This is a genomic window from Streptomyces sp. NPDC088194 (assembly GCF_040702025.1).
Taxonomy (GTDB): Bacteria; Actinomycetota; Actinomycetes; order Streptomycetales; family Streptomycetaceae; genus Actinacidiphila.
In genome coordinates this window covers 1-55,672 of sequence record NZ_JBFBIV010000038.1, presented here as the reverse complement: position 1 = coordinate 55,672, position 55,672 = coordinate 1, and the positions used below count along the sequence as shown (strand labels likewise).

Sequence of the window (55,672 nt, the reverse complement as noted above, 5' to 3'; positions counted from 1 at the left end):
CGCCGAGACGTGCATCGCGGTGGACACCGACTCGAAGGGCGTGTCGAGGAAGTTGCCGCCGAGCGCGTCCTGCGGGGCGAAGCCGATGGAGTGCACGACCCCGTCGAGCCCGCCCAGCTCCTTGCGCACGACCTCTTCCAGGCCCGCCAGGTGCTCGGCGTTGGTCACGTCCAGCTCGATGACCTTCGTCGGCTTCGGCAGCTTCTTGGCGATCCGGGCGGTCAGGGTGGGCCGGGGGAACGCGGTGAGGATGATCTCGGCGCCCTGCTCCTGAGCCAGCTTGGCGGCGTGGAAGGCGATGGACGACTCCATCAGCACGCCGGTGATCAGGATGCGCTTGCCTTCGAGGATTCCGCTCATGGTGATCAGTGACCCATGCCCAATCCGCCGTCAACCGGGATGACGGCTCCAGTGATGTACGAGGCGTCGTCCGAGGCGAGGAAGCGCACGGTGGCGGCGATCTCCTCGGGCCGGCCGTACCGGCCGAGCGGCACCTGGGCGACGATCCCGGACCGCTGCTCGTCGGAGAGCGCCCGGGTCATGTCGGTGTCGACGAAGCCGGGGGCGACGACGTTGAACGTGAGGTTGCGCGAGCCCAGTTCACGCGCGAGCGAGCGGGCGAAGCCCACCAGGCCGGCCTTGGACGCGGCGTAGTTGGCCTGTCCACCGCTGCCGAGCAGACCCACCACGGACGAGATCAGCACGACCCGGCCCTTCTTGGCCCGCAGCATGCCGCGGTTGGCGCGCTTGACCACGCGGAAGGTGCCGGTGAGGTTGGTGTCGAGGACCGTGGTGAAGTCCTCCTCGGACATCCGCATCAGGAGCTGGTCACGGGTGATGCCCGCGTTGGCGACCAGCACCTCCACGGTGCCGTGCTTCTCCTCGATCTCCTTGTACGCCTGCTCCACCTGCTCACTGTCGGTGATGTCGCAGCGCACCGCGAGCACGCCCGACTCGACCAGTTCCGCAGGCGGTTCACCCGAGCGGTACGTGATGGCGACCTTGTCGCCCGCGTCGACGAAGACCCGGGCGATGGCGAGGCCGATGCCCCGGTTTCCTCCGGTGACGAGAACCGAGCGGCTCAACGGATCACTCTTTTCCTGCGTCGATGGGTCGTGGCTGTCTGCCTGAAAACTATCGGTACCGGTCGCGTTCCGGGGAATCGCCCCGTACAGGCTGCTCACGAGGTCCCTGTGGGGTTCCTACAGTGCCCGGCGTGCCTGGGGCCTGCGGATACGTCCCATCGACGCGGGAGGCGGTCAGGTGCCGTGCGGGCCGGTGCCGGCCGGCAGGTCGGTGGACGTGTGCTTCGTGGCGTACTGGTCCACGGTGACGGTCAGCGACTGTGCGATCTGCCGCAGGTAGGAGATGAGCCGTTCGGTCTCCTCCTGGTCGGCGCCGCTCGACTTGCCGTCCTGCTCCCGGATCTGCTGCAGGATCGCCTCGGCCTGCACCCGGGCGGCGCGCACCATGGTGCGCGCCTGATCGCGGGCCGCGACGACGGTCTGCTCGGCCGACTGCTGGGCGCGGGCCTGCTGCAGGACCGCGTCCACGGTCGGCACACCGGTGAGGTTGGTGCCGTCGCTGATGTTGTTCGCCCGTATCCAGTCCCGGTGGCGCTGCATGTCCGTCCGCAGCCGGTCGTTCTCCTGCGCCAGCGCGGTCAGTTCCGCCGCGCAGCGGCGCAGCGCGTCGTGCACCGCCTCCTCGTGGTAGCCGCGACGGGTCAGGGGGGCGCGGGGGAACGTCATCGAGCGCAGCGTCTCGGGCGTCACCCGGCGCTCCTCCGGGTGGTGTGCTCGTGTCTCGTTCACATGTCTCCGATCACCGAGCGTCTTCGTAGTGCAGCAGGTCGTGGGGGATGCCGCCGGCCGCCAGATCGCGCACCGTCGCGGAGACCATCGCCGGCGAGCCGCAGACGTACACCGAGCGTCCGCGGCAGGCCCCCGAGCGCAGGACGGGACCGGCCAGGCTGCGGTTCTCGAAGCTGCCGAAGTCCGCGCCGACCAGCGGGGTGACGCGCAACCACGGATGGGCTTCGGCCAGTTGCCGCAGCGCGGGCATGTCGTACAGGCCGTTCGCGTCGCGCGCCCCGAAGAACAGGTCCACCCGGCGCGGCGGGCCGTACCAGGCGATCTCCTCGATCAGGGCGCGCATCGGGGCCAGTCCGGTACCGCCGGCGACCAGCACCAGGTCGCGGCCCTGCGACCGCCGCAGCCCGAGCCGGTCGCCGATCGGGGCCCCGAGGCGCAGCACGTCGCCCTGCCGCAGCGAGTGGACCACGGCCGGACTGACCAGTCCGCCGTCGATGGAGCGCACGTGCAACTCGATGCTGCCGTCGGCGCGCACCGCGTTGGCCGGGGTGAAGGACCGCCAGGTGCTCGGCAGCATCGGGGTCTCCACCATCACGGACTGACCGGCGGCGTACGCCATCGGCTGGTCCAACCGCAGGGTGACGACCGCGATGTCGAAGGCGCGTTGCTCGTGCCGCACCACCTCGGCGTTCCACCACGGCGGGTTCACCGCGCTGTCGGCATCGGCGGCCTGGAACATGGTGCGGGCCACCAGCCCGTAGGCGTCGGTCCAGCCGCGCCGCAGCTCCGGGGTCCACGCCTCGCCCAGGAAGTAGCCGAGGGTGGCCAGCAGCGCCTGTCCCACCGCGTCGTAGTGCTCCGCCACCACCTGGAACTTGCGGTGGTCGCGGCCCAGTTGCTGTAGGTACGGGACGAGGCGGTCCGGGTCGTCCACGTCGGCGACGATCCTGCCCAGGGCCGCGACCAGCCGGTCGCGCTGCTGGCCCATGGACACCGGGAACATCGGCCGGACCTGCGGCGCGATGAGGAACAGGTAGGAGTAGAAGTACCGCGGTACCTCGTCCCCGGACTTGCCGACCAGGGCGAAGGAGTCCCGCAACGCCTGGGTATCGCTCACGACCACCCACCGGCATCCGACATCAGGGGTGACCTCCGTGCAGTTGGGGGCCGTTCGGCGGCTCGCCGCGGCGAGCCGCTGACGGCTCGGTCAGCGGGCGGCCGCATCGCCGGCCGCGACCATGGTGTCGCTGATCACGCCGTAGACCCCGGTCCAGGACTCCTCGACGGCGGGCGTCCACGCGTCGCCCGCGTAGTGCTGCAAGGTGGCTATCAGGCTGGCGCCCACGGCCGGGTAGTGCTCGGCCAGCGCGCCGTAACCCACGTGCCGCCGCCCCAGGTTCTGCAGCATGCCGGTCAGCGTCTCGGGGTTCTCGATGTTCGCCACCAGGGCGCCCAGGGCGGCCCACAGGCGATCGCGCTGCTCGTCGATGTGCGGCGCGAACAGCGGGCGCACCTCGGGGTGATTGGCGAACAAGTGCTCGTAGAAATATGCAGTCACCTGCGAGCCGTTCGGCTCGACAACCTTGAAACTGCTACGGATCAGCGAAGGGTCTACGGTCATGGCGGCCGACTCTAGCCAGAGGCAAGGGAATCGAACAAGTTGTGCCGGTGAGAAGAAGAAGCGGGCACCGCATTACCATCACCGGCCGATCGGAAATCACGTCGTACGGGAAAACCAGCCATGTCGGCACATCGGAGGAACCGGCCCGAGGAGCAAGCCGAACCGACGGGTCGGCCCCGGCTCACCCGCGAAAGCGGCCGGACGGCGCTCTCCGCAATTCCGCATTCCGGACGGCATCCCCGGGCGGTGTACATCCGGCGGTCCGTCGGAATTCACCGGATGGACCGCGATCGCGGACACCGCCCTGGATTCGGCCGAGCCGCCGGGCGGCAGGCAGGGCGCGGGCACGGGCGCGGCGGTCCGTCCGAACGCGGCGTCCCGGCCGCCGGGAGGGCCGGTCGGCGAGTTATCCACAGCCGGGCGAAAACGTCCGCCCCGGGACGGCGCGGACATGGTTCACTGCGAAGACGCGAAGGAAGGGAAGATCGTCGTGCCGCATGAGGTGGATGAGTCGTTCATGGCGTTGCCGTTGCGCGCGCTTGCCGACGCCGCGCTGGCCAGGGCGCGGGCGTTGGGAGTCGAGCACGCGGACTTCCGGTTGGAGCGGGTGCGCAGTGCGGCGTGGCGGTTGCGGGACGCCCGCCTGGCCGGCGCCTCCGACTCCACGGATCTGGGGTATGCGGTGCGGGTGGTGCACGGCGGGGCGTGGGGCTTCGCCGCCGGCGTGGACCTGACGATGGACGGCGCGGCGAAGGTCGCCTCGCAGGCCGTCGCGATGGCGAAGCTGTCGGCGAAGGTGATCGCCGCCGCCGGCGCGCAGGACCCGGTGGAACTGGCCGCCGAGCCGGTGCACCCGGACCGCACCTGGGTCTCGTCCTACGACGTCAATCCGTTCGACGTGCCCGACGCGGAGAAGACCGCCCTGCTCGCCGAGTGGAGCTCGCGGCTGCTGGCCGCGGAGGGCGTCTCCCATGTGGACGCCTCGCTGCTGACCGTGCAGGAGAACAAGTTCTACGCCGACACCGCCGGCACCAGCACCACCCAGCAGCGGGTCCGGCTGCACCCGTCGCTGACCGCCGTGTCGGTCGACCCGGACAGCGGCGACTTCGACTCGATGCGCACCCTCGCCCCGCCGGTCGGCCGCGGCTGGGAGTACCTGACCGGCGACACCTGGGACTGGGACGGCGAACTGGCCGCGATCCCGGGCCTGCTCGCCGAGAAGATGCGCGCCCCCTCAGTGGAGGCCGGCCGGTACGACCTGGTGGTCGACCCGTCGAACCTCTGGCTGACCATCCACGAGTCGGTCGGCCACGCCACCGAGCTGGACCGCGCGCTGGGATACGAAGCGGCGTACGCGGGCACCTCGTTCGCGACCTTCGACCAGCTCGGCACCTTGAAGTACGGCTCCGCGCACATGAACGTGACCGGGGACCGCACCGCCGAACACGGCCTGTCCACCATCGGGTTCGACGACGAAGGCGTGGCCGCCCACTCCTGGGACCTGGTGCGCGACGGCGTCCTGGTCGGCTACCAGCTCGACCGGCGGATCGCGAAGCTCACCGGCTTCGAGCGGTCCAACGGCTGCGCGTACGCCGACTCCCCCGGCCACGTCCCGGTGCAGCGCATGGCCAACGTGTCGCTGCAACCCGCGCCAAACGGCCCCTCCACCGAAGAGCTGATCGGCTCGGTCGACCACGGGATCTACGTGGTCGGCGACCGCTCCTGGTCCATCGACATGCAGCGCTACAACTTCCAGTTCACCGGCCAGCGGTTCTTCCGGATCGAGCACGGCAAGCTCGCCGGCCAGCTCAAGGACGTCGCCTACCAGGCCACCACCACCGACTTCTGGGGCTCCATGGCCGCGGTCGGCGGCCCGCAGACCTACGTGCTCGGCGGCGCGTTCAACTGCGGGAAGGCCCAGCCGGGCCAGGTCGCGGCGGTCAGCCACGGCTGCCCGTCGGCCCTCTTCCAGGACGTCAGCATTCTCAACACCACGCAGGAGGCCGGCCGATGACCAGCAGCGCCAGCAGCGCGGCGACCAAGCCGCACGAGATCGTCGAGCGGGCCCTGGAGCTGTCCCGGGCCGACGGCTGCGTGGTGATCGCGGAGGAGGAGTCCAGCGCCAATCTCCGCTGGGCGGCCAACTCCCTGACCACGAACGGCGTGACCCGCGGCCGTACCCTCACCGTGATCGCCACCGTCGACGGCGCCCAGGGCACCGCCTCCGGCATGGTGTCGCGGTCCGCGGTGACCGCCGACGAGTTGGAGCCGCTGGTGCGGGCCGCGGAGGCGGCGGCCAGGGAGGCCGGGCCCGCGGAGGACGCCCAGCCGCTGGTGGCCGGCCGCGCCCCTTCGGCCGACTTCACCGCGCCACCCGCCGAGACCTCCTCCGACGTGTTCGCGGCCTTCGCGCCCGCGCTGGGCGAGGCGTTCGGCACCGCCCGGGCCGGCGGGCGGGAGCTCTACGGCTTCGCGCACCACTACGTGACCTCCACCTACCTGGGCACCTCCACCGGGCTGCGGCTTCGCCACGACCAGCCGTCCGGCACCCTTGAGGTGAACGCGAAGTCGCCCGACCGCACCCGCTCCGCGTGGGCGGGCCGTTCCACCCGCGACTTCACCGACGTCGATCCACTGGCGCTGGACACCGAGTTGGCGCAGCGGCTGGTCTGGGCGGAGCGCAAGGTGGAGCTGCCCGCCGGGCGCTACGAGACGCTGCTGCCGCCCACCGCGGTCGCGGACCTGCTGATCTACCAGCTGTGGTCGTCCGGGGCCCGCGACGCGGCCGAGGGCCGCACGGTCTTCTCCAGCACCGGCGGCGGCACCCGGATCGGCGAGAAGATCGCCGCGCTGCCGCTGACGCTGCGCAGCGACCCGGCCGAACCCGGCCTGGAGGCAGCGCCGTTCGTCATCGCGCACGCGTCGGACGACGACTCGTCGGTCTTCGACAACGGACTGCCGCTCGGCCCGGTGGACTGGGTGCGCGAGGGCACCCTCAACCAGCTGGTCACCACCCGGCACAGCGCCGAGCTGACCGGGGTGCCGCTCGCACCCGCGGTGGACAACATGGTGCTGGACGGCGGCGGCACCCGGTCGCTGGCGGAGATGGTCGCCGACACCGAGCGCGGCCTGCTGCTGACCTGCCTGTGGTACATCCGCGAGGTGGACCCGGCGACGCTGCTGCTGACCGGCCTGACCCGCGACGGCGTGTACCTGGTGGAGGGCGGCGAGGTGACCGGAGCGGTGAACAACTTCCGGTTCAACGAGTCGCCGGTCGACCTGATGGGCCGGGCCACGGAGGCGGGCCGCACCGAGCGCACCCTGCCCCGCGAGTGGGGCGACTACTTCACCCGCGCCGCCACCCCGGCGCTGCGGATTCCCGATTTCAACATGAGTTCGGTCAGCCAAGGGGTCTGACCGGCACGGGCCGGCCGGGGCGGACCCGGCCGGCCCCGGCCGAGGGGGGCACATGCTCGACGAGAAGCAGGCGGTCAAGGTCTCGAAGTTCCTGTCGCTGGTCCTGCGGCACAACCCGCAGGCCGCCGGCATCACCCTCGACGAGGCGGGCTGGGTGGGAGTCGACGAGCTGCTCGCCGGGTGCGCCGCCAGGGGCCGCCGGATCTCGCGCGCCGACCTGGACCACGTGGTCGCGACGAACAACAAGCGCAGGTTCGCCTACTCCGCGGACGGCCGCCGGATACGGGCCAGCCAGGGCCACTCGGTGCCGGTGGAGCTGGGCCTGGCCGCCGCCGATCCCCCGGCGGTGCTCTACCACGGCACCGCGGCGGCCACGCTGCCGCTCATCTGGCGGGACGGGCTGCGGCCGATGTCCCGGCAGGACGTGCACCTGTCGGCGGACACCGAGACGGCCGCGCGGGTGGGTTCGCGGCACGGCCGTCCGGTGGTGCTGGCGGTGGACGCGGCGGGACTGGCCGCGGAGGGCGGCGAGTTCCGGCTCAGCGCGAACGGAGTGTGGCTCACCGACCGGGTACCACCGCGGTGGCTGCGGCAGTTGCCGTAAGGCGCCGCCGTTCACCGCCGTGGCTACGGCAGTTGCCGTAAAGCGCCGCCGTCCGGGCCGCCCCGCGTCACACCGACGTGGTGCGCTTGCGCCGCCTGTGCGCGGCCCACAGCGCGTCGCCGAGCGCCACCAGCACGATCGCGCCGATCAGTTGGAGGACGTGCCGGGTCCAGTCGATGCCCTTGGTGTCGCGGACGCCGAGCCACCGGGACACGCCGTTGCCGAGCGCGCTGCCGCCCATACCGCAGATCACGGTGAGCCACAGGGGCAGGCTCTGCTTGCCCGGGATGATCGCTTTCGCGATCAGACCGAGCACCAGGCCGACGATGATCGCCCACAACCAACCCATGCCGCTCGCCTCCTCCGGCCGGACGGCGAATGCCCGGCAGCCGTTCCGCAAGTGTCCGTCCGGGTGGTCTACGCCGCATGTCGGGCGGCCGCCTACCGACCGGGACGCAGACCCGGCACCGCACACCCGCACCCGCCCCGCCCTGCTGCGCGGCGGCCCGGCGGCGTACCTTGGAGCTACCGGGCAGCAGGTGTCGTGACCCGTGATCGGCACAACCCGGTGTATGGAGCAGGCGGTGGAGCGGGATGGGGAAGCAGGGCGGGTCGGAGATCTTCCAGATCACCGGTGCACGGACCGGGCTCACCGACGACGTACGCGGGCGCCAGCGGCGGTACATCATCTCGATGTCGATCCGCACCGTCTCGGTGATCCTCACGGTGGTGCTGTGGAACATCGAGCGACCGCTCGCCTGGGCGACGCTCATCGTGGGTGTGCTGCTGCCGTACGTGGCCGTGGTGTTCGCCAACGGCGGGCGGGAGAACACCCCGAACCTGCCGACCTCCTCCTATGTCCCGCCGCTGGCCCGGCCGGCCCTGGAGCCGTCGAGGGTCGAGGCGGCCGCCGAGCGGGTCCCGGAACGGGTGGAGGAGCCGGTCGGCGAACACCCGGAAGCGGGCTGACCCGGCCACCGCGTCCATGACTGGTCCAGACCTATGACGGTCGGCCGGGGAAGCTCAAGAAAAGCTCAGATCAATCATCGGGTTCCCCCTCCACGCGCGGCAGACCGCGTGACATACTGCGGTACGCGCTCCGTATCCCCCGTCGGAGCGATGGACCGACGCCGGGCGGCTCCCCCCGTGGCTGCCCGGCGTCGCCATGTTTACATGGGTGCCATGAGCGACGAGAGGCCGACCTGCTCGGCGAAGGGCTGCCGGACGGCCGCCGTGTGGGTCCTGGCCTGGAACAACCCCAAGCTGCACACGCCGGAGCGGCGCAAGACCTGGCTGGCCTGCGAGGAGCACCGCGAGCAGCTCTCCCAGTTCCTCGGGGTGCGCGGCTTCCTGAAGGACGTGGTGACGCTGACGCAGTGGGAGGCCCGGTCAGCCGCCGATGGCTGACATCGGCCGGTCCGGCTGGAGGAAGGCCGGATCGTCCAGGCCCGAGCCCGCCTTCTTGCCCCACATCGCCGCCTTCCACAACGCGGCGACCTCACCGTCGGCCGCGCCCGAGCGCAGCGCGCCGCGCAGGTCGGACTCCTCGCGGGCGAACAGGCAGTTGCGCACCTGACCGTCGGCGGTCAGCCGGGTCCGGTCGCAGGCGCGGCAGAACGGCCGGGTGACGGAGCCGATCACCCCGACCCGGGCCGGGCCGCCGTCCACCAGCCAGCGCTCGGCCGGCGCGTGGCCGCGGACCGACTCGCCCTCGGCGGTGAGCGCGAAGCGGGTCCGGAGCGCGGCCAGGATCGCGTCGGCGGTGACCATGTCGGAGCGCTGCCAGCCGTGCTGGGCGTCGAGCGGCATCTGCTCGATGAACCGCAGTTCGTAGCCCTCGGCGAGCGCCCAGCCCAGCAGGTCGGGCGCCTCGTCGTCGTTGACCCCGCGCATCAGCACGGTGTTGACCTTGACCGGTGTGAGCCCGGCGGCCCGGGCTGCGGCGAGGCCGGCGAGCACGTCGTGGTGCCGGTCGCGGCGGGTCAGGGTGCGGAAGACGTCCGGGCGCAGGGTGTCGAGCGACACGTTGACCCGGTCCAGGCCGGCGGCGCGCAGGGCGGCGGCGGTACGGCCGAGCCCGATCCCGTTGGTGGTCAGCGAGAGCCGGGGGCGTGGCCGCAGGGCGGCGCAGCGCTCCACGATGCCGACCAGGCCGGGGCGCAGCAGCGGTTCGCCGCCGGTGAAGCGCACGTCGGTGACGCCGAGTTCGGTGACGGCGACGCGGATCAGCCGGACGATCTCGTCATCGGTGAGCAGGTCGGGCTTGGCCAGCCACTGCATGCCCTCCTCGGGCATGCAGTACGTGCAGCGCAGGTTGCAGCGGTCGGTGAGCGAGACCCGGAGGTCCGTGGCCACCCGACCGTAGGTGTCGACGAGCACGGCCCCTCCTCTCCCGCCGGGGCGCCCGCGTGGCGCCGCTGCCGTTTCCCCACCCCCACACTAGATCGCGCCGGGGGCGATACGGCGGCTCGCGGGTGTGGAAGCTGTTACCGCGGCAGCGTACGCGACTCCACGCCCTTTGCAACAGTTTGTTGAATGAGCTGGTTCGGCGCCCCTTCCCCGACGCCCCCGACGCCCCCGCCTCCTCCGATGCCCCCACCTGACCCGGCGCCCGCCTGCGCGTCCGCCGGCTGCCAGCCCGGGCCGAGGCACAGGTGCCGCAGCCGGTCGCGCCAGGTCCGGGCCGCCGCGAGATCGCGGGCGATGGCCGCGTACTCGTGCGTGGCGACCCGCAGCGGGTTGTACGTGGCGATGTTCTTGGTCAGCCCGTAGACCGGCCGCTCCGTCTCCGCGGTGAAGGAGCCGAACAGGCGGTCCCAGACGATGAGGATGCCGCCGAAGTTGCGGTCGAGGTAGCCGCCCTGCGAGGCGTGGTGCACCCGGTGGTGCGAGGGGGTGTTGAGCACGAACTCGGCCGCGCGCGGCAGCTTGTCGACCCGTTCGGTGTGAATCCAGAACTGGTAGACGAGGTTGACCGACGTGCAGAACGCGAGCACCGCCGGGTGCACGCCGAGCGCGACCATCGGCAGGTAGAACGGCCAGGAGGTGAGGCTGGTCCAGGGCTGGCGCAGCGCCGTGGAGAGGTTGAAGTTCCGGCTGGAGTGGTGCACGACGTGGCAGGCCCACAGCACGCGGATCACGTGGTGCCCGCGGTGCGACCAGTAGTAGCAGAAGTCCTGGGCCAGCAGCGCCAGGAGCAGGGTCCACCAGTGCAGCGGCACCCGCAGCGGGGTCAGCGCGTAGAGCGCGGAGTAGACCGCCACGATCGGGATCTTCCACATCGCGTCGGTGAACAGGCTGCCCGCGCCCATGGACAGGCTGGTGACGGTGTCCTTCCCGGTGTACCCGGCGGCGTCCTCGTCGGGGTGGAACCGGTAGCTCGCCAACTCCACGACGGTGAGCAGCACGAAGGCCGGCACCGACCACAGCACGACGTTCGGCAGATCTGGCATGAACGCACCATAGGTGCTGTTACCCGGGGTACGCCAGACGTTGTTACCCACTGGTAGAGCCGGCTTGCGCGGAGGCGGGTGGGAAACGCTGTCGGCGACGGCCCTTATCCTCAATGACCATGCTGGACAACCGGACCGAGCCGCCTCCTGCCCCCCGCGGGCCGACGCAGATGCCGATGCCGAGCCCGTCACCGACGCCGACGCCGTGGCCCTCCGGTTATCCCGGTGGATACGCCGTGGTCGACGTGGAGACCACCGGACTCAGCAGGGACGACCGGATAGTGTCCGCCGCCGTCTACCGGCTGGACGCGTACGGCGAGGTGCAGGACCACTGGTACTCGCCGGTGAACCCGCAGCGCGACCCCGGCCCGGTGTGGATTCACGGCCTCACCGGCGCGATGCTCGCGAAGGCGCCGCTCTTCCCCGAGATCGCCGACGACCTCGCCGAACGGCTGGCCGGACGCGTGCTCGTCGCGCACAACGCGGTCTTCGACTGGTCCATGCTGGCAAGGGAGTTCGCCCGCGCGCAGGCCACCGCCCCGGTCGAGCACCGGCTGTGCACGATCGTGCTGGCCAAGGAGCTGCGACTGCCGCTGGCCAACCACAAGCTGGAGACGCTCGCCGCGCACTACGGCGTGCAGCAGCGCCGGGCGCACCACGCGCTGGACGACGCCCGGGTGCTCGCGGAGGCGTTCCGGCCGAGCCTGCACCTGGCGGCGGCCGCCGAGTTGCCGCTTCCGCTGCACGCCTGCCGCCCCCTGACCGAGTGGAAGGACACCGCGGCCGCCGCCGCCCACCCCGGCCAGGACGGACCGGTGCCGGCCCCGCGCTACGGCCGCATCCACGGCTCCGGTTACGGCAACTCCGGCTGGCGCCCGGCCCGCAAGCGGCCGGCCTGCCCGTATCCGAACCCCGGGCGGCTGGCGCCGGACGGGCCGCTGGTGCAGGGCATGCGGGTGGCGTTCTCCGGCGACACCGGCATCGACCGCGAACTGCTGGAGGACCGGGCCACCGACGCCGGCCTGCACGTCGCCTCCTCGGTGAGCCGCCTCACCAGCCTGCTGGTCACCAACGACCCCGACTCCCCCACCACCAAGGCGATCAAGGCACGGCAGGTGGGCACCCCGATCATCGACGAGGAGCGCTTCGCCGAGCTGCTCAAGGCGGTCAGGCCCGCCGAGGGTGTACACGGCTGACACCTGGGTGCCGTACACCGCCGTACGGGTGAAAGCGGCACCGTGGCACGCCGCCGTGCCGCGAGCTGTGTTGCCCACCGGCGGGCCGTTCCGCACCCTGTGCTCCATGGCCCGTTGCGAGGTTTGCGGAAACGACTACGAGTTGAGCTTCGAGGTGCACGCCCAGGGGGTGGTGCACGTCTTCGACAGCTTCGAGTGCGCGATCCACCGGATGGCGCCGATCTGCGAGCACTGCCGCGTGCAGATCGTCGGCCACGGGGTGGCGGTCGACGGCCGCTTCTACTGCTGCGCGCACTGCGCCAAGGCGGAGGGCGCGGCCGGCATCGTCGACCGGGTCGGAACGGCGGCGCCCGCCTAGGCTCCGCACCCGCCCAGGCCCCGCACCCACCGAGGCGCCCTCCTCGCCCCTGCGCGCGCCGGCGCGGTCGCCCCCGCGCCGTCGCCCAGCCGCGTCCCGCCGGCCGCCGGCCGCGCCGGGGTCGCCGCCGCCCGCCGTCCCACCCGGCCACCGGCCCCCCGCCGCCGAGTTGTACGGTCAAGGGGCGACTGCACCAGGTGACGGCCGACGACGGCCAGAAGAAGGCGGCGAGGCGGACACGTGGCAGCACCCATCGAGGACTACGCGATCATCGGGGACCTCCAGACCGCCGCACTCGTCGGCCGGGACGGCTCGATCGACTGGCTGTGCCTGCCCCGCTTCGACTCGGCGGCCTGCTTCGCCGCGCTGCTCGGCGACCGCGACAACGGCCGCTGGCGGATAGCCCCGGTCAACTCCTCGCACTGCGCCACCCGTTCCTACCGCGGCGACACCCTGGTCCTCGACACGGTGTGGGAGACCCCGAACGGCACCGTGAAGGTCACCGACTTCATGCCGCAGCGCGACAAGGCGCCCGACGTGATCCGCGTCGTGGAGGGCATATCCGGCGAGGTCGCCATGCACGCCGAACTGGTGCTGCGCTTCGACTACGGCAACGTGGTGCCCTGGATGCGCCGCATCGACGGCCACCGCGTGGCCACCGCCGGCCCCGACTCCGTATGGCTGCGCAGCACTCCCAACGTGCCGATGTACGGCAAGGACATGCGCACCTACGCCGACTTCACCGTCTCCGCGGGCGAGCGGGTCGGCTTCGTGCTCACCTGGAACGCCTCGCACGCCCGGCACCTGCGCAAGGTCGACCCGTTCGCGGCCCTCGACAACTGCCTCAAGGACTGGGAGTCCTGGTCCTCGCAGTGCCGCTACGAAGGCCCCTGGCGCGACGCCGTCCTGCGCTCCCTGATCACCCTCAAGGCGCTCACCTACGCCCCCAGCGGCGGCATAGCGGCCGCCGCGACCACCTCGCTGCCCGAGGAGATCGGCGGCGTCCGCAACTGGGACTACCGCTACTGCTGGCTGCGCGACGCGGCCCTGACCCTCAACGCGCTCATCGCCGGCGGCTACCTGGACGAGGCGCACGCCTGGCGGGACTGGCTGCTGCGCGCGGTCGCCGGCGACCCCGCCGACCTCCAGATCATGTACGGCATCGCGGGCGAGCGCCGGCTGCCGGAGTACGAAGTGCCCTGGCTGGCCGGCTACCAGGGCTCGGCCCCGGTCCGGATCGGCAACGCCGCCGCCGGACAGCTCCAACTCGACGTCTACGGCGAGGTGATGGACTCCCTCTTCCTCGCCGGCGAGCGCGGCCTGGCCGCCGAGTCGCACGCCTGGAACCTCCAGCGCTCCCTGATGGACTTCCTGGAGTCCAAGTGGCGCGAACCCGACGAGGGCCTGTGGGAGGTACGCGGCCCGCGCCGGCACTTCGTGCACTCCAAGGTGATGGCCTGGGTCGCCGCCGACCGCGCGGTGCGCACCATGGAGGCCCAGCCCAAACTGCGCGGCAACGTGGACAGCTGGCGGGCCATGCGCGCCCAGGTGCACGCCGAGGTATGCGCGAAGGGCTACGACGCCGACCGCAACACCTTCACCCAGTCCTACGGCTCGCGGGAACTGGACGCGGCCACCCTGCTGATCCCGCAGGTCGGCTTCCTGCCGCCGGACGACCCCCGGGTGGTCGGCACGGTGGAGGCGGTCCGCGCCGAGCTGGACCTCGGCGGCTTCGTCCGCCGCTACAGCCCGGAGGCCGCCGGGGTGGACGGCCTGCCCGGCACCGAGGGCGCCTTCCTGGCCTGCTCGTTCTGGATGGTGGACGCCCTGCACACCACCGGGCGGCCGCAGGAGGCGAAGGACCTGTTCGAGAAGCTGCTCTCGCTGCGCAACGACGTCGGGCTGCTCGCCGAGGAGTGGGACCCGGTCGCGGGGCGGCAGTTGGGCAACTTCCCGCAGGCGTTCAGCCACATCGGCCTGGTCAACAGCGCGCTGGCGCTGACCGGCCGCCGGGCGGACACCACCGCCTGACCGAAGGGGCGCCGGAGCGGCATCCCAGGGGTAGGCTCGGCCGCCGTGACGGGGATGTGGGTGGGACTGTGGTGGGCCGCCGACCTGGGCGTGATGACGTGGCTGATGGTTCGCTGGGCCGTCCGCGGGCAGCGGGCCCGGCGGAGGTTCATGGTCGAGTACCCGGAGAAGTACGCCGCCATGAACCGCAAGGAGCAGTCGTGGGCCGGCCCCGAGTCCTCCCGCTACATGCTCTGGATGGCGCTGGCGTTCACGGCCGCGGTGGTGCTGGTCGGGCCGATCGGCAACATGGCGATCGTCGGACGGCTGTGAGCGCGTCAGCTCACCCGGCGGGCCCGGTGGCGCACCGCGCGCAGCCGGGCTTCGGCGGGCAGCTCTTCCAGCCCGGCTGAGGTGCGGGCCCGCTCCAGCACCGAGGAGTCCAGCCCCGCCACGACCTCCTTCGGGTTGGCGTGCGGCTCCAGTCCGAGCACCAGCCGCGCCGAGGGGTTGCCGCGCTTGCCCACCAGCCGGGCGCCGGACCACGCCACCCCGTCGTACGCCTCCGCCTCCGAGCGCAGCACGTCCTCCACCGCCCGGCCGCGCAGCAGCGCGCCCTGGCCGTCGCCGCTGTCCACCCGGACCTGCCGCACCCGCCGCCTGCGCGCCTGCGCGAACAGCCACCACAGGCCGATCAGCAGCAGGACCGCGAGCACCGCGATCACCACCGGCCACCACCAGCCGTCCGACCGGTAACGGGTCCGGTCGTGCGTGCTGAGCAGCACGTCCTTCGGCCCGCTCCACGGCCACCAGTGCGGCATCGTGAAGTTCCAGTGCTTCTCCAGGTTCAGGCCGCCGACCAGGACCGACAGGCCGACCACCAGCAGCAGCAGACCGAGCAGGCCGAGCATGACCCGGTTGAGTGTGGTGCGCATGCGCCCTCTCCTCACGCCTTCTTGTCGGCCCGCTGGACGTGCACGCGCATCCCGAGCGCCTTGGCGAGCCCGAGCTGCCCGGCCGCCGTGTCCAGAGCGGCGGTCAGATCGCGCCGTACGTCGTCCAGTTCGCGGAAGTGCGAGGTGGCGCGCGCCTTGACCTTGCGGCGGCTCACCTTCACCCGTGACCAGCGCACTCCGGCGACCTCCATCGCCCGGTCGCGCAGCACCAGTTCGGCCGCGTGCCGGTCGAGCCCCGCGCGCACGCCCTGCGAGCCGCGGCGCGCCATCGGCAGCACCCCGCGCTCGCCCGGGGTGGCCGCGAGCAGCAGCAGCCACAGGCCGACCACGGCGGCCACCGCGGCGCCGACGATGATCCACACGTTGTCCAGGTGACGGGTGGCCAGTTCGCGCGCCAGCGTCTTGCGCCAGGCCATCGCCTTGCGGTCGGTGCGCACCGCGGCGATGTCGTAGAGGAACAGGCCGGTCAGCGCGGTGCAGAGGGCGGCGGTGATGGCCGCGGGGACACGGCGGCCGGACCAGAAGCGCTTGGCACGCACCGCGCCGGGTTCACCGGCCGCCGGGGCGTACTGGATCGCGCCGGTGTCCGGCTCGGGCTCGCGCGTGTCGAGGGTGGGCAGCTTGACGGTCGGCTCGGGTTCGTCGGACCGGCCGAAGCCGCCGTCCGAGCCGCCACGGTACGACGGGCCGGAGCCGCTGTCCGGGCCGGGGCCGTAGGACGGGCCGCCGCCCTCGCCGCCGGGGCCGCGACCGCCGTCCGCTCCGTCGGCGTCGCCGTGCCGGTCCGCGGGCCGGTCGGGGCCGGAGCCGTAGTCGCTCACCTCACCCTCCCTTCGTCCTTGCGGCGGCCGGCGGCCGAGTGCAGGCGTTCGACCTCGACCGCCACCTCGGGTACCGCCATGCCGGTCAGCTCCTCGACCCTGCCGGTCACATGGCGCCGCACGTTGCCGCAGACCGCGCCGATGTCGGTGGGATAGCCGAGTTCGAGGGCCAGCCGCAGCCGGGCGGTCTCCTTGCGCACCGACACGGTGGCGTGCGGCCGCGCGATGTCGGGCACCAGGTCGCCGCCGGGTGCGCCGACGAGCGCCTCACCGGCCGCCTGCGCGGCGATCTTCGCGATCACCCGGTCCGCGATCCGCAGCGCGCCGCGCTCCGCGGCCGGCATCCGGGCGGGTACGGCTCCCGCCATCAGCGCCGCCGGTCACGGTCGCGGTCACGTGTCCTGAAGAACTCGCCCGGTTCGATGTCACCGTCCAGGAACTTGCCCGCCACGAATCCGACCACTCCGAGCGCCGCCACCAGCAGGAATGCCCCGAACCCGCCGAACCATCCGGCGAATCCGAGCGCCATTCCCACGGCCAGGCCGATCACCGCCATACTCATTCCGCGCTCTCCGTCCCCTCAGCCATGACCGCCTCCGCCTGTGCTGGAACCGGGTCCGTCCCTGCGGGCCCGCTACTGGACCCGCTGCTCGCGATCGTCGTCATCGTCCTCGTCGGGCAACTTCACGTCGCCGACGGCGACATTGACCTCGACGACCTCGAGGCCGGTCATCCGCTCGACCGCCGCGATCACGTTCTCCCGTACGGCGCGGGCGACTTCGACGATCGACACGCCGTATTCGACCACGATGTCGAGGTCGAGCGCGGTCTGCACCTCGCCGACCTCGGCCTTGACCCCGCGCGACACCGAACGGCCGCCGCCGGGCACCCGGTCGCGTACCGCGCCGAACGTGCGGGACAGGCCGGTGCCCATCGCGTGCACGCCCAGGACGTCGCGAGCGGCGAGGCCGGCGATCTTCTCGACCACGCCGTCGGCGATCGTGGTACGCCCTCGGGTGGCGGGGTCTCCAAGCGCCTTGCGGCCGCCCGAACTTCCCTTGTCCAGTGTCCTGCCCTCGGACAGCGAGGAGCCGTTCGGCTCCGGGGTGCCTTGCTGTGCGGTGTCGGTCATCGCGAGTCGTCCCTCCGTCTGGGCTGCTCCGTGCTCCACACTATGTGCGCATGCCCCCTTACGCGTGGGGGATGCGGCGAGTGGGTTGTCGCCGACCCCCCATCCGAGTGGTCGGCCCGCGGGAGGCGAGGCGTGGTGTCCATGGACCGGCTGGCTCGAACGGTACGGGAGCAGGTCGCGCTGGGTCGGCTGCTGCCGCTCGGCGGGCCCGAGGACGCGGCGTGGATCACCGAGCGGACGGCCGTGGCGGCTCTGCGGACGGTCTGCGCGGCGCTGCCGGGAGTACGGCTCGGCCGGGTGGACGTCCTGCCGGCCGCGGACGGCGACGGCGGCCCCGACCAGCCGGACCTGCCCGCGGCCGCCCCGCTCGGCGCGCTGCCGCACCGACCGCTGCGGATCAAGGCCGGGTTCGAGGCCGTGGTGGGCGAGCCGCTGCCGGTCATGGCCGAGCGGCTGCGGACCGCGCTGTTCGCCGCCGCGGGCGAGGACGGGTTGGGGTTGCCGGTGCGGGTCGTGGACCTCGCCGTCACCGGGCTGATCGACGATCCCGAGGCGCCGTCCGCCGCGGTCGGGTCCGGCCGCGGCCGGACGGAGTTGGAGGGTGACAGCGCGGACGACGAGGAGAGCGGGCAGAGCGGCGTCCAGGGCACCGCGGAAGCGGCGCGGGCCGCGGAGGCCGCGGTGCGGGCGGTGCCGGGGGTTGCCCGCCTGACGCGGCGGCTGACCGGGCGGGGCGGGGTGCGTGTCCGCGACACCGAGGCGCCGGCCGGGCCGGCCCGGCACGTTCAGCTCCAGATCGCCACGGCGCGGTCCTTCCGGCCGCTCGCCGTCGCCCGCGAAGCCGCCACCGCGGCCACCACCGCCACCACCCCGGGCGCCCCCGGCCCCGTCTCCACAGCCGTCATCATCACCGACATCACGTAAACGGTGCCCCTGGTGGTGTGCGGCTCCTTTCGCGGAACGCACCCACCCAGGGGCGCGAGGAACGGCGCGAGCGACCCCTCACCGGCAGGTGGTCGCTCAGCCGACAGGACCGGGGCACCCGGGGGTTCAGTCACCCGCCCCGGCGAGGTCGCGGAGGCGGCGCCCTTGAGCCGCGCGCTCGGCCGCGCGCTGGGCGGCCTCCGGCTCGCTCAGCGCGGAACGCAACAACGCCTTGGTCTCGATCACCGCGTCCCGCGGCGCCGCCAACACCGCCGCGACCAGATCCGCCACCGTCCCGTCCAGCTCCGCCGCGGGCACCGCCACGTTCGCGAGCCCACACCGCGCGGCCTCCTCGGCGCGCACGAACCGCCCGGTCAGACAGATCTCGATGGCCCGCCCGTACCCGACCAGCTGGACCAGCGGCTTCGTGCCGGTGAGGTCGGGCACCAGCCCGAGCGAGGTCTCCCGCATGGCGAACTGCACGTCATCCGCGCAGACCCGCATGTCGCAGGCGAGGGCGAGCTGGAAACCGGCGCCGATCGCATGCCCCTGAACAGCGGCGACCGTGACGAGATCGGCGCGCCGCCACCAGGTGAACGCCTCCTGGAACCCCGCGACGGCCTCGTCGAGCTGCTGCTCGGTGCCGCGCGCGAGGTCGAGGAAGGACGGCTCGCCGTCGAAGCCCTCCAGGGTGAACGCGCGCCGGTCGAGTCCGGCGGAGAAGGACACGCCCTCGCCACGCAGTACCGCGACCCGTACGCTCCCCGGCAGCAGCCGGCCCGCCTCGGCCAGGGCCCGCCAGAGGGCGGGCGTCTGGGCGTTGCGCTTGGCCGGGTTGCAGAGGGTGATGTGTGCGACGGCGCCGTCCAGGGTGAGCCGGACTCCGTCGCGTTCGAGCAGGACGTGGGCATCGGGCATCGGGCACCTCCGAGCGGACCGCTGACATGATTACCGAAGGGTAACCACTCGGTCGGCTCGCCGGACGGACGGGTGCCCGTTCATGCCCCGGGGCGATGGGGGACGCTGCTCGCGTCCGCTCCGCCCCCGCCCGCGGGAATTCCCCGCGGGGATCAGGCCGCGGTGGCCTTCTTGCCCCGCGTGGCGCCGCCGCGACCGCGCAGGGCCACGCCCGACTCGCTCAGCATCCGGTGCACGAACCCGTAGGAACGGCCGGTCTCCTCGGCCAGGGCTCGAATACTCGCACCGGAGTCGTACTTCTTCTTCAGGTCTGCCGCGAGCTTCTCGCGCGCGGCGCCGGTCACCCGGCTGCCCTTCTTCAGAGTCTCGGCCACCCGTGCCTCCTCCAGGGAAGTGCGCTATGGACTCTCATGATCACCCCTAACCACGTTCCTGGCCACCCATTCGACAAGGTCCATCCCCGTACATTCAGCGTCTGAATGCCCTGATAGCCCCGGCAGAACCCGGTGCGCGCGCTATTTCCGGGTCGCCAATTCCGTACCGAGATCACAGCCTCGGGAATACCGGCAGGTCAGCCGGGTCCGTAAGGAGTTTCCCGACGTCACGGCACTGAACGCCGGGCCGGGCCGGCCGTCGGCCGGGGCGAGGGGACGGTACGAGACCGACTCATACAGATGAAGGATCAACGATGGGCCGAATGATCGATTCGGCATGATCATCCGGCCCAACGGCGCAGTACGGGGCCGCGTCGCCCCGCGGCCGGCTCAGGCCAGCGCGACCAGGTCGGCGTACTCCTGGCTCCACAGGTCCTCGACCCCGTCGGGCAGCATGATGATCCGCTCGGGTTCGAGCGCGTGGACCGCGCCCTCGTCGTGGGTGACCAGCACGACCGCGCCGGAGAAGGTGTGCAGCGCGCCCAGGATCTCCTCGCGGCTGGCCGGGTCGAGGTTGTTGGTGGGCTCGTCGAGCAGCAGGACGTTCGCGCTGGAGACGACGAGCGCGGCCAGCGCCAGCCGGGTCTTCTCGCCGCCGGACAGCACCCGGGCGGGCTTGTCCACGTCGTCGCCGGAGAAGAGGAAGGAGCCGAGGATCTTGCGGATCTCGACCAGGTCGGTGTCGGGCGCCGAGGACCGCATGTTCTCCAGCACGGTGCGGTCCGGGTCGAGGGTCTCGTGCTCCTGGGCGTAGTAGCCGAGCTTGAGGCCGTGGCCGGGGGTGACGTCGCCGGTGTCGGGTTTCTCCACACCGGCCAGCAGCCGCAGCAGGGTGGTCTTGCCGGCGCCGTTCAGCCCGAGGATGACCACCCGCGATCCGCGGTCGATGGCCAGGTCGACGTCGGTGAAGATCTCCAGCGAGCCGTAGGACTTGGACAGCCCGGCGGCCATCAGCGGGGTCTTGCCGCACGGCGCGGGGTCGGGGAAGCGCAGTTTCGCGACCTTGTCGGCCTGCCGGACCTCTTCCAGGCCGGAGAGCAGCTTCTCCGCGCGGCGCGCCATGTTCTGCGCGGCGACGGTCTTGGTGGCCTTGGCGCGCATCTTGTCGGCCTGTGAATTCAGCGCGGCCGCCTTCTTCTCGGCATTCGCGCGCTCGCGGTGGCGGCGCTTCTCGTCGGCTTCGCGCTGCTGCTGGTAGAGCTTCCAGCCCATGTTGTAGACGTCGATACGGGAGCGGTTGGCGTCGAGATAGAAGACCTTGTTGACGACGGTCTCGATGAGGTCCGCGTCGTGGGAGATGACGATGAATCCGCCGCGGTAGGTCCTGAGGTAGTCCCGTAGCCAGGTGATGGAGTCGGCGTCGAGGTGGTTGGTGGGCTCGTCGAGCAGGAGCGTGTCCGCGTCGGAGAAGAGGATGCGGGCCAGCTCCACCCGGCGCCGCTGACCGCCGGACAGGGTGCGCAGCGGCTGGCCGAGCACCCGGTCGGGCAAGCCCAGCGCGGCGGCGATGGTGGCGGCCTCGGCCTCGGCGGCGTATCCGCCCTTGGTGAGGAATTCGGTTTCCAGCCGCGCGTATTTCTTCATCGCGTTCTCGCGGGTGGCGCCTTTCCCGCTGGCCATCCGCTCCTCGTTCTCGCGCATTTTGCGCAGCACGACGTCGAGGCCGCGGGCGGACAGCACCCGGTCGCTGGCGAGGATGTCGAGGTCGCCGCTGCGCGGGTCCTGCGGGAGGTAGCCGACCTCGCCGGAGTTGGTGACGCTTCCGGCGGCGGGCTGGCCCTCGCCGGCCAGCACCTTGGTGAGGGTGGTCTTGCCCGCGCCGTTCCGGCCGACCAGGCCGATGCGGTCGCCCTTGGCGACGCGGAAGGAGGCGGACTCGATGAGGACGCGGGCGCCGGCGCGCAACTCGATGCCGGTGGCAGTGATCACGTGGAAAAGCTCCAGAGCGATGGGCGCCGCGAGGGGCGGCAGCGGAGGACGAGATACCCGGGGCGCGGCGGCGCGAAGGCGTCGGAAGCCGGCCCGCGGACGGCGGTCGGAGCGGGCGTCGGAACCGATGGGCCCGGACGGATGGGTCAGGACCGATGGGTCAGGACCGATGGGTCGACGCCGCGGCTGGTCGACGCGGCTAATCGAGGAGCAGAACTGCCATGGGTCCATTCTACGGGTGCTCCGCAACCGCTTTTCCCGGCTCCGCGCCCGCCGCGCCGCTCCCGCGCGGCCACCTCGCACATCGCCCGTGATCGAACGTGTGCCAGTGCGCGGCACTGGCCGGCGTCAGGAAGGGAGACCCCTCATGGCGGACCGGCTCAGCGTGTACCCCGCCCTGCGGTACCAGGACGCGAAGGGCGCCATCGCCCTGCTGATCGCCGGCGACGCGGAGGGGAACCTGTGGTGCTTCGGCACCTACGCCCCCGAACTCCCCTCGCCCTGACGCCTGTTCCCCTCACGACTCCCCGGTGTGCACCTGGAACGCGGCCTTGCGCACCGCCTTGGCGAGTGCGGGGTCGGGGTGCGCGGCGGCGAGCGCGACCAGGACCTGCACGGTGCGCGGGTGGCCGGCCAGCCGGACCTCCTGGAGCAGCCCGGGCACCGAGCCCTGTACGGCCGTCTCCAGATGGCTGACGAGCAGGTGGTCGTCGCCGTGGTCGGCGACCGCGGCCGCGGTGTCCACCCACAGCCAGGTGGCCTCCTCGCGGGTCAGCAGCGCGGTCGCGGTGTCCGGGTCGCCGCCGTCCAACTCCGCGAGCCACAGCACCGCGTAGGGGCGCAGCGTCGGCTCGTTGACGACCGCGCGCACCGCCGCCTCGGCCGGGTCGCCGACCACCCGCAGCGCCTCGAAGGCCAGCCCGCGCAGCAGCGCGTCCTCGCCGCGGGCGGTCTCCAGCAGTTCGGCGACGGCCGGCGCGACCGGGCGGGCGGCCAGCCAGGCGCGGTACTCGGTGCGGGCCGGCCCCGGGGAGAGCCGGGCGCAGGCGCGCAGCATCGTGTCGGCGGACTGCTCCATGTTCCCGGCCGGGCCCTGGGCGGCCACGCAGATCTGCTCCAGCTTGACCCACACCGCCCAGCTGCCGAGCGGGGTCAGCGCCGCCTCGTCGGGGCGCTTCGGGTCGCGCGGGCGCAGCGCCCCCACGTCGGTGGCGGCGTCCAGCACCCACTCCAGCAGTGCGGGCAGCGGGTCGCCCGCGGCGGGCGGTTCGTGCCGCTCGGTGCGCAGTTCGGCGACGCGCTGCCGCAGCAGGTCCAGCAGGGTGTCGAGCGGCACCGGGCCCTGCGACAGGTGCAGGAAGGAGAGCAACTGGGGTGCGGCCTCGATGACTTCGGCGACCAGCGCGGGGTCGGCGCCGAGCGAGCCGCCACCGGTGCCGGTGCCGGCCGTGCCGCCGGTGCCTTCCGTGCCGTTCGACCCCGCCCCGCCGCCCGCCTCCGTGTCGGGCGGCGGGAGGAACGGGTGGGCGAGCGACCACGCGTCGAACAGCGCGACCCAGCCGCGCAGGACCGCGGTGTCGTCGGTGTCCCAGGCCCGCAGCCGCCAGCCGGGACGGGCGGCGCCGCGGTGCAGTTCGATCAGGCCGGAGAGCCGGGCCCGGTCCCAGGCGGCACGGATCTGGCCGGGCGTCAGGCCGAGGACCGCGGCGGCCTCGCGCACGGTGGCGTCCGGCAGTATCCCGGTCGGTCCCGCGGTGCCGGGGCCGGTGCCGGCCCAGCGTGCGAGGCGTACGGCGGCGGCGAGTTCGGTCCTGGCGAAGCGGGCGAGTTCGGGGATCGAGGGGGTGCCCTCGGGGGGGCGCGCCGGTCGCGACCTGCGCGTCGTGGCGGTCCTGCGGGCCGCGGTGAGCGGCCGGCGGGGGACGAGGCGGAGCGGAGTGTCTCGCGGGATACGGGACGTCACCTGATCAGTCTCGCCGCTCGGCGCCCATAATCCCAAACCCGACTGTGAACGCGCTCACATGAGCGGGGTGAGAAAGCGGCGCAGCGTCTCCTCGTAGACCGCCGGGTCGGCGTTCCACATCGCGGTGTGCGCGGCCCCCGGCACCGGGTGCAGGGCCACCTTGCCGGGGTAGCGGTCGGCGAGCGCCCGGGACGCGGACCAGGGCGCGAAGGTGTCGTCGGGGCCGTGCACGATCAGCGTCGGTACGGTGAGCCCGGCCGGCACGGCCGGTTCCGCGGCCGCCTCCGTATGCCGCGTGCCGCGCAGCCCCGTACGGCCCTCCGCGGCGCGCACGGCGAGCGGGGTCAGCACGCGGGGCAGGCGGCGCGAGCGCACCGCGGCGGTGACCGTGGCGCGCCAGTCGAGCACCGGCGAGTCGAGGACCAGGCCGACGACCTTGCCGGCCACCGGCGAGCGGTGCAGGGCGCGCAGCGCCATCGCGGCGCCGCTCGACCAGCCGTAGAGCACCAGTCCCCGGGCGCCGTGCTCCACCGCGAACCGCATCGCCGCGTCCAGGTCGCGCCACTCGGTGGCGCCGAGGTGCCCGATGCGGTCCGGGGACGCGGGGGCGCCGGGGTCGTTGCGGTACGACGGGACCAGGACCGGCAGCCGGAAGCGGTGCAGGGCGGGCAGCACGGACAGGGCCTGCTCGCGGGTGGCGCCGACGCCGTGCACCGCGATCACCCAGGTGGAGCGGGCGCCGGGCAGGTACCAGGCCGGCATCGGGCCCAGCTCCCCCGGGACCTGCGGCTCCGCGAAGTCCAACCCGCGCGCGCCGCGCGGGTCGCCGGTGTACGCCTGCGGGGTCATCCGGACGAACGCGCCCGCGGCCAGCGAGCCCTTGTCCACGCGGGTCAGGGTGCGGGTGACGGAGTGGCCGCGGTCGCCGACCGCGACCACCGGTCCGACGGTGGCGTGCACGCCCGCGCCGGTCAGGCCGTACACGCCCGGGCGCTCCGAGGCGGGGGTGCGGGTCAGGACGACCTCGTCCGGGGTCACGCTGCGTACCGTGATCAGGCTTTCCGGGGCGGGGCCCGCGACCGCCGGGTTCAGGGCGAACCCGGAGCCGTACCGGCCCGCCGCCAATGCGGCTGCGCCGGCACCCACCACCGTTGTGGCCGCCGCGGCCACCGCGTATCGAAGGCGCATCGCCCCCAGTCTCAGCCCCCCGCGGTCGGGGCGCCACCGGACCCACCCGGGTGCCCCCGTCCCGTCCGGCCCGGGACCACCCCTCGGTGGGTGCTTCTCCCGGCTACGCGCCGCTGCGGTCCCGCTCTCCTCCCCGACCACCGGCCGTGGGCGGGCTTGTCGCGCAGTTCCCCGCGCCCTTGGGGGCTGCCCCTTGCGGTCGTGCCTTCACCACCGGCCGGTGGCCGGTTGCCCGCGCAGTTCCCCGCGCCCCTGGGGGGCTGCCCCTTGCGGACGTGCCCTCACCACCGGCCGGTGGCCGGTCCATGGAGGGTGAGCGTCCTTCCGGGGAAGGGGCCGCAGGTGCTCGGGGGGAGAACGGCGCGGGGGCCCTTCGAGGAGGGGGTCCCGGGGGTCAGGGCTGACCGTAGCCCGTGAACTTGGTGGCCGCGGCGGAGAGTTCGGCGGGGGAAAGGGTCGCGGGGGTGCCGCCGGTGGAGGCGGCGGCGAGCCACACCCGGCACATCCACTCCAGCTGCGCCCCGCGGTCGTACGCGCGGTCGAGGGTGTCGCCGAGACTGATCATCCCGTGGTTGCGCATGATGCAGGCCCCGCGGTCGCCGCGCAGCGCGTGGAGAACGGCGTCGGCCAGCTCGGGAGTGCCGTAGAGGGCGTAGTCCGCAACCCGCACCGGCCCCCCGAGCTCCGCGGCCATGTAGTGGATCGCCGGCAGCTCGGCGACCAGCGTGGAGACCGCGGTGGCGTGCGGCGCGTGCGTGTGCACGATCGCCCGCGCGGAGGTGCCGCGGTAGACCGCGAGGTGCAGCGGGAGTTCGCTGGTGGGCCGGAGCAGCCCGCGCACCTGCCGCCCGGTGGCGAGGTCGACGCCGACCACGTCGTCGGGGCCGAGCCGGTGGTAGGGCACACCGGTCGGGGTGACGAGCACCAGGTCGTCGCCGACGAGGGCGGAGACGTTGCCGGAGGTGCCGACCACCAGGCCGTCGGCGACGGTGCGGCGGGCCGCGTCGACCACGTCCGACCAGGTCTTCTGTTCCGCGTTGTGCACAGGGTGCCCCTTACTGCCGTTGGTGCCGCGCATGACGGTTCGAGGGTGCCGCGGACCGTTGCCGAGCCCCCCGGACCGGCAGTAGCGTCCCCACACCACCCACGGCGTGCCCGGGCGGCGCGCCGGGCACACGTGAGCCGACACGGAATCACGGAATCGCGGGAACCTCATGGGCACGGTCAACGGCGGCATCTCGTTCTGGTACGCGGACACGGGCGTTCCGGTGCCGCGCGAGCCGCTTCCCGGCGACGCGGACGCCGACGTGGTGATCGTGGGCGGCGGCTACACCGGGCTGTGGACGGCCTACTACCTGAAGCAGGCGGCGCCCTCCTTGCGGATCACCGTGCTGGAGGCCCGGTTCTGCGGGTACGGCGCCTCGGGCCGCAACGGCGGGTGGCTCTACAACGGCGTGGCGGGCCGGGACCGCTACGCGGCGCTGCACGGCCACCAGGCCGCGCTGTCGCTCCAGCAGGCGATGAACGACACCGTCGGCGAGGTGGTCCGGGTCGCCGGGCGGGAGGGGATCGAGGCCGACATCCACCACGGTGGAGTGCTCGAAGTGGCCTACTCCCCCGCCCAGTCGGCGCGTCTGAAGGCGTACCACGAGGCGGAGGTCTCGTTCGGGGAGAAGGACCGGCTGCTGCTGGGGGCGGCCGGGACGGCAGAGCGGGTGCGGGTGGCCGGCGCGGTCGGCGGCACCTGGACCCCGTACGGCGCGCGGGTGCACCCGGCGAAGCTGGTGCGGGGGCTGGCCGCCGTGGTGGAGCGGCTGGGCGTGACCGTGCACGAGGGCACCGCGGTGACCGCGATCCACCCGGGGCGGGTGGCCACCCCGTACGGGACGGTCCGGGCGCGGTACGTGCTGCGCTGCACCGAGGGCTTCACCGCGGGCCTGCGCGGGCAGCGGCGGACCTGGCTGCCGATGAACTCCTCGATGATCGCGACCGAGCCGCTGCCCGAGCCGGTGTGGGCGACGATCGGCTGGGAGGGCCGGGAGGTGCTCGGCGACATGGCGCACGCGTACGTGTACGCGCAGCGCACCGCCGACGGCCGGATCGCGCTGGGCGGGCGCGGGGTGCCGTACCGGTTCGGGTCGCGGACCGACACCGACGGGAGCACGTCGGCGGCGACGGTGGCGGCGCTGCGGGAGATCCTGGTCCGGATGTTCCCGGCGGCGGCCGGGGTCGCGGTCGATCACGCCTGGTCGGGCGTGCTGGGGGTGCCGCGGGACTGGTGCGCGAGCGTGCACCTGGACCGTACGACGGGGACCGGCTGGGCGGGTGGGTACGTCGGCAGCGGGGTGGCGACGTCGAACCTGGCCGCGCGCACCCTGCGGGACCTGGTGCTGCTGGACTGCGGGCAGGGCGGGCCCACCGGGCTGACCGCGCTGCCGTGGGTGGGGCACCGGGTGCGGCGCTGGGAGCCGGAGCCGCTCAGATGGGCGGCGGTGCGCGGGATCTACGCGGCCTACCGTGGTGCGGACCGGCGCGAGGCGCGGGGGCGCAGCACCGCCACGGACCCGGTGGCGCGCTGGGCGGACCGGCTGTCCGGGCACTGATCGAGGCTCGCTTCGCTGCGGTAAGGGATCGCGGGACGAGCTGGGGTGAAGCTGTGCGTATCTGCGCCGACCCCTTCCCGATCCCCCTCCGTTCACCGATGATTCATGTCGGCACCGCGAGTCCGCCGTGAGTTCACCTTCCGTTCATGAATGATCCGTACGTTCGCCTCGCCCCTGCCCGACCGAACGATTGCTGGGCCCATGGAACACATCACGCTCCTGATCGGACTCGTGATCGCCACCGCTCTCGTCTTCGACTTCACCAACGGCTTCCACGACACCGCCAACGCGATGGCCACCACCATCTCGACCGGTGCGCTCGGCCCCCGCGTCGCGGTGGGAATGTCAGCCGTACTCAACCTGGTCGGCGCCTTCCTGTCGGTGGAGGTCGCCAAGACGATCTCCGGCGGGATCGTCGACGAGTCGGCCGGAATCAGACCCGCGATGATCTTCGCCGCACTGGTCGGCGCGATCGTGTGGAACCTGGTGACCTGGCTGGCCGGGCTCCCCTCCAGCTCCTCGCACGCCCTCTTCGGCGGACTGATCGGCGCCACCCTCGTCTCGGTCGGCGCCCACGGCGTCAATGGTGACGCGGTCGTCACCAAGGTGATCATCCCGGCGGTCGCCGCGCCCATCGTGGCCGGACTCGCCTCGATGCTCGCCACCCGGCTCACCTACCGGCTCGGCCGTAACGCCGATCCCGCGGCCACCTCGCGCGGCTACCGGGCCGGGCAGATCGCCTCCGCCGGGCTCGTCTCGCTCGCGCACGGCACCAACGACGCCCAGAAGACCATGGGCGTCATCACCCTCGCGCTCATCGCCGGCGGCTCGCTGGCCCCCGGCTCCAACCCGCCGCTGTGGGTCATCTGCTCGGCCGGCACCGCCATAGCGCTCGGCACCTACATCGGCGGCTGGCGGATCATCCGCACCGTCGGCCGCGGCATCACCGACATCCAGCCGCAGCAGGGTTTCGCGGCGCAGACCGGCGCCGCGGCGACCATCCTCGCCTCCTCCCACCTGGGCTTCGCGCTGTCCACCACCCAGGTCTGCACCGGGTCGGTGCTGGGCGCCGGGCTCGGCCGCACCGGGGCGGTGGTCCGCTGGGGCACCGCCGGGCGGATGGTCGCCGCCTGGGGGCTGACCCTGCCGGCGGCCGGCCTGGTCGCGGGCGGCGCCGCCTACCTCGCCGACCGCGGCACCTGGGGTGTCACCACGGTCGGGGTGCTCGGCCTCGCGGTGTGCGTGGCGGTCCGGACGGCGGCCCGCCGCAAGCCGGTCACCCACGCGAACGTCAACGAGCCCGTGGGTGCGGTGGCCGCGACGCAGGAGACCGCGGCCGCGGAGGCGCCCGCCCCCATATCCGCCCCGGCCGTACCGGCCGTCCAGATCGTCCCGGTGACCGTCGCCGACACCACGGCGGCTCCCACCGTTCCCGCGCCTCCCGCGCACACCCCCTCCCCCGACGTGCCGCCCGCCGGCCCGGTGATCCCCGCCGTCGTGCCGCCTGCCGCCTCCACTCCCACCACGGTCTGAAAGGGCACGTCATGAGCATCGACTGGCACGCGCTCGGCACGGTCTTCGCCGTCACCCTCCTCTCCACGGTCGGCCTCGTGGGCGTCTTCACGCTCGGAATCGTCGGGTTGTCCCGGCGGGGCGGTACCGGCGGCACCGCGGTGCTCACCCGCACCGGTGCGTATGTCTGTTTCGCCGCATGTGCTGCCGCCGTCGCCTACGGAATCCACCTCATCGCCGGGTAGCCCTGCGGGGGCCGCGCCTTACGTGAGCGCGGCTCCCTCCCCGGGCGCCCCCGGGCCCTGCCCCTTTCGGTCGACGTTCCTCTCGCGGTGCGCGGTGGCTCGTCGGCAAGTGCCCCGCGCCCCTGGGTGGGTGCGGCTGCTTTCGCGAAAAGAGGGTCACCAACCAGGGGGCGCGGTAAACGGCACGTTCAGCAGGCCGCCGGCCCCCCGGCCGGGAACGAGACGGGCACCACAGTGGCGCACGCCCGAAGGGGCGCGGGGAACGGCGCTCCCCCGGCGCTTCGCCTGGGCGGGGGTGCCCCCGGCGGAGCCAGGGGGAGTACCCCCGTTCGCCCACCACCGGGAGGTGGTCCCAGAATCCGCAGGCCGGGGGCACCCCGGGGGGTCGGTTGACGGGCTTTCCGCGGGCGTGGTGAACTGCCGGGAGCCATACGGCGGCAGGAGAGGAAGTCGGTGCGAATCCGACGCGGTCCCGCCACTGTCACCGGGGAGTGCACTCCCGACCCTGTAGGTCACGGCCGGTTCGCCCGGCTGGAAGGCCCGGGAGTGCGTAGATCCGGGAGCCAGGAGACTCTCACCGCCGGTCACGTCGAGCCAGGGCGCGGACCCTGAGTGAGGACTTCGCGATGCCCTGCACGCAGGCCGCCGGCCGTTCGGCCGCCGAGATGACCCGGACATGACCCGTGCCGACCGCGCCTTCGCGTACGGCGCCGCGCTCGGCTTCCTCGGCGACCTCCTGATCGGCGACCCGCGCCGCGGCCACCCGGTGGCCGGGTTCGGGCGGGCCGCGGGGGCCCTGGAGAAGCGGCTGTGGCGCGACGACCGGGGCACCGGAACCGCGTACGCGGCGCTGTGCGTCGGCGGCGCCGTGGCCGCCGCCGCGCTGACGGAGCGGGCGGTGCGCGGCCGCCCGGCGCTGTCCGTCGCGCTGACCGCCGCCACCACCTGGTCCGTACTCGGCGGCACCTCGCTCGCACGGGAGGCCCGCACCATCGGCGCGGCGCTGGAGGCGAGGGACGTGGCCGCCGCCCGCGCCCGGCTGCCGCACCTGTGCGGGCGGGACCCGGCCGGGCTGGACGCCGACGCGATCGCCCGCGCCGTGGTGGAGTCGGTCGCGGAGAACACCTCGGACGCGGTGGTCGGCGCGCTCGTGTGGGGCGGCCTGGCCGGTGTGCCCGGGCTGGTCGGCTTCCGCGCCGCCAACACCCTGGACGCGATGGTCGGCCACCGCTCCCCGCGCCACCTGCGGTTCGGGTGGGCCGCCGCGCGGCTGGACGACGCCGTCGGCTACCCGGGCGCCCGGCTCACCGCCGGGCTCGCCGCGCTGGCCGGACCGTATCCGCGGACCGCGCTGGCCACCGCAAGGCGGGACGGGCCGCGCCACCCCTCGCCCAACGCGGGCCCGGTCGAGGCCGCGTTCGCGGGGGCGCTGCGGCTGCGGCTGGGCGGCACCCTGTCGTACGGCGGCCGCACCGAGCACCGCCCGGTGCTGGGCGCCGGGTTCCGCCCGCCCGCGCCGGCCGACATCCGGCGCGCGGTCCGCCTCTCCCGCCGGGTCGGCGCGCTGGCGCTGGGCGCGTCGGTGCTGCTGTCGGCGGCACGCGGAGCCCGGCGGGCGGCGCCCGCGGCCACGACCGAGGGAGGCACGGCGTGAAGGGGCTACTGGTCGCCGGGACCGGCTCGGACACCGGCAAGAGCGTGGTGACCGCCGGGATCTGCCGGTGGCTGACCCGGCGGGGCCTGCGGGTCGCGCCGTTCAAGGGCCAGAACATGTCGCTCAACTCGTACGTCACCCGGGAGGGCGCCGAGATCGGCCGGGCGCAGGCGATGCAGGCGCAGGCCGCCCGGGTGGAGCCGTCGGCGCTGATGAACCCGGTGCTGCTCAAACCCGGCGGCGACCACAGCAGCCAGGTGGTGGTGCTGGGCAAGCCGGTCGGCGAGCTGAGCGCCCGCGGCTACCACGGCGGCCGGCAGGCCGAGTTGCTGGGCACCGTGGTGGAGTGCCTGGAGGAGCTGGGCCGCGGCCATGACGCCGTGATCTGCGAGGGCGCGGGCAGCCCCGCCGAGATCAACCTGCGCCGCACCGACATCGTCAACATGGCCGTGGCCAGGAGCGCCGGGCTGCCGGTGATGGTGGTCGGCGACATCGACCGCGGCGGCGTCTTCGCGTCGTTCTACGGCACGACGGCGCTGCTCGCACCGGAGGACCAGCGGCTGGTCGCGGGGTACCTGGTGAACAAGTTCCGCGGCGACGTGTCCCTGCTCCAGCCGGGCCTGGACATGCTGCGCGGCCTCACCGGCCGCCCCACCCTCGGCGTGCTCCCCTTCGCCCACGGCCTGGGCATCGACGAGGAGGACGGGCTGCGGGTGTCGCTGCGCGGCGCCGTGCGCGAGTCCGCGGTCGAAGCGCCGTACGGCGACGAGGTGCTGCGGGTGGCGGTGGCCGCGCTCCCGCTGATGTCGAACTTCACCGACCTCGACGCGCTCGCCGCCGAGCCCGGTGTGGTGGTGCGGTTCGTGGACCGCCCGGACGAACTCGCCGACGCCGACCTGGTGGTGCTGCCCGGCACCCGCGGCACCGTCCGCGCGCTGGCCTGGCTGCGCGAGCGCGGCCTGGCCGACGCGGTCCGCCGGCGTGCCGCCGAGGGCCGCCCCGTGCTCGGCATCTGCGGCGGCTTCCAACTCCTCGCCGAACGCATCGAGGACGACGTGGAGTCGAAGGCCGGCACGGTCGCGGGCCTCGGCCTGCTGCCGGTCCGGGTCCGCTTCGCCCGCGAGAAGACCCTCGCCCGCCCGGAGGGCACGCAGTACGGCGAGCCGGTGCGCGGCTACGAGATCCACCACGGGGTGGCCGAACTCCTGGGCGGCGACGAGCCGTTCCTCGACGGCTGCCGGGTCGGCGCGGTGTGGGGCACGCACTGGCACGGCTCGCTGGAGAGCGACGGCTTCCGGCGGGCGTTCCTCACGCGGGTGGCCGCCGCGGCCGGGCGGCGGTTCGCGCCGGCCCCGGACACCCGCTTCGAGGCGCTGCGGGAGGGCCAGTTGGAGCGGCTGGCCGATCTGATCGAGGAGCACGCCGACACCGGCGCGCTGCTGCGGCTGATCGAACAGGGTCCGCCGGACGGCCTGCCGTTCCTGCCGCCGGGGGCGCCGTGACCGCGTTCACCCCCGCCCGTGCGGGAAGCGGAGAGCCCGAACGGCGGGGCGGTTCGCCGCGCCCGGATCACCCCCGCGGCAGCGGAGACCACGCGTCACAGCAGGGTGGGTGCGAGTCCACCTCCGACCGATCGAACGTCTTCTCACTCGAAGGAGTGGCCACTTCATGAGCATTCCCTATCCGTTCTCGGCGATCGTCGGCCAGGAGGATCTACGGTTGGGGCTGCTGCTCAACGCGATCAACCCATCCGTGGGTGGCATCCTCGTCCGAGGCGAGAAGGGGACGGCCAAGACCACGACCGTCCGCGCGCTCGCCTCGCTGCTGCCCGATCTCGCGGTGGTTCCCGGCTGCCGGTTCAGCTGCGCCCCCGCCGCCCCGGACCCGGACTGCCCGGACGGGCCGCACCCGGTGGACGAGGCAGGGGTACAGCGCCCCGCGCGGCTGGTCGAGTTGCCGGTGGGCGCCTCGGAGGACCGGCTGGTCGGCGCGCTCGACATCGAACGGGCCCTCGCCGAGGGGGTGAAGGCGTTCGAGCCCGGGCTGCTGGCCGACGCGCACCGGGGGATTCTCTACGTCGACGAGGTCAATCTGCTCCATGACCACCTCGTGGACGTCCTGCTGGACGCCGCCGCGACGGGGGCGAGTTACGTGGAGCGCGAGGGCGTGTCGGTGCGGCACGCGGCACGCTTCCTGCTGGTGGGCACGATGAACCCGGAAGAGGGCGAGCTGCGGCCGCAGTTGCTCGACCGGTTCGGGCTGACCGTGGAGGTCACCGCCTCGCGCGAGACCGACCAGCGGGTGGAGGTCGTACGGCGGCGGCTGGCGTACGACGCGGACCCGGCGCGGTTCGCGGCACGGTGGGCGGCCGACGAGCAGGAGATGCGCGAACGGATATCGGCCGCGCGGGAGTTGCTGCCGTCGGTGGTGCTCGGGGACGCGGCGCTGCGGCAGATCGCGGCGACCTGTGCGGCGTTCGAGGTGGACGGGATGCGCGCGGACATCGTGATGGCGCGGACCGCGACCGCGCTGGCGGCGTGGGCGGGCCGCACCGAGGTGACGGACCCGGACGTACGGCAGGCCGCGCTGCTGGCGCTGCCGCACCGGCGGCGCCGCAATCCGTTCGACGCGCCCGGCCTCGACGAGGAGAAGCTGGACGAGACGCTGGAGCGGGCGCGGCAGGAGGCGGAGCGGGCCGAGGCCGAGGGCCGGGACCCGCAGGACGAGCCGGAGCCCGACCCCGATCCCGATCCGGACGGCGGCCCCGAGGACGGCGGCCCGGACGGCGGCGGGCCCGACGGCGGTGGCGGGGTGCCGCCGCAGCGCGACCCGGGCGTGGACCCGGCGGCGGGCTCCCCCGCTCCGGACGGCGGGTCCGACCCCGCTGCCCCGAACCCGGGAACCGGCACGGAACCGGGAGCGGACACGGGAGCCGGCTCCGCGCTCGCCGCCGCCTCCGAGCAGCCGCCGTCCGCCGCCGGGGAACCGTACAAGACACGGACGTTGACCGTGCCCGGGCTGGGTGAGGGCGCGGCGGGGCGGCGCTCGCGGGCCCGGACGGCGCACGGGCGCACCACCGGGGCGGAGCAGCCGCGCGGCCGGCTGGCCGCGCTGCACCTGACGGCGACCGTACGGGCGGCGGCGCCGCACCAGCGGGCGCGGGGCCGCGACGGGCGCGGCCTGGTGGTGCGGCGGGAGGATCTGCGGCAGGCGGTGCGGGAGGGCCGGGAGGGCAACCTCGTGCTGTTCGTGGTGGACGCGTCGGGTTCGATGGCGGCGCGGCGGCGGATGGGCGCGGTGAAGGGCGCGGTGCTGTCGCTGCTGCTGGACGCGTACCAGCGGCGGGACAAGGTCGGCCTGGTGACGTTCCGGGGCGCGGGGGCGGAGTTGGCGCTGCCGCCGACGTCGTCGGTGGACGCGGGCGCGGCGCGGCTGGAGAAGCTGCCGACCGGGGGCCGTACGCCGCTGGCCGCGGGGCTGCTGCGGGCGCACGAGGTGCTGCGGGTGGAGCGGCTGCGGGACCCCTCGCGGCGGCCGCTGCTGGTGGTGGTGACCGACGGGCGGGCCACCGGCGGACCCGAGCCGCTGCCGCGGGCGGCGCGCGCGGCCCGGCTGCTGGCCGCGTCCGGGGCGGCGTCGGTGGTGGTGGACTGCGAGGCCGGTCCGGTACGGCTGGGCCTGGCGGGCGCGCTGGCACGGGAGTTGGGCGCCACCGCGGTGACGCTGCAGGAGTTGCGGGCCGACACGGTGTCCGCGCTGGTCAAGGACGTACGGAGGGCCGCGTAATGCCGCAGGGACAGCCGAGTGTGGTGCCGGAGGACGGGCTGACGACACGTCAGCGGCGCAACCGGCCACTGACGATCGTGCACACCGGTCCGGGCAAGGGCAAGTCGACAGCCGCGTTCGGGCTGGCGCTGCGGGCCTGGAACCAGGGCTGGCCGGTGGGGGTGTTCCAGTTCGTCAAGTCGGCGAAGTGGAAGGTCGGGGAGGAGCGGGCGCTGCGGGTGCTGGGCGCCTCCGGCGAGGGCGGCACGGTCGCCTGGCACAAGATGGGCGAGGGCTGGTCGTGGGTGCAGCGCGACCTCGCCTCCAGCGAGGAGGCGGCCCGGGAGGGCTGGGAGCAGGTCAAGCGGGACCTGGCCGCGGAGACCTACCGGCTGTACGTGCTGGACGAGTTCGCGTACCCGATGCACTGGGGATGGGTGCCGGTGGACGAGGTGGTGCGGGTGCTGCGGGACCGTCCCGGCAGCCAGCACGTGGTCGTCACCGGGCGCAACGCACCGGCCGAACTGCTCGACCACGCCGACCTGGTGACCGAGATGGCGAAGGTCAAGCACCCGATGGACACCGGGCAGAAGGGGCAGCGGGGGATCGAGTGGTGAGCCAGGACGCCGGTACGGCGGCGGTCAGGACGGCGCGCACGGCTGCGGCTTCCGCCACGGGTACGAGTACATGTACGAGTACGGGTACGGCTTCGGCCTCCGCCGCGGGCCGGGCCTCGGTGCCGCGCTTCGTGATCGCCGCGCCGTCCTCGCGCAGCGGCAAGACCACGGTCGCCACCGGGTTGATGGCCGCCTTCGCCGCGCGCGGCCTCGCGGTGTCCCCGCACAAGGTCGGCCCCGACTACATCGACCCGGGCTACCACGCGCTCGCCACCGGCCGGCCGGGCCGCAACCTCGACCCGTACCTGTGCGGGGTGGAGCGGATGGTGCCGCTGTTCCTGCACGGGGCGGCCGGTGCGGGGCTCGCCGTGGTCGAGGGCGTGATGGGGCTGTTCGACGGCGCCACCGGGCACGGCGAGTTGGCCTCGACCGCGCAGGTCGCCAAGGTGCTGTCCGCGCCGGTGGTGCTGGTGGTGGACGCGTCCGCGCAGGCCCGCTCGGTGGCGGCGCTGGTGCACGGCTTCGCCTCCTTCGACCCGGGGGTGCGGCTGGGCGGGGTGATGCTCAACAAGGTCGGCTCGGCACGGCACGAGGAGATCCTGCGCGCGGCGCTGGAGGAGGTCGGGATTCCGGTGCTGGGCGCGCTGGGCCGCTCCGACGTGCTCGCGGTGCCCGCGCGCCACCTCGGGCTGGTGCCGGTGGCCGAGCGGCGCGCGGAGGCGCTGGCGTGGGTGCGGGCGGTGGCCGACCGGGTCGCCGCCGGCTGCGACCTGGACGCGCTGCTGGCGCTGGCGCGTACCGCTCCCCCGCTGGCGGGACCGGCGTGGGACCCGGCGCGCGAGGTGTCGGGTTCGGTGTCGGACGCGGTGACGGGCTCGGTGACAGGCACGGCGGACGGCCGTCCGGCAGGCACGTCGGCGGACGCACCGGCGGCGGGGCGTACGGCCCGGCGGCCCGTGGTCGCGGTGGCCCGCGGCGCCGCCTTCACCTTCGCCTACCCCGAGCACGAGGAACTGCTGACCGCCGCGGGCGCCGACGTGGTGGAGTTCGACCCGCTCACCGACGAGGCGCTGCCCGCCGGCACCCAGGGCGTCGTGATCGGCGGGGGCTTCCCCGAGATGTACGCTCCCGAGCTGTCCGCGAACGGTGCGCTGCGCCGCGAGGTCGCCCGCTTCTCCGGTCCGCTGGCCGCGGAGTGCGCCGGACTGCTCTACCTGGTGCGGGAGTTGGACGGGCGGCCGATGTGCGGGGTGCTCGACGCGAAGGCCGAGATGAACGCCCGGCTCACGCTCGGCTACCGCGAGGCGGTCGCGGTCGGCGACAGCGTGCTGGCCGCGGCCGGGACCCGGGTCCGGGGGCACGAGTTCCACCGCACCCGGGTCGAACCGGGTGCGGGCCAGGCACCGGCGTGGGGCTTCGTCCGCCCCGAACGCCGGGTCGAGGGCTTCGTCCAGCACCGCGTGCACGCCTCCTACCTGCACACCCACTGGGCCGCGGCGCCCTCCCTCGCCCGGCGCTTCGTCGCCTCCTGCGCCGCCCGGCCGCCTCGATGAGCGAGCGGTTCCACGTCGGCGTGGGCGCGAGCGGCGCGGCGGACGCGGCGGAGGTACTGGGCCTGATCCGGGCGGCGCTGGCGGAGGCCGAAGCGGCTCTGCTGCCGCGGGCGCGGGCGCCGCACCCCGGGGCGAGCCGTTCCCCCGGCCCACCGGACGGATCAACGGCCGCCCCGGACACGGCTGTTGGGCTCACCGGCGCCGGGCTCGGCGGGGGCGGCGGATGCTCCGTGGCGGTGCTGGCCACGGTCACCGGGAAGGAGCGGGCGCCCGCGATCGCCGGAGCCGCCGAGCAACTCGGGGTGGCGGTGGTCGGTTTCGACCCGGCCGTGCTGGCGCGCGTGGCGGTGCCGACGCCGTCCGAGGCCGCGCTCGGCGCGCTCGGCACCCCGTCCGTCGCCGAGGCCGCGGCACTCCTCGCCGCCGGTCCCGGCGCCGAACTCGCCCTCGCCAAGCGGAAGTCGGCACACGCCACGGTCGCCGTCGCCCGCGCTCCCCTCCCCCTCCCCTTCCCGCACTCTGGAGCCCAAGACGTGTACCCCGATGGCCATGACCTGCGGCATCACGGCGACGCGGAGGTCGGCGAGGGCCTGGTCGACCTCGCGGTGAACGTGCGGGCGGGGACACCGCCGGCGTGGCTGGCCGAGGTGATCGGGGGGACGCTGGCAGGGCTGGCGGCGTATCCGGACGGCCGGCCGGCGCGGCACGCGGTGGCGGTCCGGCACGGCCGGGCGGACCCGGAGGTGCTGCTCACGGCGGGCGCGGCCGAGGCGTTCGTGCTGCTGGCGCGGGTGCTGCGGCCGCGGCGCGCGGTGGTGGTGCACCCGCAGTTCACGGAGCCGGAGGCGGCGCTGCGGGCGGCCGGGCACGCGGTGGAGCGGGTGCTGCTGGACGCCTCCGACGGGTTCCGGCTCGATCCGCACCGGGTCCCGGCGGACGCGGACCTGGTGGTGCTCGGCAATCCGACGAACCCCACGTCGGTGCTGCACCCGGCGGCGCTGGTACGGGAGTTGGCCCGGCCCGGGCGCACGCTGGTGGTGGACGAGGCGTTCATGGACGCGGTGCCGGGCGAGCGCGAGTCGCTGGCCGGGGTGGCCGGGACCGGCGGGGCGGACACGGTGCCCGGCCTGGTGGTGCTGCGCAGCCTGACCAAGACGTGGGGCCTGGCCGGGCTGCGGGTCGGCTACGTGCTGGGGGCGCCGGAGCTGATCGCGGAGTTGGCGGCGGCGCAGCCGCTGTGGGCGGTCTCCTCGCCCGCGCTGGCGGCGGCGGAGGCGTGCGTGTCGGCGCGGGCCCGTACGGAGGCCGCCGAGGCGGCCCGGCAGGTCACCGCGGACCGGGCGTACCTGGTGGAGCGGCTGCGGGAGGTGCCGCGGGTCCGCACGGCCGGGGACGCGCCCGCGGCGCCGTTCGTCCTGCTGCGGATACCGGGCGCGGCCGACGTACGCGCGGCGCTGCGGGAGTCGGGCTACGCGGTGCGCCGGGGCGACACCTTCCCCGGCCTCGGCCCGGACTGGCTGCGGGTCGCGGTGCGGGATCGCCGCACCACCGACGGGTTCGTCAACGCGCTGTCCGCGGTGCTCACTTCACTCCCAGCGCGCTGAGGTCGATCTGGCCGATCACCTGCTGCTGGTAGACGTTGGTCAGGCGCGGGCCGCGGTAGACCAGGTGCCGGTCGTAGACGAGCGGCACCATCGCGGCGTCCTGCATGACCCGCGCGTCGATCTTGGTCCATGCCTCGGTCGCGGCCGACGGGTCGGTGAGCGCGTCGGCCTGGTCGACCATGGCGTTGAGGCTGCTGTCGTCCAGGCCCGAGTAGTTGGTGCCGGAGTCCGGCTCGACGAGTTGGCGCAGGAAGCCGCCGCCGGTCGGGTAGTCCCCGATCCAACCGGTGTACACCATGCCCCACTTGGCCGCCTTGAGCTTGCTCGGGGACAGCAGGGTGTCGTAGAAGGCGCCGGAGTCCATGGTCTTGACGGTGACCTTGATGCCGACCTTCTCCAGTGCGGTGGCGACCGCCTGCATGGCCTGCTCGCTCTTGGAGGCGCCCGAGAGGCCGACCAGCGTGGTGCTGAAGCCGTTCGGCATCCCGCACTGGCTGAGTTCGGTCTTGGCGTACGTGTCCTCCGCCTCGCCGGCGCTGCTGGAGTACAGGTTCGCCTTGGGGTCGTGGCTGTCGTTGCTGGGCGGCAGCATCGTGGTGGCGACCTCGCCGCCTTCGTACTGGCCGCCGAGCGCGGCCTCCACCTCGGCGCGGTCCACGGCGTACGCGACGGCCTTGCGGCAGGAGACGTTGTCGAACGGTGCGGTGTCGGTGCGCAGGCTCAGGTAGCGGGTCGCTCCGGTGTAGGCGAGGTCCACGTTCGACTTCTGCGCCGAGCTGTTGATGATCTTCGCCTCGGTCTCGTCGTCGAACATCACCTCGCTGAAGTCCAGGTCGGCGGTGCCGTCGAGCAGCGCCTGCTCCACCTCGGCCTGGGAGTCGTAGGACTTCACCTGGTACCCGGTGGGCAGTTGGGAGCGGACCGGGTCGGTGGTCGCGTCCCACTCGGTGTTGCGGACCAGGTGCAGCGACTTGCCCTTGACGTAACTGGCCACTTTGTAGGGGCCGCTGGCCATCGGCTTCTGCTCGTAGCCCTTGCCGCCGTCGGTGTCGGCGCTGGGCGGCACCACGGCGCCGGCCGACATCGCGAGGATGTACGGGAAGTCGGCGTAGGGCTTGGCGAGGGTGAACACGACGGTGCTGTCGTCGGGGGTGGCCACCGACTTCAGGCCCATCTTGTCGGGGTCGGAGTCCTTGTACGGCCCCGGGTAGTGCTGGCCCTCGTCGAGCAGGTCGGGGAAGTAGGTCGCCCCGCCGGAGTGCACGTCGCGGTCGAAGCTGCGCTCGACGCCGTACTTGACGTCCTTGGAAGTGATCGTCGAGCCGTCCTGGAAGCGCAGGCCCTTCTTCAGGTGGAAGGTCCAGGTCAGGCCGTCGCTGCTGACGTCGCCGGTGGTGGTGGCCAGGTCGGGCAGGAGCGCGCGGCCCTTGTCGCCGGGCGCGGGCGCGTAGCTGACGAGGTTGCGGTAGAGCAGCCGCTGGACGTTCCAGGCGCCGGGGTCGTAGGTGTCGGCGGGGTCCAGCAGGCTGTCGTCGAGGTAGGAGGTGGCCAGTTGGACGGTGCCGCCGGTCTGCACGGAGGGGCGGACCACGCCCTCGGTGCCGCCGTTGTAGCCGGCGCCCTGCTTGCCGCCGTGCCGCTGGAGGGCGGCCTGCTGGTCGACCGGCGCCGTCGTCGGCGGGTGCGGGTCGGGCGTGGGGTCGGGCGTGCCGCCGCCGCCGAGGGCGCCGGTGGCCAGCACGACGGAGACGGTGATGCCCGCGACGGCGACCCCGGCCACCGCGGTGAGGATCTTGCGGCGGCCGCTCCAGGTCGGCTTCGGGCCGGGCGGCATGCCGGCACGCGGGCCGGGGACGGAGCCGAGTCCGGGCCCGGGCGGCATACCCCCGTGCAGGGGCGGCCCGCCTTGCATCAGCGGCTGCTGCTGCCGCGCGGCGCCGTTGTTGACCGGCGGCGGGGTGCTCGGCTGGTACGGCGGGGGCAGCGGCACCTGCGGGCTGCGCGAGTACGCGGGGTGCTCGGCCGGGCCGGGTGACGGCGGCGGGGGTGTGGAGGGCTGCGAGGGCGCGGGCGGCTGCGGGGACTGAGAGCCCTGCTGCCCTTGCTGCGCTGACGGGTTCTGCGGGAACTGCGGACCCGGAACTCCCTGGTACGGGCCGGGTGTTCGCGGCGGCGTGCCCTGGGCGGGCAGCGAGGGCAGCGCGCTGCCGACGCCGAAGGTGGCGCGCGGGTCGGCGCCCGGGGCGTCGGTCGGCGCGCTCGTCGGCGCGTTCGTCGGGGCGGTGGCCGGCGGCAGGCCGAAGTCCCTCGGCGGCAGCGTGGCCGGCCCGTTCACCGTGGCGGAGCGGGCGGCGGTCAGCCAGGCCCACAGCCGGGCCCGGTAGACCCCGGCGTCGGCGGGACGGTCGGCGGGGTCCTTCGCGAGCGCGGCCAGCGCCAGGGCGTCCAGCTCCGCGGGCACCCTCGGATTGCGGGTGGAGGGCGCCGGCGGCTCGGCGTGGACGTGCCAGTACATCAGGCTCAGCGGGGTGCCCTCGTGGAACGGCGGCTTGCCGGTGAGCAGTTCGGTCAGCACGCAGCCGACCGCGTAGACGTCGCTGCGGGCGTCCACGTCGCCGCCATTGACCTGCTCGGGCGACATGTAGCTGGGGGTGCCGACGGAGGAGCCGACCGTGGTCAGCCGGGTGTCGGTGTCCATCACGCGGGCGATGCCGAAGTCGGCGACCTTGATGGCGCCTTCCTCGGTGACCATCACGTTGGCGGGCTTCACGTCGCGGTGCACGGTGCCGTGGCTGTGCGCGTGGGCGAGCGCGTCGAGGATGTCGCAGACGATCCGCACCGCCCGCTCCGGCTCGAACGGGGCCTGCTCGCGGACGAGTTGGGCCAGCGTGCCGCCGCGTACGTACTCCATGACGAGGTACGGCACGACGGTGTCGCCGTCCTGGTACTCGTCCTGGTCGTGGACGGTGACGATGCCGGGGTGGTTCAGCACCCCGGCGGCGTGCGCCTCGCGGGCGAACCGGCGGCGGGCGTCGGGGTCCTGCGCCAGCTCCGGTATCAGGGTCTTGATCGCGACCACCCGGCCCATCCGGGTGTCCCGGGCGCGGTGCACCCGGGCCATGCCACCGGAGCCGAGCAGCTCCGCGAGTTCGTATCTGCCCGCGAATAGCCCGTCGCTCATGCCCGCCCGCCCTGTTGCCCCACCGTGTCAGTGCCCATGGCGCGGTGGTCCCCCGGCCCCGGGTGTGAGGAACAGAGTACGGGGGGCGGCACCACCGCCGGTGCCGCCCCCCGCGCTTGTTACCGCCTTGTGGCGGTCACGCGTCGCCGTCGGCGGACGAACCGGCCTCCCTGCGGCGGCGGTTGGTGACGACGAAGGTCAGCGCGCCGGCGGCCACCAGTGCCGCGGCGCCGCCCGCGAAGTAGGGCATGTTGGAGCTTGCGCCGGTCTCGGCGAGGTTGCCGGTGCTCGCGGTGTCGGCGACGGTCTGGGTGTGGGTGCCGGAACCGCCCGAGCCGCCGGACGCGGAGGAGCCGCCGCTCGAACCGCCGCTGCCGGAGGAGCCGGCGGACCCGCTGCTGCCGGAGGAGCCGCTGCTCGAACCGCCGCTCGCGCTGCCCCCGTTGGAGGAACCGCCGGAGGAGTGCCCGCCGGTGGAACCGCCGTTGCCCGCCCCGCTGGAGGAACTCCCCGAGGACGTACCGCCGTTGCCGGAGCCACCGGAGGACGAGCCGCCGGACGAGCCGGTGTCGCCCTTCGGGGTGCGGCAGGTGGCCTGGGCGAGCGTGACGTCCCCGGTCACGTGGGCGACGCCGAGGCTCAGCGGGTCGATGTCGACCTTGAGGTGCAGCGCCGTGGCCGCGGCGGTGTTCGAGGTGGTGACGGCGTTGGTCAGTTCCAGGTCCACCTCGCCGACGCCGGGGACGGCGACCTTGGTGACACCGATCGCCGACAGCTCGGTGCGCTTGCCGAGCACGGTGAGGCCGGCCAGGTGCGAGGACGCGGTCGGCCGGTGGCCGACCTGGCAGGTCGCCGTGGACGTCACCGCGTCCAGCTTGATCAGGGACAGCAGCGGCAGCCCGGGGACGTGCAGGTTCGCAGCGGCGATGTTGGCGACGCCCTCGGCCTTGTCGCGGCTGGTGGTGGCGTTCGCGGTGGCGACCGAGGCGCGCAGCAGGTTGACGGCCCGGCCCGCCTCGACACCGTGGCCGACCGTGACGGTCAGCGCGGTCTCCTTGGCGTCGGCCGGGGCGTGCACGTCGTTCAGGGAGACGTTGACCGGCACGTCCACGGTCTTGCCGAGCAGGGACACGTCCAGGCCCGCGCGCAGGTCCGTGGCCGTGGCGGCCCCGGAGTCGTGCGCGGTCGCGGGCGTCGCCTGCACCGCCGGTGCGACGGCCAGTACGGCCCCGGCGGCAACGGCCGTGGCGGCGCCGATGACGGCGACCGAACGGCGTGCGGGCAGGCGGAAGTTGATGGTGCGGTACACGGTTGGGAAACCCCCACGTATGGGATGGAGCCCCCGGCGCGCGCTGATTGGGGACAGCACCCGGGGACCTCGACCCGGCAATATTTACGCACTGAGGGTGAATTGACCGCTACACGGCGCCAGTTCACCCAGAAGGGTGGTTTCCGTGCATTTCTTCGATTCCCGGCGTACGGCCGTTCTGTACGCTTCACCCGGGAGACTGGGCGGGGCTCCGATCCGGGCCGCCGCTCAAACCAGCGGGCCGCCGCAGTTCTTCGGACCGGCGTGCCACCCGCCCCGCCGTCGTCGCGATCGCCGTGCCGCCGCCGTTCGGACCACCGCTCAGGTCAGCGTGCCGCCGCCGTCGAGACCGCCGCTCAGGCCACCGTGCGGCCGCGCAGCACCACCCGGCGCGGCGCCGCCAGCACCCGGACGTCCTCGCGCGGGTCCGCCTCGTAGACCACCAGGTCGGCGGGCGCGCCCTCCTCCAGGCCGGCGCGGCCCAGCCACTGCCGGGCGCCCCAGGTCGCGGCGGACAGCGCGGCGGTGTGCGGCAGCCCGGCGCGCACCAGTTCGGCCACCTCGCCGGCGACCAGCCCGTGGGCGAGGCTGCCGCCCGCGTCGGTGCCCGCGTAGATCGGGATGCCGGCGTCGTACGCGTCCCGCACCGTCTGGTGGCGGCGGGCGTGCAGCCGCTCCAAGTGGGCCGACCAGCGGGGGAACTTGGCGGCGCCGCCGGCCGCCAACTGCGGGAAGGTGGCGATGTTGACCAGGGTCGGCACGATGGCGATGCCGCGCTCGGCGAAGAGCGGGATGGTGTCGTCGGTGAGCCCGGTGGCGTGCTCGACGCAGTCGATCCCGGCGGCCACCAGGTCGGTGAGGGAGTCCTCGGCGAAGCAGTGCGCGGTGACCCGGGCACCCTCCTCGTGGGCGGCCGCGATCGCCTCGCGCAGCGCGTCCTTCGGCCAGCACGGCGCGAGGTCGCCGATCCCGCGGTCGATCCAGTCGCCGACCAGCTTCACCCAGCCGTCGCCCCGGCGGGCCTCGCGGCGCACGTAGGCGGTGAGGTCCCCGGGCTCGATCTCGTGGGCGTAGTTGCGGATGTAGCGGCGGGTGCGGGCGATGTGCCGGCCGGCCCTGATGATCTTCGGCAGGTCCTCGCGGCCGTCGATCCAGCGGGTGTCGGCGGGAGTTCCGGCGTCGCGCAGCAGCAGGGCGCCCGCCTCGCGCTCGGTCAGCGCCTGCTTCTCGGTGGTCGCCTCGTCCACGGCGCCGTGCGCGTCGAGGCCGACGTGGCAGTGCGCGTCCACCAGCCCGGGCAGCACCCACCCGTCGGCGGTCGCGGTGACCTCGGCGGCGGGTCGCCGGTAGGTGATCCGCCCGCCGACCACCCACAGTTCGTCCCTGACCGCCGCGTCGTCGGGCCCGGCGAGCACCCGGCCCCTGACGTGCAGCACCTCTTCGGCTCCGGCTCCCATACCGGCACTGTACTGACCCGGCCGGCGGCTCCGTCAGGAGACCAGCGCGTTGAGGTCGACCGCGTCGGCCATCGCCAGCATCCCCGCGTCGTTGGGGTGCAGGTGGTCGCCGGAGTCGTAGGCGGGGGCCATCGCGTCGGGGTGGGAGGGGTCGCGCAGGGCCCGGTCGAAGTCCACCACCGCATCGAACGCGCCGCTGGTCCTGATCCACTGGTTGACCTGGACGCGGATCGCGTTCATCGCCGGGCTGAGCCGGCTGTAGGGAAGAATCGTTCCGCCGATCATCCGGACCCCGGCCGCGTGTCCGCGGGTGATGAGGGCGCGGTAGCCGTCGATCAGGTTCTGCGCGGTCAGCGGGCCGCCGGTGCTGTTGAGGTCGTTGCTCAGGTCGTTGACGCCTTCGAGCAGGATGACGTCCTTGACGCCGGGCTCGCTGAGGGCGTCGTCCGCGAAGCGGTGCACCCCGCTCGGGCCGCGGTAGATCTCCGGCGCCTGGGTGAGCAGCCGGTTCCCGGCGATGCCGGCGTCGACCACCCCGAGTCGCTGCCCGCCGGGCGCCGAGGCGAGCCGCCGGGCGAGCTGGTCCGGCCAGCGCCGGTTGGCGCCCGCGGTCGAGTGGTAGCCGTCGGTGATCGAGTCGCCGAAGGCCACCACGGTCGCGTGCGCGGTCGGCGAGACCACGTCGAGGCCGGACAGGTAGTACCAGGAGGTGCGGGTGCGCGCGTAGCCCGCGGCGGAGTCGTCGGCGGCGTGGTCGACGCCGTCGGTGGAGACATACGTCGTCTCGTACGCCTCGCGGTGGAAGGTGGAGGCGCCGGTCGGTCCCGGCAGGTAGAGGCTGACCAGCAGGTTCTGGTCGGCGGCGACCCGCATCGGGATGACGTCGCTGTACTCCTCGGTGCCCGCGGCGACGGTGGTGGAGCGGGAGCCGCCGAAGGTCACCCGGTGGTGGGTGCCGGCGACGGCGCGACCGCCGTCGTACTGCTCGGCGACGTCGGCGGCGCCCACCGCGAGGCCCTGCTCGCCGCGCAGGTCGGAGATCCTGATCCGCAGGCCGGAACCGCCGACGCTGGTGTGCACCACCATCCGTATCGTCTGCCGCCGGAACGAGGGCCCGCCCGCGCTCATCGCGCTCTCCCAGGCGCCGACCCGGCCCGGGTGCGCCGCGTCGCCCTGCCGGCCGGCGGACGCGGTGGGCTCCGCCTGGCCGCCCCGCGCGTCGTCGTGGTGCGCGCCACGCGCGTTGGACACCAGCAGCGCGCCGACGGTCGCCGCCGCGACCACCCCGGCCGCGGGCGCCAGCACCGAGCGGCGCAACGCCCACCTGCGGGAACGGGTCGCTTTGTCGATACGGGTACGGGTGCGGGTGGCACCGCGGGCGCGGGACATGCGGCTTTCCCCCAACGTCGTTCCGTGCGGCCTGCTGTCGGCCGTATCGGACGCCCCGTGCCGGGCGGCGTTCCGTCGCATGTCTACAGCCCTTCCGAAAGCATATGCGGAGCACGGGTGAAGACCACATCAGCGTCCCACGGGCTCGCTCTCCCCACACCCGCACACGCCCGTCCCCGGGGGCGGGCGCCACCGGAACGGTGACGCACCGGGGGGCCGTTCCGGTTCCACCGCCCCGCGCCGGCGCCCGCGTCACGGCCCGGTGCGCCGGGGGTTCAGGCCACGGGAAGGCGGGTGAAGGCGGCGCGGTAGTCGGAGGGGGTCAGGCCGACGCGGCGCAGCAGGTGCTGGCGGAGGGAGTCGGCGGTGCCGAGGCCGCTGGCGCGGGCGACCTGGTCGACCGGGAGGGTGGTCGTCTCCAGCAGTTCGCGGGCGCGTTCCAGTCGCTGGTGGAGCAGCCACTGCAGCGGGCTGAGGCCGGTCTCGGCATGGAAGCGGCGGGTGAGGGTGCGGACGCTGACGGCGGCGTGGCGGGCGAGGTCGGTGAGGGTCAGCGGCCGGTCGAGCCGGGTCATCGCCCAGGCGCGGGTCTCGGCGAGCGACGTGCCGGTCTCGGCGGGCAGCGGCGTGTCGGTGAACTGCGCCTGGCCGCCCGGCCGTACGGGCGCGACCAGGGCGAGGCGGGCGACGGCGTTGGCGACCGCGGCGCCGTAGTCGGTGCGCACCAGGTGCAGGCACAGGTCGATGCCGGCCGCGTAGCCGGAGGACGTGAGCATGCGGCCGTCCTGCACGTAGAGCACGTCGGGCTGGATGACCACGTCGGGGTACTTCTCCGCGAACTGCCGGGTGTACGCCCAGTAGGTGGTGGCGTGGAGGCCGTCGAGCAGTCCGGCCTCGGCGAGCAGGAAGGCGCCGGTGCAGATGGACGCGATCCGCTTCCCGGCCGTCGCGGCGGCCCGCAGCGCCTCCAGGACGCGCGGGTCGGGGTCCTCGGCGGCGCCGGTGCCGGCCACGATCACGGTGTCGGCCCGGTCGAGCGTGTCCAGGCCGCTGCGGATCACCACGTCGGCGCCGCCGCTGGTGGCGACCGGACCGGGGTCGGGCGTGCACAGTTCGACCTCGTAGCCGGGCCGGCCGTCCACCTCGACCTTGAGCAGCAGCATTTCGGGCAGGGCGAGGTTGAACAGCGAGACGGGTTCCGAGGCGATGACGGCGACGCGGTGGGGGCGCGGGCAGATGAACGGCTCGGCGGCGACGGGCGGCGGTACGGGCCGTCCGGCGGGCACCGGCGGGGTGCGCGGTGCGTCGGGCGCGGTGGGTCCTTGGGCCGTTGGACGTGCGTGCGGCCGCTTCTTCATCGCGTGGGGTCGGGCTGCCGCGTTGGCCGCGTTCACCGCGGGCGGCTTGTTCGGCTCGGGCGGCTCGTGCAAGTCGTACGGCTCGTTCGGCTCGGGCGGCTCGTGCGTCGCTTCGGACCCTGCGGTCTTCATGGCCAGAACCTCCGGGAGCGTGGCATTCCGGCCACTACTCTACGCGTCCGGCCGTCGGCAGGCTGAGGGCATGCCAGAGGAACTCATCACCCCCGAGCCCCATCTGCCGCCGTGCGAAGAGCGGTTGGACCTCCCGCGCACGACGAGCGGGGACGGCGCGGGCCCGGCGCCGGGCGCCGCTTCGGCCACGGCCTCCCCCGCCCTGACCCTGGCGGCCGCACTGATCGGCTTCGTCCTGGTCACCCTCGACTCGTCCGTGGTGAACGTCGCCCTGCCCGCGATGGGCCACGAACTGCACGGCGGGCTGGCCGCGTTGCAGTGGGTGGTGGACGGCTACACCCTCGCGTTCGCGTCGCTGATGCTGTCCACCGGCGCGCTGTCGGACCGGGTCGGCGCGAGCCGGGCGTTCGCGATCGGAACCGCGGTCTTCACCGTCGCGTCCGTGGCGTGCGGGCTCTCGCCGAACCTGGCGGTGCTGGTGGCCGCGCGGGTGGTGCAGGGCAGCGCGGCGGCCGTGGTGCTGCCCGCCTCGCTGGCGCTGGTGCGGCAGGCGTTCCCCGACCCGCGAAAGCGGGCGCGCGCCATCTCGGTCTGGGCGGCGGGCGGTTCGACCGCCCTGGCGCTCGGCCCGGTGGCGGGCGGCGCGCTGACCACGGGGTGGAGCTGGCGGGCCATCTTCTTCATCAACCTGCCGGTGGGCCTGGCCGCCCTGGTGCTCTCGGCCCGGGTGGCCCGCTCCCCGCGCCGCCCGGCCCCGCTGGACCTGCCCGGGCAGACCACCGCGGTGGTGGCGCTGGCCGCGCTGACGTACGCGGTGATCGAGGGCGGCCGGACGGGCGCGGTGGCGGGTGCGGTGGCCGCGCTCGCGCTGGCGGGGTTCCTGGCGATCGAGGCCCGGCACCCGCACCCGGTGGTGCCGCTGGGGCTGTTCCGGAACGGCACCGCGGCGACGTCGATCGCGACCGGCGCCGCGGTCACCTTCGGCTTCTTCGGGGTGGTCTTCGTGCTGAGCCTGTTCTTCCAGGAGGTACGCGGCGAGTCGGCGCTGACCGCGGGGTTGATGTTCCTGCCGATGACGCTGCTGATCTCCGTGGTGAACGTGGCGTCGGGCAGGATCACCAATCGCTACGGGCCCAGGGCGCCGATGCTCGTCGGCCAGAGCGTGGCGGTGGCCGGGCTGCTGGTGCTGCTGTCGGTGGGCGCGGGCACACCGGCGGTGCTGACCGCGGTCGCGATGATGCCGCTGAGCCTCGGTGCCGCGCTCGCCGTGCCCGCGCTCACGGCCGCGGCGATGGGGGCGGTGCCGGCCGAACGGGCCGGGATGGCGGCCGGCGTCCTCAACGCCGCCCGCCAGGTCTCCGGCGCGCTCAGCGTCGCGGTCTTCGGCGCGCTGGTCGGCGGGCGTACGCACTTCGTGACCGGGATGCGGAAGGGGCTGCTGATCTCGGCGGCCCTGCTCGCCGCCACCGCGCTCGCGACCGCACTCGCCCCCCGCGCCCCCCGGAACGAGCCGTCCGGGGCGGAAGGCCGCAAGCTGGGAGAGGGCACGGAATGAGGCCGAACGCGGGGGGCCGAGGAGGTCCGTCATGACGTCCACCAGCGGGTTCCGGGTACGCCGGGTCTACGACCCGCCCGAGTCCGGCGACGGGGTACGGGTCCTGGTCGACCGGCTCTGGCCGCGCGGCCTGTCCAAGGAGGCCGCGGCCGTCGACGAGTGGCCCAAGTCCCTCACCCCCTCGGGCGAGTTGCGGAAGTGGTTGCACGCCGAACCGGACCGCTACGACGAGTTCTCCCGCCGCTACCGTGCGGAGCTGGCGGCGCCGGAGCTGCGGGGAGACCTCGCCCATCTGCGACGGCTCGCCTCGGCCCGAACCGTCACCCTCCTCACCGCGGTCAAGAACCCCGACCACAGCCACGTCCCCGTACTCCTGGAGTCCCTGGAGGACGGCTCCCCACCGTGACCGCGCCAGGGGTACCAACGTGATCCACTACACCGACGATCCGACGGTCATCTGCGACCGTGTTGCCGTCACGGCTGCCGTCGACGGTCTGGATCGTTCAGGGGATTTCCGGGTTCGAAGCCACGTCAAGCGGCTTCGTCGTGCGGAGTGAGACTGATGGTCAAGTCGGCGCCAAGGGCACCGGCCAGGCGGCGCAGCAGCGGAAGCGTGGGCACGGTTCCGCCGGCTTCGAAGCGGGAGATCTGCGGCTGCTTCATCCCGCACCGCTCAGCCAGTTCGGCCTGGGACAGTCCGAGCTCGGTGCGCCGGTCGTGGACGAGCCGGCCCAGTTCGCGGGCGAGGACCGTGGGGGCGTCAAGCATGGCTCCTCCCGGGGTCAGGCGGCCGGGGTGACGATGGTGACGGTCGTCTCGTCCCCAGGGGCGAGATGCATGTCGACAGTGAGGTCCAGGGCTCGGGCCAGGCGCATGATGACGACGATGGGCGGCAGTTCGGTGGCGGTCTCGATGCCTTCGATCTCGTCGGTGGTGGTGTGCAGACGCTCGGCCAGGTCGGCCTCGCTCAGGCCGAGTTGCTTACGCCGGTCGTAGACGGCCTTGCCCAGCGTCATGGCCAGGCCGGCTTCTTCGTAGACGCGGTCGTACTCGGGGTCCGTGTCGAGGTGTTCGCCGATCAGCCGGCGGTGGCGGCGGGTCCTCCATTCGCTGTGCTTCATCAGTCCTCCTTGAGGTCGCGACTGTAGAGGTCGTGCTCGAAGGCCGCCTGGTGCTCGGTTTCGCACAGCCGTTGAACGGCGTGGGCTCGATCCACTTCGGCCTGCTCGCGCATCTTGGTCTTGCGGAACACGGTGAGCAGCACGACTCGTCGCTCGGGCGCCAGCCAGTAGGTAATGCGCTGGTGGGCATCGCCGAGGCGGAAGCGCAGCTCACGGAGCTTGCCGCCCAGGTGGCGGGAATGCGGTTCGTCGAGCGTGGTGGGCTGCTCGGCGAGGAGGTCGGCGACGCGTTCGGCCTGCTTGTAGTGCTGGGCGGGAATGTTCTCCAGCCACAGCCGCACCTCAGGCTCGATCTCGATCGAGTACCGCCCGCCGTCCATAACACCCATGATATATGACCCGGGGTTGCACGCCGAACCGGACCGCTACGACGAGTTCTCCCGCCGCTACCGTGCGGAGCTGGCGGCGCCGGAGCTGCGGGGAGACCTCGACCATCTGCGACGGCTCGCCTCGGCCCGAACCGTCACCCTCCTCACCGCGGTCAAGAACCCCGACCACAGCCACGTCCCCGTACTCCTGGAGTCCCTGGAGGACGGCTCCCCGCGATAGCGGTTCCGGGTGTTTCCGGAGGGAGCCGCGCATGGCCAGGGGCCGCTCATCGCGAGGTCACGGCAGCGCAGGGCGGGGGCGGGGCGCCCCCCGAGCTCAGGGGCGTCCCGTGACCCGTTGGGGAACCCCCGCGGGGTTGTCGTCGCGCAGCTCCGGCGGGAGGAGGGCCGGCGGGGTGTCCTGGTAGGCGACGGGCCGCAGCCATCGCTCGATCGCGGTGCCGCCCACGGAGGTCGACGTGGAGGTGGTGGCGGGGTAGGGCCCGCCGTGGTGCTGGGCGCCGGTGACCGCGACCCCGGTGGGCCAGCCGTTGACCAGCACGCGTCCGGCGAGCGCGCCGAGCCGGGTCAGGAGCGCGGCGGCGGGCCCGCCCGGGGTCGCCGCCTCGTCCGCCCCGAGGTGCGCGGTCGCCGTGAGGTTCCCCGGCAACCGGTCGAGAACGGCGTCGAGTTGGTCCGCGTCGCCGTACCGTACGACCACGGTGAGCGGCCCGAAGCACTCCTCCAGCAGCAGGTCGTACGCGCCGGGTTCGGCCAGTTCCGCGGCATCGGCCACGACGTAGCCGGGGCGTACCGCGAGGGGGTCCTCGGCGCTGCCGGCGGTGACGGGGGTCGCGACGGAGGGCAGGGCGGCGCGGGCGGCGGCGCCCTTGAGGAAGTTCTCGCGCATCCGGCCGTCGAGCAGCACCCCGGTGGCGGCGTCCCGCGCGGCGCCGGTGAGCGCGGCGACGAGTCGGTCCCCGTCGGCGCCCGCCGGGGTGAGGACCAGGCCCGGCTTGGTGCAGAACTGCCCGCTGCCGAGGGTGAAGGAACCCGCCAGCCCGGTGCCGATCTGCTCGGCCCGCTCGGCGGCGGCGGCCGGGGTGACCACGACCGGGTTGAGGCTGCCCAGTTCGCCGTGGAACGGGATCGGCCGGGGCCGGGCGGCGGCCGCGTCGAACAGCGCCCGGCCGCCGGGGATCGACCCGGTGAAGCCGGCCGCGGCCACCAGCGGGTGCCGGACCATCTCGACGCCGGCCTCGAAGCCGTGCAGCAGCACCACGGTGTCGGCGGGCAGGCCGACCGAGACCGCGGCCTCGCGCAGCAGCCCCGCGGTGAGCTCGGAGGTGGCCGGGTGGTCCGGGTGCGCCTTGACCACGACCGGGCAGCCCGCGGCGAGCGCGCTGGCGGTGTCGCCGCCGGGCACGGAGAAGGCGAGCGGGAAGTTGCTGGCCGCGTAGACCGCCACGACGCCGAGCGGGATCTTGTACCGGCGCAGGTCCGGCCGCGGGATGGGCTTCGCGTCCGGGTCGGGGTGGTCGATGATCACGTCCAGGAACGCGCCCTCGTCCACCACGTCGGCGAAGGAGCGCAGTTGGAACGCGGTACGGGCCAGCTCTCCGGTGAGCCTGGGGATGCCGAGCGCGGTCTCGGCGTCGGCGGTGGCCACCACCTGCTCGGCGTCCCGCTCCAGCAGCCCGGCTGCCGCCCGCAGCAGCCGGGACCGTACGCTACGGTCGGCGAGGGCGGGGAGCGCGGTGGCGGCGGCACGCACGGCGGCGTCGACCTCGGCAGCCGTGGCCTCGACGGCGACCTGCTCGCGCTGCTTCCCGGTTCGGGGGTCCACGCTCCAGACTGGTACTGCCACCGGAATAACCTCCACATTTCCATATTGCACGCGGTCGGTGCTCGTCGTCGTTCCGGTCTGTTCTCTATACTGAACAACGTCTTCACATGTGAATCTCCGCCGAGCCTACGTCCACGCGGCCCGGCCGAACAAGAGGGGTCAGACGCGATGGCTGTTGCCGAGGGTGCCGGTTCGCAGGTCAAGTCCGCGGTCCGCACGGTGGAGCTGCTGGAGTTCTTCGCGGGCCGCCCCGGCATGCACAGCCTGGCCGCCGTGCAGGAGTCGGTCGGCTACCCCAAGTCCAGCCTCTACATGCTGCTGCGCACCCTGGTCGAGCTGGGCTGGATCGAGACCGACGCGACCGGCACGCGGTACGGCATCGGCGTGCGCGCGCTGCTGGTCGGCACGTCCTACATCGACGGCGACGAGGTGGTGGCCGCCGCCCGGCCGACCCTGGACCGGCTCTCCGACGAGACCAGCGAGACCATCCACATGGCCCGGCTCGACGGCACCAACGTGGTCTACCTCGCCACCCGACAGTCGCAGCACTACCTGCGGCCGTTCACCCGGGTCGGCCGCCGCCTGCCCGCGCACTCCACCTCCCTCGGCAAGGCGCTGCTGGCCACGTACACCGATGAGCAGGTGCGCAAGCTCCTTCCGGAGACGCTGGAACCGCTCACCGAGCACACCCACACCGACCGCGAGAAGCTGATCGAGGAGCTGGCCGTCATCCGCGAGCAGGGTTACGCCGTGGACCGCGAGGAGAACACGCTGGGGCTGCGCTGCTTCGGCATCGCGATCCCCTACCGGACCCCGGCCCGCGACGCGGTGAGCTGCTCGGTGCCGGTGGCCCGGCTCACCCCGGGACACGAGCAGATGATCAAGGACACCCTGTTCGACGCCCGTGACCGCCTCCTCCTGGCCACCCGCCGCCTCTGACGTCCGACGGCGCCCCACCCCACCCGGGTCGCCCGGACCCGCCCCTCGGGGTGACGCTCCCCCCGGGCGGATACGGCCCTCTACCCGCTCATGCAGAGGTGGTCGGCAACCACCCGCATGCCTGCAAGGGCCTGCAACGGCCTTGCCGCCGGCGGAAACCGGCACCGTTCAGGCGGCCAGCGACGGCGCGGCGAGGCGGGCGCGCTCGTAGAGGTCGCGCGCGGCCGGGTTCTTGAGGTGCGGGCGGATCAGTCGGAACATCTCCTTGACGCGCTTGTCCACCTTGTCGGAATTCATCGACGGGTAATCGTCCATCACTTTCATCCACGTGGCGCAGGCGGCATCGAGATGTCCGATCCCCAGTTGGCGCTCGGCCAGCATCGCACCGAAACGCAGATCGCCCCGACGGGATTCACTCTTCGAACTGCGCAGACGAAAGTACAGTTCCAATGACTCCACGCTCCCGGAAACGTCTCCCAGTGCATGCCTGACCTGCGCGGTGTGATAGGCGAGCGTGGAGGCGTTGTAGCCGCCGAAGGTCCCGGTCTGGCTTTCCGCCTTGTTCAGGGCGGCCTCCGTTTCCCCGATGCTGCGGAGTGCGTTGGAGCGCTCCCCCGCGACCGCGTAGGAATGGGCCTGCTGCCCCGCCATGAAAGCCGTCATCCTGGGGCCCACCGTGGGAGATGCCTCGCTTGCCGCGTTGGCCCAGTTCACCGCCGTCGGACCATGGCCCAGGTCGACGGATTGCACCGACATTCCACGGAGAATGTGGCAGTAGGTCCAGTGGTCGTCGCTGGCGCCCGCGAACTCCAGGCCCTTGACGTAGTAGCGCTGAGCAGTGCCGTGCGATCCTTCGTCCACCGCCATCCAGCCCGCGAGGTAGCACAGGAATGACGCGGCGGACATCATTTCCTTACGGACTTCGCTCGGCGCGTCAGCCTTCATATAGGGGGCGACGATGTTGACCAGGAACGCGGCTGCCATGGGGCGTGCGTATCGCCCGCCGAACTGTCCGTCGAGGTCGGAGAGCCGATCCGTCATGGCGACGACGGATTCGACCTCGGCCATTCCGATGCGCTGCGTCCGTCCGGCCTGGACCGCTTCCATGCGGCCTACGACGTCCTGCCATCCGGGAATGGCCAGCGCCGCGGAGAAGAGCTTGGCTCCCGCTCCTATGATGCTGCGACGTGAAGGGTCCATGTCCTGCCTGCCCAGGTCGAGTAACCCTTCGACCGTGCTCGCGTCGGCCTTGTCGTGGATAGGCGCGGGAAAGCCGGCTTCCGCGTGCGTCACCGGGCGTTGTAGCCGCCGGGCCAGTGCCTCCAGGATCAGGGGACGTATCTCCGCTTTGGGCAGGCGCCCGTCGATCCACTGGTGAACCGACGGTGGTTGGTATCGCGTGGGCGTACCGCGCTCGGTTGCGATCCTGTTCACCTCTTGGGCGAACCGGCGCAGCGTCCAACCCGTAGCTGTGTACAGCCTCTTCAGATCCTCGTTCGGCTGCCGCTCGCCCATGTGCGCGTCACTCCCCACGCTTGACGCTCTTAAGAACACCCTGCGTCCCAACGGTACCGCTCTGCGTAGTGGACCGGTTGCCTAGAGCGAGACGGGACGCCCGAGACGGCCGCATGCTTCACGGTCCGGAGCGTGGACGACATGACGAAAGCGGTGGATATGCACGATCCGACGGGATGTTGGCGGTGGAAGAGGGCTGATCCCATCGGTCCGCGCGGGGGCGAGGCCACGACGCGAGCGCCTTTCGGGGTAGTGCGGTGAGGGCTCGGCGGCTTCCGTGGGTGGGGCCTGGTGGGCGGGCGTGTTACCTGGCCTCGGAGGGCGGTGGCGCGTCGTCGGCGTTGTGGCGGTTGGCGGACGAGATGGAGTCGGTGCAGCTCGGAATGGGCTGGGAGCTGCTGGGCTTCGTGCGTAAGACGCTGCGGGAGGCGGCTCCGTCGGAGACCGAACTCCACGGCATGGTGACGCACTTGTGCACGGCGTTGTCGGACGCGCTGCGCGTTGCCGACAGCCGTGGTGCGCTGCTGGACCTGCCACCGGTGGCACCCGGTCGCCCCCTTGATTCATGAACTCCCCCTTGTAGCTCAGTCAGGAAGAGCCCGGGCGGCACCGCACCCTCTCCGTTCATGCGTGCGGGCAGGCCCGATGACTCCGGTTCGAGTCCGGACAAGGGGACATGGCGCCCCGGCAAGCGGAATTCCCGTGGCCCCCGGCGCACATAGCACCAGCACGACCATCACCGTAGAGAGGAATTCCGTATGGCCGGCAGCAGCGTAAGCGGCGGGAGCGGGACCAAGGTCGCCATCGACTGGGAGTGGTTGTCCGCGCGGGAGTTGTACGCGAGCGAACTGGCCTACCGGCGGCAGCGCGCGGGGCTGACGCTGATGGAACTCGGGGCGAAATGCCTTTACGAGCAGTCGTATCTGCACCGGCTGGAACGGGGGCAGCGCCTGGGCACCGTGGAGGCGGCTGCCGCGCTGGACAAGGTGTACGGCACCGGCGACCTCCTGGTGAAGCTGTGGCACCTGGCCAAACGGGAAGCGAAGGACAAGCCGTTCCTCGGACTGGCGCCCTGGAAGCCGACGCGGTGAGCGTCCAGGAGTACGCGGTCAGCGCGGTGCCGTACCTCCTCCAGACCCGCGCCTACGCCGAAGAACAGCTCCGCACCGCCCGCCCGCGCAGCATCAAGCAATTGAGCGCCCAGGTCGCCGC

At 73.5% G+C, this 55,672-nt stretch carries 55 protein-coding genes, 1 tRNA gene, 1 pseudogene and 1 riboswitch (1 of these 58 cut by a window edge); of the genes and pseudogenes, 28 read left to right on the top strand and 29 right to left on the bottom strand.

Translation table 11 applies throughout. The annotated features are described in order from the left end of the window. The 5 genes from fabI to AB0399_RS21880 all read right to left on the bottom strand — a co-directional run. A protein-coding gene (gene fabI / locus AB0399_RS21900) for an enoyl-ACP reductase FabI (RefSeq protein WP_328462576.1) crosses the window boundary here: on the bottom strand, window positions 1-360 show its beginning. 429 nt of this gene lie to the left of the window's left edge; the window shows 360 of its 789 coding nt (coding positions 1-360); it begins with the start codon at window positions 358-360; the stop codon falls past the left edge of the window. Between the two features lie 5 nt (window positions 361-365). Continuing rightward, on the bottom strand, window positions 366-1,085 hold the full coding sequence (fabG, locus tag AB0399_RS21895; RefSeq protein WP_328462578.1) for a 3-oxoacyl-[acyl-carrier-protein] reductase: 720 nt from the start codon (window positions 1,083-1,085) through the stop codon (window positions 366-368). A 174-nt stretch (window positions 1,086-1,259) separates the two neighbouring features. Next, window positions 1,260-1,775 carry a DivIVA domain-containing protein gene (locus AB0399_RS21890; protein ID WP_328462580.1) on the bottom strand — a complete coding sequence of 172 codons (516 nt, stop codon included), beginning with the start codon at window positions 1,773-1,775 and terminating at the stop codon, window positions 1,260-1,262. Between the two features lie 49 nt (window positions 1,776-1,824). Further along, window positions 1,825-2,931, bottom strand: coding sequence for a globin domain-containing protein (locus AB0399_RS21885; RefSeq protein WP_366412474.1), 1,107 nt, complete (start codon window positions 2,929-2,931; stop codon window positions 1,825-1,827). Window positions 2,932-3,021: 90 nt separating this feature from the next. Next, window positions 3,022-3,435: a globin family protein gene (locus tag AB0399_RS21880; protein ID WP_328462584.1), complete on the bottom strand. Its 414-nt coding sequence runs from the start codon at window positions 3,433-3,435 to the stop codon at window positions 3,022-3,024. 490 nt (window positions 3,436-3,925) lie between these two features. Here AB0399_RS21880 and AB0399_RS21875 point away from each other — a divergent pair, with 490 nt between their 5' ends. The 3 genes from AB0399_RS21875 to AB0399_RS21865 are packed head-to-tail and all read left to right on the top strand — an operon-like array spanning window position 3,926 to window position 7,456. After that, window positions 3,926-5,449, top strand: a complete 1,524-nt coding sequence (locus tag AB0399_RS21875) for a TldD/PmbA family protein (RefSeq protein ID WP_329374391.1) — start codon at window positions 3,926-3,928, stop codon at window positions 5,447-5,449. Next, window positions 5,446-6,852 carry a metallopeptidase TldD-related protein gene (locus AB0399_RS21870; RefSeq protein WP_329370735.1) on the top strand — a complete coding sequence of 469 codons (1,407 nt, stop codon included), beginning with the start codon at window positions 5,446-5,448 and terminating at the stop codon, window positions 6,850-6,852. The genes AB0399_RS21875 and AB0399_RS21870 overlap by 4 nt, the downstream gene beginning before the upstream one ends. 52 nt (window positions 6,853-6,904) lie before the next feature. After that, window positions 6,905-7,456, top strand: a complete 552-nt coding sequence (locus tag AB0399_RS21865; RefSeq protein ID WP_366412473.1) for an RNA 2'-phosphotransferase — start codon at window positions 6,905-6,907, stop codon at window positions 7,454-7,456. Between the two features lie 67 nt (window positions 7,457-7,523). Here AB0399_RS21865 and AB0399_RS21860 read toward each other — a convergent pair whose 3' ends face one another. Further along, window positions 7,524-7,805: a GlsB/YeaQ/YmgE family stress response membrane protein gene (locus AB0399_RS21860; RefSeq protein WP_329370731.1), complete on the bottom strand. Its 282-nt coding sequence runs from the start codon at window positions 7,803-7,805 to the stop codon at window positions 7,524-7,526. Between the two features lie 245 nt (window positions 7,806-8,050). On the opposite strand from AB0399_RS21860, the gene AB0399_RS21855 reads away from it, so the two are divergent. Both AB0399_RS21855 and AB0399_RS21850 read left to right on the top strand, forming a co-directional pair. Then, entirely contained in the window at window positions 8,051-8,425 is a 375-nt protein-coding gene (locus AB0399_RS21855) for a DUF3099 domain-containing protein (protein ID WP_366412472.1), read from the top strand. A 213-nt stretch (window positions 8,426-8,638) separates the two neighbouring features. Beyond that, entirely contained in the window at window positions 8,639-8,863 is a 225-nt protein-coding gene (locus AB0399_RS21850; RefSeq protein ID WP_328462595.1) for a hypothetical protein, read from the top strand. Here AB0399_RS21850 and moaA read toward each other — a convergent pair. Continuing rightward, entirely contained in the window at window positions 8,846-9,835 is a 990-nt protein-coding gene (moaA, locus tag AB0399_RS21845; RefSeq protein WP_329370727.1) for a GTP 3',8-cyclase MoaA, read from the bottom strand. The two genes, AB0399_RS21850 and moaA, sit on opposite strands and share 18 nt — an antisense overlap. A gap of 107 nt (window positions 9,836-9,942) precedes the next feature. After that, window positions 9,943-10,908 (bottom strand): sterol desaturase family protein, encoded by a 966-nt coding sequence (locus AB0399_RS21840; protein ID WP_366412471.1) that lies wholly within the window; start codon window positions 10,906-10,908, stop codon window positions 9,943-9,945. A gap of 170 nt (window positions 10,909-11,078) precedes the next feature. On the opposite strand from AB0399_RS21840, the gene AB0399_RS21835 reads away from it, so the two are divergent. The 4 genes from AB0399_RS21835 to AB0399_RS21820 all read left to right on the top strand — a co-directional run bounded on the left by AB0399_RS21835 (window position 11,079) and on the right by AB0399_RS21820 (window position 14,805). Beyond that, window positions 11,079-12,104: a DEDDh family exonuclease gene (locus AB0399_RS21835; RefSeq protein WP_329374390.1), complete on the top strand. Its 1,026-nt coding sequence runs from the start codon at window positions 11,079-11,081 to the stop codon at window positions 12,102-12,104. Between the two features lie 106 nt (window positions 12,105-12,210). Then, complete coding sequence (locus AB0399_RS21830) at window positions 12,211-12,462, top strand: hypothetical protein (protein ID WP_328462599.1); 252 nt, start codon at window positions 12,211-12,213, stop codon at window positions 12,460-12,462. Window positions 12,463-12,702: 240 nt separating this feature from the next. After that, window positions 12,703-14,493: a glycoside hydrolase family 15 protein gene (locus tag AB0399_RS21825; RefSeq protein ID WP_366412470.1), complete on the top strand. Its 1,791-nt coding sequence runs from the start codon at window positions 12,703-12,705 to the stop codon at window positions 14,491-14,493. A gap of 45 nt (window positions 14,494-14,538) precedes the next feature. Beyond that, window positions 14,539-14,805: a hypothetical protein gene (locus AB0399_RS21820; protein WP_366412469.1), complete on the top strand. Its 267-nt coding sequence runs from the start codon at window positions 14,539-14,541 to the stop codon at window positions 14,803-14,805. Between the two features lie 5 nt (window positions 14,806-14,810). On the opposite strand, the gene amaP is transcribed toward AB0399_RS21820, so the two are convergent. The 5 genes from amaP to AB0399_RS21795 form a co-directional block, all read right to left on the bottom strand. Then, a complete protein-coding gene (amaP, locus tag AB0399_RS21815) occupies window positions 14,811-15,407 on the bottom strand; it encodes an alkaline shock response membrane anchor protein AmaP (RefSeq protein ID WP_328462603.1) in 597 nt (198 codons plus the stop codon). Window positions 15,408-15,418: 11 nt separating this feature from the next. Then, the gene (locus AB0399_RS21810) at window positions 15,419-16,249 is read right to left on the bottom strand and encodes a DUF6286 domain-containing protein (protein ID WP_366412468.1); all 831 of its coding nucleotides are present in this window, start codon (window positions 16,247-16,249) and stop codon (window positions 15,419-15,421) included. Further along, complete coding sequence (locus AB0399_RS21805) at window positions 16,246-16,617, bottom strand: Asp23/Gls24 family envelope stress response protein (protein ID WP_329370720.1); 372 nt, start codon at window positions 16,615-16,617, stop codon at window positions 16,246-16,248. The genes AB0399_RS21810 and AB0399_RS21805 overlap by 4 nt, the downstream gene beginning before the upstream one ends. Beyond that, window positions 16,617-16,811 carry a hypothetical protein gene (locus AB0399_RS21800; RefSeq protein ID WP_328462609.1) on the bottom strand — a complete coding sequence of 65 codons (195 nt, stop codon included), beginning with the start codon at window positions 16,809-16,811 and terminating at the stop codon, window positions 16,617-16,619. The genes AB0399_RS21805 and AB0399_RS21800 overlap by 1 nt, the downstream gene beginning before the upstream one ends. Before the next feature lie 72 nt (window positions 16,812-16,883). Then, on the bottom strand, window positions 16,884-17,381 hold the full coding sequence (locus AB0399_RS21795; protein WP_329370717.1) for an Asp23/Gls24 family envelope stress response protein: 498 nt from the start codon (window positions 17,379-17,381) through the stop codon (window positions 16,884-16,886). 132 nt (window positions 17,382-17,513) lie between these two features. Here AB0399_RS21795 and AB0399_RS21790 point away from each other — a divergent pair, with 132 nt between their 5' ends. Further along, a complete protein-coding gene (locus AB0399_RS21790; RefSeq protein WP_366412467.1) occupies window positions 17,514-18,305 on the top strand; it encodes a nucleopolyhedrovirus P10 family protein in 792 nt (263 codons plus the stop codon). A 126-nt stretch (window positions 18,306-18,431) separates the two neighbouring features. On the opposite strand, the gene AB0399_RS21785 is transcribed toward AB0399_RS21790, so the two are convergent. The 3 genes from AB0399_RS21785 to AB0399_RS21775 all read right to left on the bottom strand — a co-directional run bounded on the left by AB0399_RS21785 (window position 18,432) and on the right by AB0399_RS21775 (window position 21,586). Next, complete coding sequence (locus AB0399_RS21785; RefSeq protein ID WP_366412466.1) at window positions 18,432-19,223, bottom strand: enoyl-CoA hydratase/isomerase family protein; 792 nt, start codon at window positions 19,221-19,223, stop codon at window positions 18,432-18,434. A 152-nt stretch (window positions 19,224-19,375) separates the two neighbouring features. Continuing rightward, entirely contained in the window at window positions 19,376-19,597 is a 222-nt protein-coding gene (locus AB0399_RS21780; protein ID WP_202232978.1) for a helix-turn-helix domain-containing protein, read from the bottom strand. Window positions 19,598-19,987: 390 nt separating this feature from the next. Further along, a complete protein-coding gene (locus AB0399_RS21775) occupies window positions 19,988-21,586 on the bottom strand; it encodes an ABC-F family ATP-binding cassette domain-containing protein (RefSeq protein ID WP_328462619.1) in 1,599 nt (532 codons plus the stop codon). A 367-nt stretch (window positions 21,587-21,953) separates the two neighbouring features. Here AB0399_RS21775 and AB0399_RS21770 point away from each other — a divergent pair, with 367 nt between their 5' ends. Continuing rightward, window positions 21,954-22,091 carry a hypothetical protein gene (locus AB0399_RS21770; RefSeq protein WP_366412465.1) on the top strand — a complete coding sequence of 46 codons (138 nt, stop codon included), beginning with the start codon at window positions 21,954-21,956 and terminating at the stop codon, window positions 22,089-22,091. Between the two features lie 12 nt (window positions 22,092-22,103). On the opposite strand, the gene AB0399_RS21765 is transcribed toward AB0399_RS21770, so the two are convergent. From AB0399_RS21765 to AB0399_RS21755, 3 genes are all read right to left on the bottom strand, one after another. Then, complete coding sequence (locus tag AB0399_RS21765; protein ID WP_366412464.1) at window positions 22,104-23,549, bottom strand: hypothetical protein; 1,446 nt, start codon at window positions 23,547-23,549, stop codon at window positions 22,104-22,106. A gap of 54 nt (window positions 23,550-23,603) precedes the next feature. Then, complete coding sequence (locus AB0399_RS21760) at window positions 23,604-24,737, bottom strand: hypothetical protein (protein ID WP_366412463.1); 1,134 nt, start codon at window positions 24,735-24,737, stop codon at window positions 23,604-23,606. Between the two features lie 394 nt (window positions 24,738-25,131). Continuing rightward, window positions 25,132-25,782: a class II aldolase/adducin family protein gene (locus tag AB0399_RS21755; RefSeq protein ID WP_329370707.1), complete on the bottom strand. Its 651-nt coding sequence runs from the start codon at window positions 25,780-25,782 to the stop codon at window positions 25,132-25,134. A gap of 169 nt (window positions 25,783-25,951) precedes the next feature. Here AB0399_RS21755 and AB0399_RS21750 point away from each other — a divergent pair, with 169 nt between their 5' ends. The 9 genes from AB0399_RS21750 (at window position 25,952) to cobC (ending at window position 38,290) form a co-directional block, all read left to right on the top strand. After that, window positions 25,952-27,340 (top strand): FAD-dependent oxidoreductase, encoded by a 1,389-nt coding sequence (locus AB0399_RS21750; protein WP_366412462.1) that lies wholly within the window; start codon window positions 25,952-25,954, stop codon window positions 27,338-27,340. Window positions 27,341-27,541: 201 nt separating this feature from the next. Then, window positions 27,542-28,873 (top strand): inorganic phosphate transporter, encoded by a 1,332-nt coding sequence (locus tag AB0399_RS21745; protein ID WP_329370702.1) that lies wholly within the window; start codon window positions 27,542-27,544, stop codon window positions 28,871-28,873. Between the two features lie 11 nt (window positions 28,874-28,884). After that, a complete protein-coding gene (locus AB0399_RS21740; RefSeq protein WP_328462631.1) occupies window positions 28,885-29,097 on the top strand; it encodes a hypothetical protein in 213 nt (70 codons plus the stop codon). Window positions 29,098-29,539: 442 nt separating this feature from the next. After that, window positions 29,540-29,671: riboswitch (cobalamin riboswitch) on the top strand. Window positions 29,672-29,773: 102 nt separating this feature from the next. Further along, window positions 29,774-30,751, top strand: coding sequence for a cobalamin biosynthesis protein (locus tag AB0399_RS21735; protein WP_366412461.1), 978 nt, complete (start codon window positions 29,774-29,776; stop codon window positions 30,749-30,751). Next, window positions 30,748-32,253 carry a cobyric acid synthase gene (locus tag AB0399_RS21730; protein ID WP_329370697.1) on the top strand — a complete coding sequence of 502 codons (1,506 nt, stop codon included), beginning with the start codon at window positions 30,748-30,750 and terminating at the stop codon, window positions 32,251-32,253. The genes AB0399_RS21735 and AB0399_RS21730 overlap by 4 nt, the downstream gene beginning before the upstream one ends. Before the next feature lie 166 nt (window positions 32,254-32,419). Beyond that, entirely contained in the window at window positions 32,420-34,537 is a 2,118-nt protein-coding gene (locus tag AB0399_RS21725) for a putative cobaltochelatase (protein WP_366412460.1), read from the top strand. Next, the gene (cobO, locus tag AB0399_RS21720) at window positions 34,537-35,133 is read left to right on the top strand and encodes a cob(I)yrinic acid a,c-diamide adenosyltransferase (protein ID WP_328462639.1); all 597 of its coding nucleotides are present in this window, start codon (window positions 34,537-34,539) and stop codon (window positions 35,131-35,133) included. Before AB0399_RS21725 ends, cobO begins: the two co-directional genes overlap by 1 nt. Window positions 35,134-35,252: 119 nt before the next feature. Next, entirely contained in the window at window positions 35,253-36,686 is a 1,434-nt protein-coding gene (locus tag AB0399_RS21715; protein WP_366412486.1) for a cobyrinate a,c-diamide synthase, read from the top strand. After that, complete coding sequence (gene cobC, locus AB0399_RS21710; protein WP_366412459.1) at window positions 36,683-38,290, top strand: Rv2231c family pyridoxal phosphate-dependent protein CobC; 1,608 nt, start codon at window positions 36,683-36,685, stop codon at window positions 38,288-38,290. Before AB0399_RS21715 ends, cobC begins: the two co-directional genes overlap by 4 nt. Here the strand turns inward: cobC and AB0399_RS21705 are convergent. The 5 genes from AB0399_RS21705 to AB0399_RS21685 all read right to left on the bottom strand — a co-directional run bounded on the left by AB0399_RS21705 (window position 38,268) and on the right by AB0399_RS21685 (window position 46,864). Next, on the bottom strand, window positions 38,268-41,471 hold the full coding sequence (locus AB0399_RS21705; protein ID WP_366412458.1) for an ABC transporter substrate-binding protein: 3,204 nt from the start codon (window positions 41,469-41,471) through the stop codon (window positions 38,268-38,270). The genes cobC and AB0399_RS21705 overlap by 23 nt on opposite strands. A gap of 136 nt (window positions 41,472-41,607) precedes the next feature. Then, a complete protein-coding gene (locus AB0399_RS21700; RefSeq protein ID WP_366412457.1) occupies window positions 41,608-42,780 on the bottom strand; it encodes an SCO1860 family LAETG-anchored protein in 1,173 nt (390 codons plus the stop codon). Between the two features lie 356 nt (window positions 42,781-43,136). Continuing rightward, complete coding sequence (locus AB0399_RS21695) at window positions 43,137-44,237, bottom strand: amidohydrolase family protein (RefSeq protein WP_366412456.1); 1,101 nt, start codon at window positions 44,235-44,237, stop codon at window positions 43,137-43,139. Between the two features lie 33 nt (window positions 44,238-44,270). Beyond that, on the bottom strand, window positions 44,271-45,626 hold the full coding sequence (locus AB0399_RS21690; protein WP_366412455.1) for an SGNH/GDSL hydrolase family protein: 1,356 nt from the start codon (window positions 45,624-45,626) through the stop codon (window positions 44,271-44,273). Between the two features lie 275 nt (window positions 45,627-45,901). Further along, window positions 45,902-46,864: a helix-turn-helix domain-containing protein gene (locus AB0399_RS21685; protein ID WP_366412485.1), complete on the bottom strand. Its 963-nt coding sequence runs from the start codon at window positions 46,862-46,864 to the stop codon at window positions 45,902-45,904. Window positions 46,865-47,186: 322 nt separating this feature from the next. On the opposite strand from AB0399_RS21685, the gene AB0399_RS21680 reads away from it, so the two are divergent. Beyond that, on the top strand, window positions 47,187-48,671 hold the full coding sequence (locus tag AB0399_RS21680) for an MFS transporter (RefSeq protein ID WP_366412454.1): 1,485 nt from the start codon (window positions 47,187-47,189) through the stop codon (window positions 48,669-48,671). A 31-nt stretch (window positions 48,672-48,702) separates the two neighbouring features. After that, window positions 48,703-49,077 carry a DUF488 family protein gene (locus AB0399_RS21675; protein WP_366412453.1) on the top strand — a complete coding sequence of 125 codons (375 nt, stop codon included), beginning with the start codon at window positions 48,703-48,705 and terminating at the stop codon, window positions 49,075-49,077. Window positions 49,078-49,202: 125 nt separating this feature from the next. Here the strand turns inward: AB0399_RS21675 and AB0399_RS21670 are convergent. The 3 genes and pseudogenes from AB0399_RS21670 to AB0399_RS21660 all read right to left on the bottom strand — a co-directional run. Next, window positions 49,203-49,418 (bottom strand): annotated as a pseudogene (locus AB0399_RS21670) (helix-turn-helix transcriptional regulator); the annotation flags it as partial. 35 nt (window positions 49,419-49,453) lie between these two features. Then, window positions 49,454-49,792, bottom strand: a complete 339-nt coding sequence (locus AB0399_RS21665) for a helix-turn-helix transcriptional regulator (protein ID WP_366412452.1) — start codon at window positions 49,790-49,792, stop codon at window positions 49,454-49,456. Then, window positions 49,792-50,172 (bottom strand): type II toxin-antitoxin system RelE/ParE family toxin, encoded by a 381-nt coding sequence (locus tag AB0399_RS21660; protein WP_366412451.1) that lies wholly within the window; start codon window positions 50,170-50,172, stop codon window positions 49,792-49,794. Before AB0399_RS21660 ends, AB0399_RS21665 begins: the two co-directional genes overlap by 1 nt. Window positions 50,173-50,179: 7 nt before the next feature. Between AB0399_RS21660 and AB0399_RS21655 the strand changes: the two genes are divergently transcribed. Next, window positions 50,180-50,401, top strand: a complete 222-nt coding sequence (locus AB0399_RS21655) for a DUF488 domain-containing protein (RefSeq protein WP_366412450.1) — start codon at window positions 50,180-50,182, stop codon at window positions 50,399-50,401. A gap of 96 nt (window positions 50,402-50,497) precedes the next feature. On the opposite strand, the gene AB0399_RS21650 is transcribed toward AB0399_RS21655, so the two are convergent. Next, complete coding sequence (locus tag AB0399_RS21650) at window positions 50,498-52,027, bottom strand: aldehyde dehydrogenase (NADP(+)) (RefSeq protein WP_366412449.1); 1,530 nt, start codon at window positions 52,025-52,027, stop codon at window positions 50,498-50,500. A 147-nt stretch (window positions 52,028-52,174) separates the two neighbouring features. On the opposite strand from AB0399_RS21650, the gene AB0399_RS21645 reads away from it, so the two are divergent. Then, complete coding sequence (locus AB0399_RS21645) at window positions 52,175-52,945, top strand: IclR family transcriptional regulator (protein WP_329370675.1); 771 nt, start codon at window positions 52,175-52,177, stop codon at window positions 52,943-52,945. Window positions 52,946-53,113: 168 nt separating this feature from the next. Here AB0399_RS21645 and AB0399_RS21640 read toward each other — a convergent pair whose 3' ends face one another. Beyond that, entirely contained in the window at window positions 53,114-54,460 is a 1,347-nt protein-coding gene (locus tag AB0399_RS21640; protein WP_366412448.1) for a tetratricopeptide repeat protein, read from the bottom strand. 350 nt (window positions 54,461-54,810) lie between these two features. Between AB0399_RS21640 and AB0399_RS21635 the strand changes: the two genes are divergently transcribed. From AB0399_RS21635 to AB0399_RS21620, 4 genes are all read left to right on the top strand, one after another. Beyond that, on the top strand, window positions 54,811-55,029 hold the full coding sequence (locus tag AB0399_RS21635; RefSeq protein ID WP_366412447.1) for a hypothetical protein: 219 nt from the start codon (window positions 54,811-54,813) through the stop codon (window positions 55,027-55,029). Window positions 55,030-55,033: 4 nt separating this feature from the next. After that, window positions 55,034-55,135 (top strand) — tRNA-Cys (locus tag AB0399_RS21630). 83 nt (window positions 55,136-55,218) lie between these two features. Then, window positions 55,219-55,551 (top strand): helix-turn-helix transcriptional regulator, encoded by a 333-nt coding sequence (locus AB0399_RS21625; RefSeq protein ID WP_366412446.1) that lies wholly within the window; start codon window positions 55,219-55,221, stop codon window positions 55,549-55,551. Continuing rightward, on the top strand, window positions 55,479-55,672 hold a 194-nt coding region (locus AB0399_RS21620), incomplete at its 3' end, for a Scr1 family TA system antitoxin-like transcriptional regulator (protein WP_366412445.1). The genes AB0399_RS21625 and AB0399_RS21620, both read left to right, overlap by 73 nt.

Bases quoted from the DNA above. Each gene is read 5' to 3' on its own strand.
- AB0399_RS21880 (WP_328462584.1), bottom strand. From the start codon at position 3,435: ATGACCGTAGACCCTTCGCTGATCCGTAGCAGTTTCAAGGTTGTCGAG.
- AB0399_RS21870 (WP_329370735.1), top strand. From the start codon at position 5,446: ATGACCAGCAGCGCCAGCAGCGCGGCGACCAAGCCGCACGAGATCGTC.
- AB0399_RS21865 (WP_366412473.1), top strand. From the start codon at position 6,905: ATGCTCGACGAGAAGCAGGCGGTCAAGGTCTCGAAGTTCCTGTCGCTG.
- AB0399_RS21860 (WP_329370731.1), bottom strand. From the start codon at position 7,805: ATGGGTTGGTTGTGGGCGATCATCGTCGGCCTGGTGCTCGGTCTGATC.
- AB0399_RS21855 (WP_366412472.1), top strand. From the start codon at position 8,051: ATGGGGAAGCAGGGCGGGTCGGAGATCTTCCAGATCACCGGTGCACGG.
- AB0399_RS21850 (WP_328462595.1), top strand. From the start codon at position 8,639: ATGAGCGACGAGAGGCCGACCTGCTCGGCGAAGGGCTGCCGGACGGCC.
- AB0399_RS21840 (WP_366412471.1), bottom strand. From the start codon at position 10,908: ATGCCAGATCTGCCGAACGTCGTGCTGTGGTCGGTGCCGGCCTTCGTG.
- AB0399_RS21835 (WP_329374390.1), top strand. From the start codon at position 11,079: ATGCCGATGCCGAGCCCGTCACCGACGCCGACGCCGTGGCCCTCCGGT.
- AB0399_RS21830 (WP_328462599.1), top strand. From the start codon at position 12,211: ATGGCCCGTTGCGAGGTTTGCGGAAACGACTACGAGTTGAGCTTCGAG.
- amaP (WP_328462603.1), bottom strand. From the start codon at position 15,407: ATGCGCACCACACTCAACCGGGTCATGCTCGGCCTGCTCGGTCTGCTG.
- AB0399_RS21805 (WP_329370720.1), bottom strand. From the start codon at position 16,617: ATGGCGGGAGCCGTACCCGCCCGGATGCCGGCCGCGGAGCGCGGCGCG.
- AB0399_RS21800 (WP_328462609.1), bottom strand. From the start codon at position 16,811: ATGAGTATGGCGGTGATCGGCCTGGCCGTGGGAATGGCGCTCGGATTC.
- AB0399_RS21795 (WP_329370717.1), bottom strand. From the start codon at position 17,381: ATGACCGACACCGCACAGCAAGGCACCCCGGAGCCGAACGGCTCCTCG.
- AB0399_RS21785 (WP_366412466.1), bottom strand. From the start codon at position 19,223: ATGCCCGATGCCCACGTCCTGCTCGAACGCGACGGAGTCCGGCTCACC.
- AB0399_RS21770 (WP_366412465.1), top strand. From the start codon at position 21,954: ATGGCGGACCGGCTCAGCGTGTACCCCGCCCTGCGGTACCAGGACGCG.
- AB0399_RS21760 (WP_366412463.1), bottom strand. From the start codon at position 24,737: ATGCGCCTTCGATACGCGGTGGCCGCGGCGGCCACAACGGTGGTGGGT.
- AB0399_RS21750 (WP_366412462.1), top strand. From the start codon at position 25,952: ATGGGCACGGTCAACGGCGGCATCTCGTTCTGGTACGCGGACACGGGC.
- AB0399_RS21745 (WP_329370702.1), top strand. From the start codon at position 27,542: ATGGAACACATCACGCTCCTGATCGGACTCGTGATCGCCACCGCTCTC.
- AB0399_RS21740 (WP_328462631.1), top strand. From the start codon at position 28,885: ATGAGCATCGACTGGCACGCGCTCGGCACGGTCTTCGCCGTCACCCTC.
- AB0399_RS21735 (WP_366412461.1), top strand. From the start codon at position 29,774: ATGACCCGTGCCGACCGCGCCTTCGCGTACGGCGCCGCGCTCGGCTTC.
- AB0399_RS21725 (WP_366412460.1), top strand. From the start codon at position 32,420: ATGAGCATTCCCTATCCGTTCTCGGCGATCGTCGGCCAGGAGGATCTA.
- cobO (WP_328462639.1), top strand. From the start codon at position 34,537: ATGCCGCAGGGACAGCCGAGTGTGGTGCCGGAGGACGGGCTGACGACA.
- cobC (WP_366412459.1), top strand. From the start codon at position 36,683: ATGAGCGAGCGGTTCCACGTCGGCGTGGGCGCGAGCGGCGCGGCGGAC.
- AB0399_RS21705 (WP_366412458.1), bottom strand. From the start codon at position 41,471: ATGAGCGACGGGCTATTCGCGGGCAGATACGAACTCGCGGAGCTGCTC.
- AB0399_RS21695 (WP_366412456.1), bottom strand. From the start codon at position 44,237: ATGGGAGCCGGAGCCGAAGAGGTGCTGCACGTCAGGGGCCGGGTGCTC.
- AB0399_RS21690 (WP_366412455.1), bottom strand. From the start codon at position 45,626: ATGTCCCGCGCCCGCGGTGCCACCCGCACCCGTACCCGTATCGACAAA.
- AB0399_RS21680 (WP_366412454.1), top strand. From the start codon at position 47,187: ATGCCAGAGGAACTCATCACCCCCGAGCCCCATCTGCCGCCGTGCGAA.
- AB0399_RS21675 (WP_366412453.1), top strand. From the start codon at position 48,703: ATGACGTCCACCAGCGGGTTCCGGGTACGCCGGGTCTACGACCCGCCC.
- AB0399_RS21665 (WP_366412452.1), bottom strand. From the start codon at position 49,792: ATGAAGCACAGCGAATGGAGGACCCGCCGCCACCGCCGGCTGATCGGC.
- AB0399_RS21660 (WP_366412451.1), bottom strand. From the start codon at position 50,172: ATGGACGGCGGGCGGTACTCGATCGAGATCGAGCCTGAGGTGCGGCTG.
- AB0399_RS21655 (WP_366412450.1), top strand. From the start codon at position 50,180: ATGATATATGACCCGGGGTTGCACGCCGAACCGGACCGCTACGACGAG.
- AB0399_RS21645 (WP_329370675.1), top strand. From the start codon at position 52,175: ATGGCTGTTGCCGAGGGTGCCGGTTCGCAGGTCAAGTCCGCGGTCCGC.
- AB0399_RS21640 (WP_366412448.1), bottom strand. From the start codon at position 54,460: ATGGGCGAGCGGCAGCCGAACGAGGATCTGAAGAGGCTGTACACAGCT.
- AB0399_RS21625 (WP_366412446.1), top strand. From the start codon at position 55,219: ATGGCCGGCAGCAGCGTAAGCGGCGGGAGCGGGACCAAGGTCGCCATC.